The following is a 56,669-nucleotide window of genomic DNA, read 5'->3' as shown; positions in this document are numbered from 1 at the left end:
CCTGTCTGGCGGCGGCATGAACACAGCGCCGTCGATGGCGGTGCTGGCCGAAGCGGCCGACTGGCTGGTGTGCTTGCAGTCCGGAGAGGCAAGCGCGCAAGCGCGGGCCGACTTCGAGCGCTGGCGCACTGCCAGTCCCCAGCACGCAGCCGCCTGGCAGCGCGCCGAAGCCGTGCTGGGCGACTTTGCCAGCCTGCCTGCCGAGACCACGCGCCGCACCCTGTCGCGCCTGGACGCTCCACGGCGCCGCCAGGCGCTGCGGGTACTGGGGCTGATGCTGGCCGCCGCGCCAGCCGGCTGGCTGGCCTGGCGCCAGGCGCCGCTATGGACGGCTGATTTGCGCACCGCGACGGGTGAACGGAGCACGCTGGACCTGGCGGACGGCACGCGGCTGGTGCTCGATACCGCCAGCGCCGTCAAGCTGCGTCTTGCCGGGGCGACGCGCCAGGTACACCTGCTGGCAGGGTCCATCCTGGTCAGCACCGGCCGTCAATCACTGGACGTCACCACGCAGCACGGCGCCATGCGCGCCATCGATTCGCGTTTTGCCGTGCGCCTGCTGGACGCCGCTTCCAGGCTCAGCGTATTCAATGGCGCAGTAGCCATCACGCCAGCCCACGCCGGTGGCACGTACACAGCACAGGCGGGCGAGGAAGTGGAATTTACACAGCACGATATCGCCCCGCCGCGGCCGCTGGGCGCCAGCCTGGCCCTGTGGGACAAGGGCATGCTGGTGGCAAAAGACATGCGCCTCGATACCTTGCTGGCCGAACTGGGGCGCTACCGGCACGGCATCGTGCGCTGCGATCCTGCCGTCGCCAGCCTGCGCGTTTCAGGCGCCTTTCCCGTACACGATTTCGCGCGCAGCCTGGTCCTGCTGCGCCAGACCCTGCCCGTGCAAATGAGCAGCGTAGGACCGTACTGGATCACCATCGAGCGCGCCCTTTAAAAATAATCGCCGCCGCAGTGACACTTTTCCCATGCTCGTCCGGTGTACAGGATGACAGCGCACAGGCAGCACGCGCTGTCATCCCCTATACCGTAAAGGAAATCCATGTCATCGCACCAACAAGTCCGCACCATGCCGTTGGCCATTGCCAGCATGCTGGCCATGCTGGCCAGCGCTCCCGTCCACGCCGCCCCGCCAGCCGCCGCCCCTGCCTCGGCGCAAAGCTATGCCATCGCCGCAGGAAAACTGGGCGACGCCCTGGCCGACTATGCAGCCAGCGCCGGCGTGCCCCTGTCGTTTGATCCTGCCCAGCTGGCAGGTTTGCGCAGCGCGGGCCTGCGCGGCAGCTACACGCTACAGGCAGGCTTTGCGCAACTGCTGGCCGGTAGCGGCTATGCCGCCGTCGAATCGGGCAACGGCGCGTATGCGCTGCGCAAGATCAGCGCGGCCGCCCTGCCCGATGGCACGCAAACCCTGCCTGGCATCGCTGTCACGGCCAGTGCCGACAATGGCACGGTCACCGAAGGCAGCGGCTCCTACACCACGCGCAGCATGAGCACGGCCAGCAAGTTCGTGCTGTCCGCGCGCGAGACGCCGCAATCGGTCAGCGTGGTGACGCGCCAGCAAATCGACGACCGCGGCTTCCAGTCGCTCGACGACGTGGCGCTGGACGCGACGGGCATGAGCACGCGCCAGATCGGCGGCGGCGAACGCACGCAATTTTTCGCGCGCGGCTTTGAAGTCAACAACTTCATGGCCGATGGCGTGCCCATCGCCTTCGACCAGGACACCATGGGCCTGGCCAGCATGGCCATGTACGACCGGGTGGAAATCCTGCGCGGCGCTTCCGGCATCATGACGGGTACCGGCAACCCTTCGGGCACCATCAACCTGGTGCGCAAGCACCCCACCACGCAGCCGCAAGTGCTGATGAACGTCAGCGCGGGCAGCTGGAATAACTACCGGGGCGAACTCGATGCCGGTGGCGCCCTGAATGCCTCGGGCAGCGTGCGCGGGCGCACCGTGCTGGCCGTGCAGGATGCCGGCACCTTCAAGAAAGCCTATCGCCACGAGCGCAAGCTCGCTTACGGCACGCTCGATATCGACCTGGCGCCGGGCACCTTGTTCAGCGTGGGCGGCTATGGCAGCCGCGAAGACAATCCCGGCGCAGACTGGAACGGCTTACCGACGCGGCGCGACGGCAGCTTTTATCCGTTTGCGCGCTCGGCACGCATGACGCCTGACTGGGCCTATTGGAACAAACAGAACAGCAGCGTGTTTGCGGAACTGGAGCACCAGCTGGGCGGCGGCTGGAGCACGCGGCTGACAGCGCGCGCACTGCAAACCAAGATGGACATGCTGGGTACCTATCTGTATCCGCTGGAAGACTCTGCACTTTTCGGCCAGGGCGCAGGCGCCTACGCCTACAAGAAAACGCAAGTGAGTCTGGACGCCTACGCCAGCGGCCCTTTCCAGCTACTCGGGCGCACGCATGAACTGGTGGCAGGCGCCAGCTACCGCCGTAACCGCGACAACGATGGCCCCGGCGGCTGGCCCGGCGATTACAACGTCGTCGTCGATCCCTTGAGCTGGAATTCGTCGACCGTGCCAAAACCGGCCATGGACTATGTCTGGTCGCGCAAGGGGGCGCAAAAGCAGAGCAGCGCCTACGCGACGGCCCGCTTCAGCGTCAGCGATCCTTTAACGGCGATGCTGGGCGCGCGCGTCGACAGCTACGACTACAGCATGCACCTGACGGCCGGTGAATGGCATGACGACAGCGCCTATGAAGTCAGGCGCAAGGTAACGCCGTACGCGGGCCTGGTGTACGCCATCGATGGCGCCCACTCCGTCTACGCCAGCTGGTCGGGCGTGTTCCAGCCGCAAAATTACCAGGATGCGGGCGGCGCCCTGCTCGATCCGCTGACAGGCACGAATGCAGAAGCCGGCGTCAAGGGCGACTACTTTGGCGGCGCCCTGACAGCCAGCGCGGCGCTGTTCCAGATCAATCAGAAAAACCTGCCATTGCAACTGCCGCAGTCGCAATGCCGACCAGAGGTCGCTGCCTGCTATCTGCAAACGGGCGAAGTGCGCAGCCGGGGCGCGGAATTCGAACTGGCTGGCGCGCTGGCGCCAGACTGGCAAGTGATGGCCGGCTATACCTACAACACGGCCATCTATCTGCACGATTCGGACGCCGGCAAGGCTGGCACGCGCTACGACACGCTCACGCCGCGCCACCTGCTGAAACTGTCGACCAGCTACCGTCTGCCGGGCGCCTTCCAGCAGTGGAAGCTGGGCGGCTCGCTGCGCACGCGCAGCGATATGCGCTATCCCGTGGGCGACGTCACGGTGCGCCAGGGCGGCTACACGGTGCTCGACCTGATGGCGTCGTACCAGGCCAGTCCCCGCCTGTCGTTCCAGCTCAATGTCTACAATGTGTTCGACAAATACTACTACCAGGCCATCGGCAGCACGCAGGACAACAACCACTTCGGCGCACCCGTCAACGCACTGCTGTCGGCGAAAATGGCGTTCTAGACAGCTGGCCTCAGCCTGGCGCGACCAGCTCGGCCAGCCCGACACTGCGCGAGATGACGGGCCGGTAACCCAGTTCCATGCGCGCCTTGCTGATGTTTAGCGTGACTTCGACCGACATGGTGGCCAGCTGCTGGCGCGTCACGGGTGGCGTAAAACGTCCGCCGCTGACAGTGGCCAGCAGGTCGCCCACGCTGGCAATCGCGCGCACCAGCCAGCGCGGCACGCTTTTATCGGGCGCCACGATGCCCTGCGTGGCCAGCAAATCGGTAATGAAGCGGCGGAACTCTTGCGGTTCGCCATCGCTCAAAAAATACGCTTCGCCGCTACGGCCACGTTCCAGGGCCAGCGCCACGCCGGCGCAGGCGTTGGCGATATGCGTGGTCGAAGTCAGATAGCGCCCGCCATCGAGCCAGGCCATCTTGCCGGCCGCCGCAGCCGCCGTCAGTTGCGGCAGCGCCGTGGTGTCGTCGCGGCCCCACAAAAAGCGGGGGCGTGCGGCGATGACGGCAAAGCCAGGCCCGGCCAGCGCCAGCGCGATGCGTTCGGCCTCGCCCTTGGTGCGTGTATACGCACCGGCAGGATGGTCGGGAAACGGCATGTCTTCGCGTGCATCGACCAGCGGACTACCATCGAGCAGCACCGATTCACTGCTGATATAGACCGCCCTGGCGATACCGGCCGCGCGCGCCGAGGCAAACACATGGCGCGTGCCATCGAGATTGATGCGGCGCTGGGCCGCCGTGGCGTAACCGTGGCTGGTGTCGGCAGCGGCGTGGATCAACGCCTGGCAGCCTGCCATGCCCTCTGCCAAAGGGTCAAGCAGATCGCCCGCAAACGGCACGGCGCCCAGGGCCCTGACCACGGCGGCGGCGCGCTCGCTGCGCACCAGCGCCACCACGGTCGCGCCCTGCGCCACGAAATGGCGTATCAGGTTGCGGCCCAGGTAACCGCTGCCACCCGTCAAAAACAGGCGCAGCGCTTCCCCGTTGACATCAGCGTGTGTCATGTCGGCTCCACGTCGACCAGCCAGCCGATCTCGCGCAGGATGCGGCTGCGCTCTTGCTGCGGCCAGCTGTGGTAATCGAGCGCTTCGAGCAGCTTCAGGCCTTCGAGCGCCAGATAGGCCAGCAAGGCGCCGCGCGGCTGGGCCGAACTGGCCAGTATCTGCGTAATCACCGCCTGCTGGTTCGCTTGCAAGGTGGCGCGCAGCTGCGCATCCTGGGCCATGGCCGCGCACAGATTCATGGCGACCTGCTTGAATTGCTCGGGTATCGGCAAGGCCGCCGCCGCGATGCGCCCGCGGATGACTGCGCTATCCACCGCGCCCAGGCTGATCGTGGTCTCCTGGTTAAAGGCGTTGTCGCGGGCCACGGCCCGGTCGACGACGGCGGCGATCAGCGCCTGTTTCGACTTGTAGTCATACAGCACGCTGGCCTTGCTGATGCCAGCCTGCACCGCCACCGCGTCCAGGGTCAGCCGCGCCGCCCCATCGCGCGCCACCACCACTTCGGCGGCATCGAGTATATGTTCCTGATCAATCACGCGCTTGCGTCCCATCCTTGCTCCAATTTATTTCCGACCGGACGGATATTAATTGTTGCGAAGGATGGCGTCAAGCAAATGCAAGAACGGGAGACAGACCAGGTTCAGAACTTGTGGCGGATGCCGGCGCCCACGCTGGTGCCGCCGTCCTGGTCGCTGATCTTGTCGCGCATGACGACGCTGTACACGTCGGTGCGCTTCGACAGCAGGTAGTCGTAGCCCAGCGAGACGGTATTGCGCCGCACGCTGCTGCGCCAGCCCGGGCCGCCGAAGTCGCCACCGGCGCGGATCGCCGTGCGGCCCCAGGACAGCATGGCCACGCCACTGCCCAAAGGTGCGCTGGCGCCCAGCTGCGCCGTATCGGACTTCAGGCTGTGCTTGTCCCGGTCGGCGCCATCAGGCAGGCTGTTGTCCGCCGTTTGCCAGGTGCCGAACAGCTTGAGCAGCTTGAAGTCGTAGGCGCCGCCCATGAACCAGGTGGTCTGGCGCCTGGCCGCCGCCAGCTTGTAGACGGCGCCCGTATCGATGTTATACGGCGTAAAACTGAACACTTTTGAATCGCCCGTCACGGTATCGAGCGGGTTGTTGACGGCGATGCGCTGCACGTAGGCGCCCAGGGTCAGGGGGCCATTGCCGTACATGGCGTTGGCGCCCACATTATTCTTGCCGGTGTTGCCGGCCTGTTCGCCGAACTGGTAGAACAGGCTGGCCGTCAAGCCGTTCAGCTTGGGCGTGACATACATGACCTCATTGCTCCAGCCCGTGTCGCCAGCCGTGGTGGGCGCCCATTTCTGGCCAGGATACGCGCCTGCCGACGCTTGCGTGTGCACCAGCAGCGGGGCGAAGGCGAACGAGCCGCCGAAGGGATTGAGGGTAATCGAGGGCACGAAGTTGGGCGCCAGGTCGCGGCCGATGGAAATGCGCCCGAAGCTGCCGGACAGGCCCACGTTGGCGTCGCGGGCAAACAGGGTGTCGCTGTCGTAGCGGCCTGCGCCGCCGTTATCGGGGCGGAAAAATCCGGTCAGATTGAACTGCGCCTGCAAGCCGCCGCCCAGGTCTTCCACGCCCTTGAAGCCCCACCATGAGGTGGTCATGCCGCTGCTGTTGACGACGTTGGCGCGGGCGGCCTCGCCGCTGCGCTGCAGGGAACCGGCATAGGTATCGATGACGCCGGTGAAGCTGATGGCCGACTGCGCGCAGGCTGGCTGGCCAAACGCCAGGCAAGCGAGTGCCGTCGCGGCGCGCATGGCGCTGCGTTGTGTGATGTGCATGGTGATCTTTCGGTGAGTGTCTGTCGTGGGCGTATCAGGTCTTGCTGGCGTCGGGCAAGGTGGAAATGGCGACCAGCGCGATGGCGGCGGCGCCCATCACATACAGGGCCGGCGCAAACGCCACGCCCGTCGTGTAGGTGATCCAGGTCAGGATGGCGGGGGCGAAACCGCCCAGCAGGGTCACGGCCGTGTTATACGACAGCGACATGCCCGAGGAACGCACGGACGTGGGGAAGATTTCCGACAGCGCCGCCGGCGCCACGCCGACGAACATGGCGATCATGGCGCAAAACAGCGATTGCACGATCACCAGCGTGGCCGTGGTGTGCGAAGCCTGCAGCCACATCATCAGCGGATACACGCCCACCAGCAGCAGGACCGCGCCAAAGCGCAGCATGGTGCGCCGTCCCAGCCTGTCCGACAGGGTGCCGGCCAGCACGCAGCAGACGATCATGAACAGATTGCCGATCAGGGAAGCGGTGAAGGCCTGCGAAGCGGTGAACCCCATGGTCTTTTGCGCATAGATAGGCATGAAGATGATCAGCGAATACGGCGCCGCCGCCCATAGCACCGACAAGCCAAAGCCGGCCGCCAGCTGTTTCGGGCATTCGCGGATGACTTGCAGCAGCGGCGTCTTTTTCACGATGCCGGCTGCCTTCATACGCTGTTCTTCCAGCTTGAAGTGCGGCGTTTCATCGAGCGCCTTGCGCATCCACAGGCCGACCGGGGCGATTGCCAGGCCGATGATGAAGGGTATGCGCCAGGCCCACTCGCTGATTTCATCGACGGTGAACACGGCAGTGACGACAGTGGCGACCAGCGCGCCGGCCACATTGCTGATGCCCATGCTCGCTTGCAGCCACGAGGCATACTGGCCCTTCTTTTCAGGCGGTGCATGCTCGACCAGGAAGGCCGTGGCGCCACCGATCTCGCCGCCGGCCGAGAAGCCTTGCAGCACGCGGCCGCAAACGATCAGCAGCGGCGCGCCCACGCCGATGGCGGCATAGGGCGGCGCAATCGCGATCAGCAAGGTGCCCAGCGCCATCAGCATGATGGTCAGTGTCAGTGCGGCCTTGCGCCCGGCGCGGTCGCCGTAGGAACCGAGCAGCAGAGCGCCCAGCGGCCGCGCCACGTAGCCGAGGCCGAAGGCCATGAAAGAGGCCATCAGTTGTACCGTGGGATTCTCGTTCTGGAAAAAATTCTGTCCGATATACATGGCGAACAAGGCGTACACCGTGAAGTCATACCATTCCAGCGCATTGCCGGTCGAGGCGGCGATAACGGCGCGGCGGCTCGCCTTCGCATCGTGCTTGATCGTGTCGTGCCGGACCTCTTCATGCTTGATACTCGCGTGCGCAGCGCCCTCCCCTGTGTCGACTCCTGCGGCGGACGCGCCGTCCCCGCCCGCATTGATAGCCAGCTCTTTCATTTTCCATCTCCCTGTAGACCACATTGCCGTTACTCTTATGTGCCGCCGGGGTGTTCCCCGGCTGGCCTTTTTGATTTTTTATGGTGTCTGACTATGCCCTATTGCTGGAATCTGGCCTCCTGTGTATCGATGCGGGCGATGCCCTTGAGAGCCACTTCGTCGAGCGCCTCGTCGTAGCCGGCGTCGGCGTAGCGCAGCACGCCGCTGCTGGTGTCATTTGTCAGCGACAAGCGCAGGCGCTGGTCCGCTGCCGCGCTGCCGTCGGCCACCACGGTGACGCCGGCGCTGGTCATGTAGCCGCTGTAGCCGCCGCCGCCCGAATGGATGGCCACCAGGTCGGCGCTGGACGAACAATTGATCATGGCGTTCAGCAGCGGCCAGTCGGCCACCGCGTCGGAACCGTCGCGCATGTTTTCCGTCATGATGTTCGGGTGCGCCATGGCGCCCGCATCGAGATGGTCGCGCGTGAAGGCCACCGGCGCGCTCAATTCGCCGTCGCGCACCATGCGGTTCACTTCCAGCGCCAGTTCCGTGCGTTCGCCGTGGCCCAGCCAGGCGATACGGGCCGGCAAACCTTCGAAGGGCACGTTTTCACGCGCCAGGCGCACCCAGTTCGAGACGATCCAGTTATCGGCAAAGCGCTGCAGCAGGAAATCGTCGATCTTGCGGATATCCTCGGCGTCGTTCGACAGCGCTATCCAGCGGAACGGACCGATGGCGCGCGCAAACAAAGGCCGCAGGAACGCTTCCGTAAAGACGGGAATCTCGAAGGCCCGCTCCACGCCGCCCTGTTTCGCATGCGTGCGTATCAGGTTGCCGTTGTCGAAGACAATCGCGCCTTGATCCTGAAAGCCCAGCATGGCCTGCACATGGCGCACGATGGACGCGCGGCTGTCGCGCATCAAGCCCTCGATATCGCTTTCGCGGCGGGCAATCGCCTGCTGCGGCGTGTGGCCCGACGGCACATAGCCATACACCAGGTCGTGCGCCGAGGTCTGGTCGGTGACGATGTCGGGCACGATGCCGCGCGCCAGAATGGCCGGATAGATATCGGCCGCATTGCCCAGCAAACCCACCGACAATGGCGCCTTGCGCGCCACCGCATCGGCGATCAGGGCCAGCGCATGGTCGAGCGAGTCGGCGCGCACTTCCAGGAAACCGTTCTTCAGGCGCTTCTGTATGCTTTCTTCGTTCACTTCCACCGTCAGGATGGCGGCGTTGGCCATGCGGCCGGCCAGTGGCTGCGCGCCGCCCATGCCGCCCAGGCCCGCCGTCAAAATGAAACGGCCGCGCAAGTCGTTATTGAAATGGCGCTCGGCGATGCGGCAGAAAATCTCGTACGTGCCCTGGATCACGCCTTGCGAACCGATGTACTGCCAGTCGCCGGCCGTCAGCCCGCCCCAGCAAATCAGGCCCTGCTTTTCCAGCGCATAGAAATTTTCCGCCTTGGCCCACTGCCCCACCAGGTTACAGTTGGCCATGATGACGATGGGCGCCTGGCTGTGCGTGCGCAAGACGCCTATCGGCTTGCCCGACTGGATGATCAGGGTCTGCTCTTCTTCCAGCAGCAGCAAGGCGTCGACGATGGCGCGGTAGGCGGGCCAGTCGCGCGCCGCCTTGCCCAGGGCCGCGTAGACCACCAGGTTTTGCGGCGCTTCGCCGACCGCCAGCACGTTTTCCAGCAGGCGCAGCAGCGCTTCCTGGCGCCAGCCCTTGCAGCGCAAGGTGGCGCCCGATTGCACGGTGAAGGTCGTCTGGCGCATTATTTGCCCTCCAGCGCATAGTTGGCGAGATTGATGCCCAGCGCCTTTTCCACCGGCGGGTAGACAGCCGGGTCGCTGACGCTAGACGACAGCGGAAGCGCGCTTTTATGGATGTGAAAGACCAGCACTTCCATGCCTTCCCTGACTTGCCCTGCGCTGAGCGGATTGCCCTGCATGTCCAGGGTGGTGATCACGTCCGGATAGCTGGCGATGCGCGCGCCATGCGCGTCGTCCACCGCCATATGCTCGTTCATCACGTGGATCAGCCGCTTGTGCGCACCTTCTCCCACTTCGATCACGCCGATGTCGAATGCTTCATCCGTGTAGCGCAAGGTATTGCGGGCCACCTTGCCGCTGCCGATGATGCTGCCGCCCGTCTGCTTGCAGATGGCGTCGACGACGGCTGCCCCGCCCCGGCCTTCGGCGGCGATGATGGTTTCACCGAGGGCCAGCGCCATGCTGATGCCGCCCAGCGCCGCATGCTGGCGCACATAGGCGGCGCGGATCGGGTTGCGGCAGCTGGCGATGAAGCCGCCCGACATGTCCGAGGCCTTGCGCAGGATGGGCGAGACCTTGGCCGTGGCGCCGCGCACCACCAGCTCGATGTACGCATTGCTGGCGCGCTTGCCGCCGACGGCGCTCTGTATCATTTGCTGTGGGCTGTTGGCCAGGCCCAGCGAGCCCATGTCGCCGGTCGGATGGGCGCGCACATCGCCCACCGCATCGATCACCTTGGTGCCCAGCACGGCCGATGGCAGCCAGGCGTTCAGGGTGCTCGACATGCCGTTCTGGCCGATGATCAGGCCGTAAATCGGTGCGCCCAGCGCTTCCTGCGTCAGTTGCACGGCCTTGACGTAATCCATGCCCTGCATTTCCCAGTCCGTCAGACCGCCCGGCGCGCCGATGGCCGCCGCCGTGGCGATCCACGCGTCATCCGGCACGTCATCCATGCCGACCAGTTCCGGCCGGCCGATGGTCACGGCCAGCGTGCCCAGCTCGCGGCCATGGCCGGCCCAGCCGCCACCGCCGCAGGCAAACACGGAACCGCCTTTGACGGCCGCTTCCACATCCTTCAGTGTCAAGATACGTCCCACTATTTTTCTCCTCCATGATTGATCTGCATCTGCGCAGGTTTTGCCTGTCGCGATGGATCAAATATTAGGTAGGATTATTAATAATGTCGCGTTACATTTTGTGATGAGCATATAACATCGTGTTAATGCCATCTGCTGGTGCACGCCGCCCCGCTCTGGCGTGGCACATGACGGTGCAGGCCAGAACCAAAACCGTGCACTGTATTAGCACAATGATCTGCGCGGCTATTTGCGCAAGGACTCCAGGATGGCGATGAATTCCTGCGCCAGCCGCGACAGCGGTTCCAGTTCGATGTGGTACACATTCACGGGCGCGCTGGCAATCGGCACCACGGGAATGGCCACCACCTTCGACCAGATCGGGCCGCTGATGGTGATTTCATCGACCAGCGCCACGCCCACGCCCGCCTGCACCATGGCGCAAGCCACGTGCGCCTGCTGCACCTCGATGCGCGGCTGCGGGCGCTGCTCCTCGTTGCCGAACATTTGCTGCACCAGCTGGCCGAATGGAATGTCGCTGCTGTAGCCGACAAAACGGTCGCCAGCCAGGTCGTCCGTGGTGATGCTGCTGCGCCCCGCCAGGCGATGGTCTTGCGGCACCACCGCCATGATGCGGTTCTTGTACAGGGGCCGCACGGCCAGGCTGGGATGCGTGACGGGCATATAGGTCACGCCCAGTTCCACCTCGTGCGTCAGCAGGCTTTGCAGCATCACGCTGGGAATCAAGGTGTGCAGCACGATGCGCACCTCGGGATAACGCTCGCAAAAGATGGCCACGGCGCGCGGCATCAGCGACTGGCCCAGGTTCGGGCTGCTGGCGATGCGCAGCTGGCCGATGCGGTTTTCCGCCAGGTTTTCGGCCACCTCGTTGACCCGCTGCACGCTCTGGTAGACGGCGCCCACTTCTTCAAACAGGCGGCGCGCTTCCGGGGTCGGGTACAGCCGTCCCTTGATACGCTGGAATAACAGCAGGCCCAGGCGCTGCTCGGTATAGGAAATCAAGCGGCTGACGGCCGGCTGCGACACGTACAGCAACTTGGAGGCGCCGCTGATGGAACCGCTCAGCATGATGGCGCGGAAGACTTCGATTTGACGCAAATTGAGTTTCACGGGAAGCGCACCTATAACATCGTGTTAATTGGATCGTATATTTAAGCATAAGGCATTTTGGCTTGAGCGTCCTACACTTTCATCCATCGTCAATAATGGAGAGCGGTGCAACGATGAGCGAATTCGATCTGGTGGTGTCCGGCAATATCGTCGACGCCGACAAGGTGGTGAAAAACGGCTGGCTGGGCGTACGCAATGGCAAGGTGGCCGCACGCGGCACGGGGCGTGCACCGCAAGGCAGGCAGATGCACGACGCGGGCGGGTCCTGGATCTTGCCCGGCGCCGTCGATGGCCAGGTGCACGCGGGCAGCCAGGCCGGCCAGGAAGGATTGGGCCACGCCTCGCGCGCGGCGGCCGCTGGCGGCATCACGGTGATGGTCGACATGCCCTACGATGACCCGGAACCGGTGGCTTCACGCGCCCAGCTTGACGCGAAGATCGCCGAGGTGGAGCGCGACTGCCACGTGGACGTGGGCCTGTTCGGCACCCTGAACGACAAGCACGGCCTGCAGGCGGCGGCCGGCCTGATCGAGGGCGGCGTGTGCGCCTTCAAGTTTTCCACCTTCGAAGCGACGCCGGGGCGCTTTCCCCGCGTCGAGGAAGATCAGTTGTATGAAGCGTTCCGCCTGATCGCGCCGTCCGGCCTGGTCTGCGGCGTGCACAATCAGATGCAGGAGCTGACGCGCAAGAACATCGCCCGCATGCTGGAACAGGGCGACACGGGCTGGGACGCCTTCATGCGCGCCCACACGCCGTTGATCGAGAACCTGGCGACGGCCATGATCTATGAAATCGGCGCCGAGACGGGCGCGCGCGCCCATGCCGTGCATGTATCGACCTCGCGCGGCTTTGAACTGTGCGATATGTACCGCAGGGCCGGCCACCAGGCCAGCATCGAAACCTGCATCCAGTACCTGATGCTGAACCACGAAGAACATAGCCGGCGTTTTGGCGCGAAGACCAAGCACTACCCGCCCATACGCCCGCAAGCCGAGGTGGACCTGCTGTGGACCCATATCGCGCGCGACGCCTGCACCTTTGTTTCATCGGACCATGTCAGCTGGGGCCTGGAGCGCAAGGACAATCCGAACATCTTCAAGAACGCCTCGGGCGGCCCCGGCCTGGAAACCCTGCTGCCCGCTTTCTGGACCGGTTGCGAAGAACATGGCATTGGCCCGTCGATGGTGGTGCGCCAGCTGTGCCGCAATCCGGCCCGCCATTTCCTGCTGGACGACCGCAAGGGCGCGCTGGATGTGGGCATGGATGCCGACATCGTCATCGTCGCCCCCGAGCACTACCGCTACGACCCCGCGCACAGCCTGTCGGCGGTGCAGTGGAGCAGTTTCGAAGGCCGCGAATTTACTGCCCGCGTGGCCGCAACCTACTGCCGTGGCCAGCTGGTGTTTGACGGCGCCGGCATCGTCAACCAGGCCGGCGACGGTACGTTTTTACGTCCACACTCCTTGCGTCCACGCGCCGCCTGAACATCCTAATATCAAGAGCCCATATGAATAGCATCCCCTTCCCGCCCCTGAACGCCGAGCGCCTGTGGGCCCGCGTGGAAACCCTGTCGCGCATGACCTTGCCCGGCGTGCCATGGACGCGGCGCGCCTTTTCTCCCTTGTTCCTCGAAGCGCGCGCCTGGCTGCGCGAAGAATTCCTCGCCGCCGGCATGCAGGTGCATCAGGACGATGGCGGCAACCTGGTGGGCCGCCTGCCTGCGCGTGCTGGCGCCACGCCGCGCCCACCGCTGGTGACGGGTTCGCACTGCGACACGGTGATGATGGGCGGGCGCTTCGACGGCATCATCGGCGTGCTGGCCGGCATCGAGGTGGCGCGCACCCTGCATGAACAGGGCGTCGCCTTGGAACATCCGTTCGAAGTGATCGATTTCCTGTCCGAGGAACCCAGCGATTACGGCATTTCCTGCATCGGCAGCCGCGCTTTTTCCGGCGCGCTGCCGCCCGACATGCTGGCCGCGCGCAATCCCGAAGGCGAAAGCCTGGCCGAAGGCATGCGCAAGATAGGCTGCAACCCGGAGCGATTGGATGCGCCGCTGCGCGCGGCGGGCAGTACGGCGGCCTTTGTCGAACTGCATATCGAGCAAGGCCCGGTGCTGGAAACGCGTGGCCTGCCAATTGGCACGGTCACCAATATCGTCGGCATCCGCCGCGTATCGCTCGTCGTGCGGGGCCAGCCCGACCACGCGGGCACGACGCCGATGGATATCCGCAAGGATGCGCTGGTGGGCGCGGCGCGCATCATCGATGCGGCCAACCGCCGCGCCGCCGCGCTGTCGGGCAAACCGCATTATGTGGTGGCGACCATCGGCCGCCTGTCGCTCACGCCCAACGCCTCGAACGCCGTGCCGGGCATGGTGGAAATGATGATGGAAGTGCGCAGCGAGAACGCTGGCGTGCTCGACACCTTCCCCGAAGCGCTGATGGCGGAAGTGGCCGCTGGCTTGCTGCAACTGCGCCTGACGGTGGACATGTCGACCGTCAGCCGCTCGAAACCCACCGATTGTGCGCCGCTGGTGATGGACGCCATCGATGGCGCGGCGGCCCGACTGGGCTACGCCAGCATGCGCATGCCCAGCGGCGCCGGCCACGACGCCGTGTATGTGGCGCCCACCGGCCCCGTCGGCATGATCTTCATTCCCTGCCTGGGCGGGCGCAGCCACTGCCCCGAAGAATGGATAGAACCGGCCCAGTTGCTGGACGGCGCCCGCGTGCTGTACCAGAGCATCGTCGAGCTGGACCGGCGCCTTAGCGCGCCTTGCGGAACGTCAGATTAATGCGTTGCGCCCCCAGCAGCGCATGCTGACCGTCCTTCAAGGGCGCCACGCCGTGGTAGCGCAAGCGGTCGGCGCCGCCCCACACCACCACGTCGCCATGGAATAACGGTATGCGGGCCGCCTTGTCGGCACGGGCCGCGCCACCGAACAAAAAGGTGGCCGGCAAACCCAGCGAGACGGAAACGATGGGGGCGTCGAAATCGCTTTCATCCTTGTCCTGGTGCAGCGCCATGCGTGCGCCGGCTTCATAGCGGTTGATCAGGCAGGCGTCGGGCACGAAGCCGGGGAAACCGGCCGCCTGCGCCGCCTCGCAGGCCAGCGCCTGGAAAACAGCGGGCATGGCCGGCCAGGGCAAGCCGCTGGCCGGGTCTTGCCGCGCATAGCGGTAACCACGGCCATCCGTGACCCAGCCCAAGGGCCCGCAATTCGTCATGGCGACCGACATGCGCAAGCCGCCGGGCGTGGCCATATGGCGCAGCGGCGCCGCTGCTGTTACCTCATTGATCGCCGCCAGGAGGCTGGCCACCTGCGGCAGCGCAAAGCCGCGCAGCAAGGTCGCGCCCATGGTATCGGGCGCCAAAGGCTGCGGCCCGCTGGGCGGCAGATCGTCATCGTCGAACAGGGAGAAATTCATGAGCGCCATTGTAGCGTGGGCAGCGCCGCTGCTTTAAGCTACAGTAACGCTATCACCCACTTTAACGATACGGCAATGGACAACTACGCGGAATTACTCAACACCCTGGCGCAGCAGGAGGAAACCCTGCAATTTAGCCACTTCGACAACGACACGGCGCTGGCCGTGGGCTTGTGGATCGTCGAGGAAGTGCGACGGCGCGGCAAGGCGGTCGTCGTCAATATCACGAGGAATAGCCAGGTGCTGTTCCACTACGCCATGCCGGGCACCACGCCAGACCAGGCCGACTGGATACGCCGCAAGAACAATACCGTCAACCGCTACTGCCGCAGCTCCTATTACATGGGCATTTATTATAAAAACCGGGGCGCCGCGTTTGAAGACGTGAAATACCTGGACGACGTGGAGTTTGCAGGCCACGGCGGCGCCTTCCCCCTGCTAATACGCGGCGTGGGCCTGGTGGGTACGGTCAGCGTGTCGGGCCTGGCGCAGGCGGACGACCATGCGCTGATCGTCGCCGCACTGCAGGCGCAGCTGGCGGCGCAGGAATCATCTTGAACTGGGATTATCCGCACCCGCACACCCTGGACGTGACGCCGCAGCCGGACGATATCGACGGCTTGCAGCATACGAATAACGCCGTCTATATGCGCTGGTGCGAGCATATCGGTTGGCACCATTCGGCGGCGCTGGGGCTGGACCTCGACGATTACCGCCGCCTGGACCGCGCCATGGCCATCCGCCGTGGCGAATACGATTATCTGCTACCCACGCGTGCTGGTGAACCCCTGACGCTGGCCACCTGGCTGTGCGCCAGCGATGGCAAGCTGAGCATGGAGCGGCGCTTCCAGCTGATACGCAACAGCGACGGCGCCACGGTAGTGCGCGGGCGCTGGGAACTGGTGTGCATCGAATTGAGCAGCGGCCGCGCACGCCGCATGCCGGCTGAGTTCCTGGCCGTGTACGAGCCGGCCACCGTCACAAACCAGCTCAAGGCGCCAGCAGCGCCATGACAAAATCGAGGAAGGCGCGCGTCTTGGCCGGTGGATGGTGGCGTGACGGATGCAGCGCATACAGCGGGAAATGCTCGTCGGGCCAGTCGGAAAACAGCTCGACCAGCTTGCCCTCTTCCAGCAGCGCTTCGCTGCCCAGCAGCATGATCTGCGCCACGCCATAACCGGCCAGGCAGGCGCTGAGCAAGGTGCCTGCATCGTTCAGCAGCAAGCGGCCCGGCGTATCGATGGTGATGCGCTTGCGCTTGCGGTGAAATTCCCAGGGAAATGGCCGGCCCGTTTGTGGATCGCGAAAATCGATCAGCTCATGGCCGCCACTGGCCAGTTCCTCGGGCGAGAACGGCCGGCCTTTGCGCTGCAGATAAGCCGGTGAAGCCACCGTCAGCACCCGCGTTTCGAGCAGCTTGCGGGCCACCAGGCTCGATTCCCTGGGCGAGCCAAAGCGCAGGGCCAGGTCGATGCCATCGCCCACCATGTCGCCCAACTGGTCGCGCGTGATCAGTTCCAGCTGCAATTGCGGGTGGGCCACCATGAACGCTTCCAGCTGCGGCCCCAGCACCAGGCGCGAAAAAAACGGGTCCACATTCACGCGCAGCCGCCCGCGCACGGCCGTGGCGCTGCTTGACGCCGTAGCTGCCGCCTCTTCCAGCCCCGCGATCAGCGGTGTCACCTGGGCGTGAAAGCGCCGGCCTTCATCGGTCAGCGATATCTTGCGCGTGGTGCGGTCGAACAGCCGTATGCCCAGCTTGCCCTCGAGCCGGGCCAGCGCGCGGCTCACGCCGGGCGGCGACATGCCCAGCTGATCGCCGGCGGCCGCCAGGCTGCCTGCATCGACGATCGCCACAAACACGCCCATGCCATTTAACAATCGTTCGTCAAAGCCCCGCATTTCCATCCTCCATTAGTGCGCAATCAGCATGAATCTAATGCCATCCATGTTATCGAAAAAAGAAACAGCCTGCCGCACAATGGCTACACGCTGCTTCACTTATTAATGAACACACAAAGGAAAACCATCATGTACGCCATCACAGGAATCACTGGAAAAGTCGGCGGCGCCGTCGCCCGCAGCTTGCTGGCCGCCGGCTTGCCCGTACGCGCCGTGCTGCGCGACGCGGCCAAAGCCGCACCATGGAAGGCGGCGGGCTGCGAGATCGCCATCGCCGACATGGACGACGCGCAGGCCTTGACGCAGGCATTCGCAGGCACGCAAGCCGTGTTCGTGCTGCTGCCGCCCACCTTCGATCCTTCACCCGACTTTGCCGAATCGCGCGCCGTCATCACCGCGCTCGACACTGCCCTGCGCGTGGCCCAGCCGCAGCGGGTGGTCTGCCTGTCTACCGTCGGCGCACAAGCCACCGAACGCAACCTGCTGACGCAATTGAGCAATATGGAACGCACATTGGGCGAGCTGCCCATGCCCATCACCTTTTTGCGCGCCGCCTGGTTCATGGAAAACAGCGTCTGGGATATTCCCGGCGCGCGCAGCGATGGCCGCATCGACAGCATGCTGCAGCCAACCTCGCGCCGCATTCCCATGGTCGCCACCCGTGACGTGGGTACTACGGCGGCGCAACTGCTGCAGCAGACATGGCAAGGCAAGCGCGTGGTGGAACTGGAAGGCCCGCAGACCGTGTCGCCGGACGATATCGCCGCCACCCTGGGCCGATTGATAGGCCGCGAGGTGACTGCGCGGGCGGTGCCGCGCGACAGCTGGGAAGCACGCCTGCACGCCCAGAGCATGCTCAATCCCACGCCGCGCATGCGCATGGTCGACGGCTTCAACGAAGGCTGGATCAGCTTTGAGCACAGCACCGTCAAGGGCCGGATCGGGCTGGAAACGGTGCTGCAGGAACTGCTGCAACAGCAAGTCTAAACCGCTGTAGCTTTGCTGCGCGCAGGCTCCATCGCAATCAGCAGGGCCAGTATGACCAGCGGCACGGCCAGCGCGGCAAAGCCCAGCGCCAGGTAGGCGAAGGCCGCAATGCCGGCGCCTGCCGCAAAACCCAGCAGGGGCCATAAACACTTGACGCAACGCGCGCGCGTGGTGGCATCGCCCGCGCCGCGCAGCACGTCGACCGTGTCGATCACCAGTTGCGTCACATTCCCCGTCATCATGGAAGTCGGCGCCAGATGGGAAAGCTGCAAGCGGCTGATCGCGCTGTGCGAGCCCATGGCAGTTGCAGCCAACAAGCCGGCCGCCATCGCCAGCGCATCGGCCTGCGTCATTGCCGTCAAGGGCCCGGCCAGCATGCCGCAGACCATGCAACCGGCCAGCAGCACCCATTCCATCAGCAGCGCCAGGCGCAAGACCCCGCCACCGCGCCGTTCCGCCGCCACCGTCAGCAGCCGCGCCGCCGCCACGCCGAGTATAAAAGCGGGAAAAGCCAGCAGCTTCAAGGCGATCGAACCATGGGCATCCTTGGCCAGGATGGCGCCTATCAGCACGAAGTTACCCGTCACATGGGCCGTGAACAGGCCGAACAGGGCTACGAAACCCAGGGTATCGACATAACCGGCCAAAAAGCCCAGGCCTATGCCTTGCATATGGCTGCGCTGCGCTGCATTCATCCAACTCTCCCTGGTCCAAGACGTGAGCGCCAAAGCGCGCCCTGCAGGCAAATCATACAGGGAGTAGGAATGGATACAACACACCGCAGTGCAACATGCATTTCCCTGCTGCTTTCCACGCTCTTGCATTAGAATCACTGGCCTTACCACCGCGAATCAGGACAAAACTATATGACGGCAGCCGGGATTACTGAACACAATGAGCTCAAGCGGGGACTGAAAAGCCGCCATATCCAGCTCATCGCGCTGGGCGGCGCCATCGGCACCGGCCTCTTTCTCGGCATCGCGCAAACCATCAAGATGGCCGGCCCTTCGGTGCTGCTCGGTTATGGCATCGCCGGGGTGATCGCCTTTCTGATCATGCGCCAGCTGGGCGAGATGGTGGTCGATGAACCGGTGGCCGGTTCCTTCAGCTACTTTGCCGACAAATACTGCGGCCACTTGCCGGGATTTCTCTCTGGCTGGAATTACTGGGTGCTGTATGTGCTGGTCAGCATGGCCGAACTGACGGCCGTCGGCATCTATGTGCAGTACTGGTGGCCGGACGTGCCGACCTGGGTCTCGGCGCTGGTCTTCTTTGGCTTCATCAACGCCATCAGCCTGTTGAACGTGAAGGCGTTTGGCGAGATGGAATTCTGGTTCGCCATCATCAAGGTGGTCGCCATCATCGGCATGATCATCTTTGGCGCCTGGCTGCTGGCCTCGGGCGACGCCGGCCCGCAAGCCAGCGTGGCCAATCTGTGGCAGCACGGCGGCTTTTTTCCGAATGGCTGGCAAGGCCTGGTGATGGCCATGGCCGTGATCATGTTTTCGTTTGGCGGCCTGGAACTGGTGGGCATCACGGCCGCTGAAGCCGATGACCCGGGCACCTCGATTCCGCGCGCCACCAACCAGGCCATCTACCGCATCCTGATTTTTTACATCGGCGCGCTGGGCATTTTGCTGTCGCTGTATCCATGGCAAAACGTGGTCACGGGCGGCAGTCCCTTTGTGCTGATCTTCCATGCACTCGACAGCAACCTGGTGGCCACCGCCCTGAACGTGGTGGTGCTGACCGCTGCCCTGTCCGTGTACAACAGCGGCGTGTACTGCAACACGCGCATGCTGTTTGGCCTCGCCAAGCAAGGCAACGCGCCGCGCGCGCTGCTGCAGGTGAACCGCCGCGGCGTGCCGCTGGTGGCGCTGGGCGTGTCGGCGCTGGCGACGGGCGCCTGCGTGGTGGTCAATTATTTCATGCCGGGCGAAGCGTTTGAAGTGCTGATGGGACTGGTGGTGTCGGCCCTGATCATCAACTGGGCCATGATCAGCTGGATCCATCTGCGCTTCCGCGCGCAGAAAAAACGCGAAGGCAAGAGCACCGCCTTCCAGAGCCTGGGCTACCCTTTCACCAACTACCTGTGCCTGGCCTTTTTGGCAGGCATCCTGGTGATCATGTATCTGACACCTGGCCTGCGTATTTCCGTGTATCTGATTCCCGTGTGGCTGGCTGCGCTGGGCCTCGGTTACTGGATCAAGCAGAGCAAGCGTTTGAACTGATACCAAGCTGACGCACATAAAAAACGGCCCGTCTTCACCAGAAGCCGGGCCGTTTTTTACATGGTGATCACTTGCCCGGGATAAGACTGCAAGAGCACATCGTCACCCAGGTTCAGTAATGCCTGCTGGCGCCGCTGGTCTTTCTGCTCGTCGTTCAAGCCCACCTCGCCCGTCCTGTATGGTCCCAGTATCGGCATCAGGTCGCGCTGGACAGAACCGCCGCCTGGCGTGGTCTTGTCCGACTCCAGCTTGCCCAGGAAGTATTTCAAGACCTGGGCCGACTGGTTCGACGATTGCTGCAGGCTGGCGCGCACCAGTTTGCCATCCTTGTAGCCCACTTGCGCCACGCTGCTGGCCGTATCCTCGATCTGGTGGAAGGTGTAGTTCTGCGATGCCGAATCGGTGGTCAGCTTGAGTGGCACATTCGGCACCAGCGATTCGTGGTAGCTGGCGCTCAGCTTCGAGGTCTGCTCCTGGCGGATCGAACGGTTGTCCTGGTTACCGGACAAGCTGGTGTTTTGTGCCACCTCATAATTAAAGGTGTCTTTTTCCGAGGAGCGCATGGGATTGCTGTATGCCACCGTTTGCGATACCGAGGCGCTGAAGTCCGCCAGCCCCGTCAGGATGGACTTGTCGCCTGGCGACAGCCGCCATTTGCTATCCGATGTAGCGGAGGCGGAATCCGGTTTTGGCGCGCTGGTATTGCTGTGCAATGCAGTGAACGCATCCTTGAACATGCCCATCAGATTGGCGTCGCCATGGCCGCGCGTGGCCGCCTGGTCAAACTGCTTCATGTAGCTGGCCATGGCCTTGGTCTGCTGGTCCTTGCCGCCCAGCGCGACTGCCTTGCCGGGGTCGACCTTCACGTCCACATTACCGGCCGCGCCGCTGAAGCTGATCTTTCTTTGCGTGCCATCGGCCTGAAAATCGAGCGTCTGCACGCCTTCCTGGCCGCCCCGCAGCTTGACCTGGGCGTGCAGGTTCACGGACGACAGCACATTCTGGTCGTACTGCATCAAGCCGCCCAGATTGAGCTTGGGCGTGCTCTGTGTCATGCCATCGATGGCTTTCTGGAAGGCATCCGACAAGCCGGCCAGCGCCTTCGACTCTTCATCGCTGAGCTCACCGCTGCTCGTCATCTGCACCGCCAGGCCATCGCCCTGGCTATCGAGCGACAGCTTGACTTCCACGCCGCTCTTGGTGGTGATGCTGAGCGTCATCTGGTCTTCGCCGTTGCCATGCAAGCCGCCGGGCGGAATCGCCGTGATCCCTGCATAGGTGGCGCCCTGCACGCGCGGCGCCGATTGCTGCGCCGATTGCGAATAATTGCTCACGCCCGCCTGGAATTGACTCATCAGCGCAGCGCCCAGGCCGCTGAAGCGCCCCGCGCTGCCATACGCGCTCATGTTTTTCGACAGGACACGGCTGACAGCGTCGCTCGGTGCGCGCTCCCACGCCGGTGGCGACGGCACCATCACGGGGCCATCGGCATCCTTGCTCAGTGCAACGATGGTCGATGGCGAACCCGCCAAAGAGGAAGAAGACGTGAAGGCATCCGTCCGGTTGGCGCTGGAAGCCAGTCCGGACGACGGCGCGGACGTGGTATTCCAGCTGGAGAGTGCGGAGATAGCAGTCATCGCCCTGCCTTTCCAATAAGGTATGTTTTCATGAATAATATTTGCATCACATTAATTTATTTGCAATAACATGGCGACAAATAGCCATGCCACTGCCTACCCTGCTATTACGGCAAGGAATCCAAAAGCATGAGCTCGCCAAGCGGAAATCGTGGTGATTCATGACACTTTTCATGTTTGACACCACGCTACGTGACATACCGTATCGCGCCAGCCACAGATTTACTTCTAGAATGATGGCGCGCTGGGCTAGAATCAGGCAGCGCCGCGCAGCCCACAAGGCAGGAACGACGACGCATAAAACTACAACAGCAGGAATCAGGAGAGACAGTGAGCTTATTTAGAACCAAGAATTTGGATGACATGATTGCCCACAGCAAGAAACCGGGTGGGCTGGCAAAAGTACTGGGGCCGTTCGACCTGGTACTGATGGGCATAGGCGCAATCGTTGGCACCGGTATTTTCGTGCTGACCGGTACTGGCGCACTGACGGCCGGCCCCGCGCTGTCGCTGTCGTTTGTGGTCGCCGCCGTGGCCTGCTGCTTTGCGGCCCTGTGCTACGCAGAATTCGCTTCCACCGTGCCGGTGGCCGGCTCCATCTATACCTACACCTACGCCACCATGGGCGAACTGGCCGCCTGGATGATAGGCTGGGACTTGCTGCTCGAATACGGCCTGGCGGCAGCCGCCGTCTGCGTGGGCTGGTCCGGCTACTTCCAGTCCTTGTTATCGGGCATCGGCATCATCCTGCCTGTCGAACTGACAGCCGCGCCCGGCGCGCTGCCTGGCGTAACGACCTGGATCAACCTGCCGGCGCTGTGCATCATGCTGGCCCTGACGGCCATGCTGGGCTGGGGCGTGCGCGAATCGGCCCGCCTGAACAACGTCATGGTGGCCATCAAGATCGGCGTGGTGCTGCTGTTCATCATCTTCGGCGCGCGCCATGTGCAGCCCGCCAACTGGCAGCCTTACATGCCGTTCGGCTACCACGGCATGCTGAGCGCTGCGGCGCTGGTGTTCTTTGCCTTCATCGGTTTCGACGCCGTGACCTCGGCCGCCGAAGAAGTCAAGAAACCGTCGCGCGACCTGCCGATCGGCATCATCGGCTCGCTGGCCGTGTGCGCCATCCTGTATGTCGTCGTCTCGGCCATCATGACGGGCATCGTGCCCTACCAAAAATTCCTCGGCGTTGACCACCCGGTGTCGCTGGCCTTGCAATACGCCGGTGAAAACTGGATCGCCCTCTTCGTCGACCTGGGCGCCATCCTGGGCATGACCACCGTGATCCTGGTGATGGCTTTCGGCCAGACTCGCATCATTTTCGCCATGTCGCGCGATGGCTTGCTGCCCAAGCGCCTGTCGACCGTGCACCCGCGCTTCCGCACGCCGTTCTTCGCTACCTGGATGGTGGGCATCGTGTTTGGCCTGATCGCCGCCGTGATCCCGCTCAACATCCTTGCCGAGCTGATCAACATCGGCACCCTGGCCGCCTTCACCCTGGTCGCCATCGCCGTACTGGTGCTGCGCAAGACCCGCCCCGACCTGCCGCGCGCCTTCCGCTGCCCAGGCGTGCCGGTAGTGCCCGCCCTGGCCGTGATCTTCTGCGTCATGCTGATGAGCTACCTGAGCCTGGTCACCTGGATCGCCTTTGGCGTCTGGCTGCTGATCGGCCTGGTGATTTACTTCGGCTACGCGCGCAAGCGTTCGCTGCTGCATAAGTAGATCGATAAGTGAGTAGCAAGCCTGGCGATCATCTGGTCGCCAGGTTCTCCATCCCCTTCAGACTCAGGCAGCGCTGAGCAGCTCGCAAAAACGCTGCATGTCCACATTCCCGCCGCTGATGATGATGCCCACGCGCTTGCCGCGCAGTTCTTCCTTCATTTGCAGCGCGGCCGCAAAACCCAGGCAGCCAGTCGGCTCGATCACCAGCTTCATGCGCGAGGCGGCAAAGCCCATGCGCTCGACCAGCTGCGCGTCGCTGACCGTCAGCACATCGTCCACATCGCGCTGGATGATGGGGAAGGTGTAATTGCCCAGGTGCTGGGTCTGCGCGCCATCGGCGATGGTTTTCGGCGTATCGATGTGCACGATCTGGCCCGAGCGGAACGATTGCTGGCCGTCGTTGCCCGCTTCCGGCTCCACGCCATACAGCTTGCAGTCAGGCGCAAGCGCGCGCGTGGCCAGAGCAGAGCCAGCCAACAGGCCGCCGCCGCCCAGGCAGACGAACAGCACGTCCAGCGGCCCGACTTCTTCAAACAGTTCCTTGGCCGCCGTGCCCTGGCCGGCGATCACGTCCGGGTGGTCGTACGGTGGAATCAGGGTCATGCCCTGTTTTTCCGCCAGCTCGCGGCCTATCTGTTCGCGGTCTTGCGTGTAGCGGTCATACAGCACCACGTTGCCGCCGTAGCCGCGCGTGGCGGCGATTTTCGCAGCCGGTGCATCTTCCGGCATGATGATGGTGGCCGGGATGCCCAGCAATTGCGCTGACAGCGCAATCGCCTGCGCATGGTTGCCCGACGAAAAAGCCACCACGCCGGCGCGGCGCTGCTGTTCGTCGAACTGCGACAAGGCGTTATAGGCACCACGGAATTTAAAGGCGCCCATGCGCTGCAGGTTTTCACATTTGAAAAACACTTCGGCGCCGAATTCTTCGTTCACGGTACGCGAAGTGATGACGGGTGTCTTGTGGGCATGGCCGGCGATGCGTTCGGCGGCGGCCGCGACATCGGCATAAGTAGGGAGAGTCAGGGTCTGCATGGGGTCTCGCTTTTCAATAAAAACAATCGGAAGCTGGCCTTACCAGGGCCAGGAAATATCGATGCCGCTGCCAGTTCCACCATCGGCCGCCAGCGCCTGCTGGTGTATCAAACGGGCGACCGTCAAGTCTTGCAGGGCCAGGCCAGTCAAGTCCAGCACCGTGATGTCGTGCGCTGCGCGCTGCCATGGCTGCTTGCCATCGAGTACGTCGCCAAGCGTCATGCACGGCAGCCCGGGCGCCCATTGCAGCTCACCGATCTGGCGCGCCTGCGTCGTGTCGTCAACCACCAGGCGAGCGCGTTCCAGCAAGCCGGCCGGCAGTTCGCGCTTGCCGCGCGTATCGGCGCCCACGCAATTGATATGGGTGCCAGGCTGCACGGCGCTGGCTGAAAACAGCGGCGCGCGCGCCGGCGTGGCCGTGATCACCACGTTGCTGTGCGCCACGGCATCATCCGCATCCACAGAATATTCAATGGCGATACGGCCGGCAAAAAACGCCTCGAACGCCGGATTGGGCTGGCGCGAAGAACTGACATAGCGTATTTGCCGCAGCTGCGGCAGCACGCGCAGCGCATAGTCCACCTGCACCCGCGCCTGCACGCCGGTGCCGAATACGCACACCGTTTCGCTGTCGGGACGCGCCAGCAGCTGCAAGCCCAGCGCGCCGGCCGCACCGGTGCGGGCGGTGGTGATCGCATTGCCGTCGATGATGCAGACAGGCCGCCCGGTGGCGGGATCGAGCAGCATGATGGTGGCCTGGTGCGGTTCGGCGCCCAGCGCGCGGTTGCCGGGCCAGAAGCCGGCCGCCTTGAAACCCAGCACATTCTCGGCCGGCACATCGCCCGCCTTGATGCCGAAGGTGCCACCCGTGGCCAGCGCCTCGCGGATCACGGGAAAGATGCGGCCCTGTTCGCGGCTATGCAGCACGAAAGCCTCGCGCACGGCAGCCAGCACGGCATCCGGCTGCAAATGGGTGGCGACGGCGGCGGCGTTCAGCAGCAGCAAACGTGCAGCGTGGGTATCGGTGTGGGGTGTATTTGTCATGATTTGGCGTAGGTATAGACAGCGGCGCGTGACACGCCCAGGTGTTCGGCGATGATTTCCATGGCACGGCGCACATCGAGCAAGCCTGCTACACGCAATTCCACCAGCAGCGCTTTGCGGGCTGGCGTTTTCAGGGTGCGCGGCGTGGCGGCCAGGCGTGCCGCAAACTGGTCGATCCGCGCGCGCAGCGCGTCGGCGCCTGCCGGGTCCAGGGTTTCCTTCGGCGCGTTGTCGCTATCGATGGCGACGAACTGGCCGATGGCGCTTTGAAAACCCTGGAACAGGGTCAGGTCCAGATTCATGCACAGCGCGGCGATGTAGTTACCGTCACCATCCTTGATGCCAATCGAGGTGCTCTTGGCTTGCCGGCCGTCGGCAAATTTATTGGGATAGTTGGCCACCACCTGCGGAAAAGCCGGGTCGAGTATGCGCGCCAGCCCCAGTTCCGTGGTCGGCTGCCCTACTTCGCGGCCCGACAGATTGTTATGGATGGCCAGCACCGAATGCTGGGGTTCGAGCAAATCATGCACGACCACTTCGCAAAATGGCGCAAAGGTCTTCGCCAGGCCCTCGGCCACCTGCTTGATTTGCTCGAGCAGCAGCGCCTGTTCTGCGCTGCGTACCGGACCGGTATCGACTTTTGATTTTTTCATTAAGATATTTTATCCAAATATGGAATAAGTGTCAAAGTCTTTGTTTTACCTTCAGGCGGCCTTCATTTACACCTCATGCCACCTTCATGTGCGCTGCCGATACTGGACTCACACCCTATTCTGGAGGACTCCTGGATGAACAAGCATGGCCATATCCGCAGGCGTTTGATATTGAGCATGGGCGCGCTGGCAGCGCTGACGGCCTGTGGCGGCAGGCTACGCAACACCGTTGTTATCGACCGCCAGATTGCCGTGGGCGCCGGCGTTAGCCTGCACGTGCGCGACTGGGCTTCTGGCGAAGGCGACGATAAAGATGTCATCGTGCTGCTGGCCGGCCTGGGCGGCAATGCGCACGCCTTCGACAGCCTGGCGCCCGCGCTGACCAAAAACCACAGGGTGCTGGCCATCACGCGGCGCGGCTACGGGCAGTCCGGCAAGCCCGCCCCCACCAGCGATGCCACCTACGCGCCCGCCACCCTGGTAGCTGATTTGCTGGCCGTGCTCGATGCCTTGAAAGTTGATCGCATCATCCTGGCCGGCCATTCCATCGCCGGCAACGAAGTCACCCTGTTCGCGGGCAGCCACCCGCAGCGCGTGCGCGGCATCGTGTATCTCGACACCACCTACGATTATTCGCACGATATCGTCTGGACGGGGGAGAAAATACCAGACAATCCCATCATGGATACGCCTGAACCGCAAGCGGCGGACCTGGCGTCGATGAGCGCTGCTATCGCCTACGCCAAACGCATCCACAAGCACTGGTGGCCAGCGATGGAAGCGTACTGGCGCGATACGCTCGATGTACTGCCCGACGGCAGCGTGCGGCCCAATACGCCGCCGGCTATCGAGGCGGCCATGGCCACCGGCGCCAAAACACTTTCGCCCGACTACCGCGCCGTGCGCGCGCCGGCGCTGGTGATCGTGGCGCAACCGTCCACCCTGCCCGACATGATGCCCTGGATTACAGCGCAAACGACCCCGCGCGACCTTGCCGATGCGCGCGCCTGGCTGAGGATCTATCCGCAAATGCATGGCCCGGACTGCCAGCGCATCGCCGCCGCCCTGTCCGGCAGCAAGCTGTTGACCATCAATAACGCGTCGCACAGCGATTTCTTTATCGAATACGAGACGGTCATCGTGAACGCCATCGAGGCCATGCGTTGGGAAAAGTAGACGCTTTGCAGGTGCCGCGATGACAGATCGCCATTGCCGATTGCATAAATAATAGTCGCTCATTAGAATTGATAATGATTTCTATTCTCAATTAAAAACTACTATCACATGCGCACCCCTTCCATTTCATTTCCTTTTCCTCCCTGCCGCAGCGCCATGGCCATCCACCTGGCGCTGGCCGGCCTGTTTGCTGCTGGCGGCGCCCGGGCACAGAGCAGCACAACAGACCCGCAAACCATGGCCCCCATCGTCGTCACGGCTGGCGCGCAAAACAGCACCGAGGGCAGCAGCTCCTACACCAGCAGCGCCAGCACGGCCGCCACCGGCTTGAATCTGTCGCTGCGCGACACGCCACAATCGGTGTCGCTGATCACGCGCGAACGCCTGGACGACCAGGCACTGCGCTCGGTGTTCGACGTGGCAAATAATGCACCGGGTGTGTCGGCCAAGGAAATCGATAGCGTGCGCGGCTACTTTTCGGCGCGCGGCTTCAAGATCGACAAGCTGCAGATCGACGGCGTGCCCATGCCCGGCAACGATGCGGGCGAAGCCAAGGCCGATACGGCCATCTATGACAGGGTTGAAATCGTGCGCGGCGCCACCGGCCTGATGAACGGCACGGGCAGCCCCTCGGCCTCGATCAACCTGATACGCAAGCATGCGGACAGCAAGACTTTCACCGGTTCGGCCAGCCTGGGGCTGGGTTCCTGGGGACGCCACGACGGCGTGGTCGATCTCAGTTCACCGCTGAACCACGATGGCTCCGTGCGCGGCCGCGTGGTGGTCAGTGCGGAAGAACACGATAGCTTCATCCGCCTGGAACGGGGCAACTCGGCGCTGTTCTACGCCGTGGTCGATGCAGACCTCGATGCAGCCACGCGCCTGAGCGTGGGCGCCAGCGAGCAGCGCGACCGCCATCGCGGCAACCAATGGTCCGGCCTGCCCATCTTTTACACGGATGGCGGCCTGACCCACTGGGACCGCTCGGCCACCACGGCCGCCAGCTGGAACCGCTGGGACACGCAGCAGCGCAGCATCTTCGCCACCCTGGAACACCGGCTGGCGAATGGCTGGAAATGGCAGGCGACGGCCACGCGGCGCAGCAATACAGGCGACCAGTACCTGAACTGGATCAGCGGCAGCCTGGACCGGAACACGGGCCAGGGCCTGGACGCCTTCTTGATCGGCTATGGCGCCGACCAGCACCAGACCGACCTCAACCTGACCGCTGCGGGGCCATTCACCCTGTTCGGACGCCGGCACGAACTGGCCATGGGCCTGCTGCATGGCGAATACACCATGCGCTGGCTGTCGAGCGACGCCAGTTTTACGCCGCCCATCGGCGACTTCCGCGCCTGGACCGGCGCGTATCCCGAACCTGCCTGGGGCCCGCAGCAGGTTGGCAGCAGCACCCACACCAAACAGACCAGCGCCTATGGCGTGACCCGGCTGCAGCTGACAGACCTGCTGAAACTGATCGCCGGCGCCCGCATCACGAACTGGCGCCGCGACGGCGACCAGTCCCTGTGGACCGACGTCGCCTATTCCCAGCGCCACCAGGGCGTCGTCACGCCGTATGCGGGCCTGGTGTGGGATTGGGGACCGCAAACCTCGCTGTACGCCAGTTATACAGACACCTTTGATCCGCAGGATTACCGCGACCGTCGCGGCGTGTATGTGGCGCCATTGAAGGGCAAGAGTGCGGAAGCCGGCGTCAAGGGCGAACTGCTCGATGGCAAAGCCAATGCCTCCTTCGCCGTATTCCATATCAAACAGGATAACTTCGCCATCGCCGACGGCACCACCTTCGTGCCCAACACGCGCGAGCAGGCCTACATCACGATAGCCGGCGCGACCACCAAAGGCTATGAAATGGAAGTGAGCGGCGACCTGGCGCCAGGTTGGAACGCCAGCATCAGCTGGACGCAATTTACCACCAGGGACGCCAGCGGCCAGGACATCAACACCATGTATCCGCACAAGCTGTTCAAGCTGTACACCAAATACCGCCTGTCCGGCGCCTGGCAAAAACTGTCCCTCGGCGGCGGCGTGAACTGGGAAGGCCGCAGCTACACCAGCGTCACCAACCCCGGCACCGGCAAGCCGGTCGACGCAGGCCAGAATGCCTACGCGGTGGCCAGCCTGATGGCCCGCTACGACATCAGCCGCCAGTTGTCGCTGCAAGTGAACGTGAATAACCTGTTCGACAAGCGTTATTACGCCAACCAGCTTGATGTGTTCAACAACATCACGTTTGGGGCGCCAAGGAATCTGCTGGGGACGGTGAGGTATGTGTTCTAACGGCCAGCAATGAAGTGTGACGGGGACAGGCAGCGAGGGGTTGTAGCCACCCATCCCGATGTGACTTTTGGCTCAAGCAGTGGAAAACATGGTGAGCTCAAGCGGCAATCTGCTCACTGCGCCAACAACTCTGCTGCCGCTGCAATGGCTTTTTCTTGAATTTCATTCCCTAAAGCAGACTCGTCAACCCAAACGGGATGGCGGTCCACTATCTTCTTGGCTTCGCCCATGGACATGCCATAAACGGCACGCGTCACCCTGATGGCCATCACGATGGAAGCATGCATGTGCTTCAGATGACGCTGTGCCTCGTCTGGCGTACAGTCCAGACTTTTCAGCTTGCTCAATAGTTGTTCATAGGAAAACGTAACCATAGCGACCTCCCACACGTTCACAAACGAATATCGACATCATGTCCGGGACGTGCAGATGAACTATGCTCAACACGCTGACCGGTAATATTGACGATGAAATATCCTTGCCCCTGCACCACGCTCTTCAAATCGTTCATCGCCTCCCGCAGCGCACTTCCTGCCGAGCCGATGCGAAAATTCTTTTCATCTTGTGCATAGATAGCGATGTCAAACAAAGCCAGGGTACCAGAGCCCGGATCAAGCACCACCTCCGCTGCAATTTGGACGATTCCTTGAGGGAAGGTCAGCTCGACATCAAACCAGTTGTCGCCCCCTTGCTGCCAGCGCACGGAAGTCGCTTGGAATGCCTTCATGATAGCACTTATGTATTTTGGCATACGCGCCCCTCTTCGCTGGCCCGGAGCACTCGTCTCCGCTCACAGCCACAGCTATATCACCGGTAGCGCCAGCAGGCATTGATATTTCAGGTGTAGCAAGGCATTCTTGTATGCCGCGCAGAACTGCCCAGTCCAGCTATCTGGCATGCGTATTTCCCGACTGAAAAGCTGCGATAATCATTGAGACGAACAGTCCACCTTCACAGGAGCATCTGCATGGATATAGAAACAGTAGCGGCCTACGACCAGCAAGCGGCCTCGTATGCCCGCGACTGGCTAGAACAGGATGCGCCCAGCGACATGTACGCGTTATTGAAGCAATACTTCACGCCAGGACTCACGGCAGACATCGGCTGCGGCGCCGGCCGTGATACCGCCTGGCTGGTCGCCAATGGCTTCCAGGCTATCGGCGTCGATGTTTCGCAGGGACTGCTCGATGAAGCGCGGGCGGCATATCCCGGCATCACGTTCCGGCAAGGCAGCCTGCCAGCACTCGACGGCCTGCAGCGCGGCAGCTACCAGAACGTGCTGTGCGAAACCGTGATCATGCATCTTGAACCGGCCAGTATCAGCGAGGCCATCAGCTCCCTGATCGCCTTGCTGCGCCCAGGCGGCACGCTCTACCTCAGCTGGCGCGTCACGGAACAGGCGTCGCTACGCGACAAGTCTGGCCGGCTCTATTCCTCGTTTGAGCGGGAACTGGTGACCCTGCCGGCGGGCGGCCTATGTGATGTGATATTCGAGGAAGACGTGATCAGCGCATCGTCGGGGAAAAGGACGCAGCGGTTGATTGTTCGGAAAAAGACGACATAGAGCGTAATTCGAGCCAGCCAACTGCTGCCTTGGAATGCATGTTGGCCGGACCATACCCACCCCTACAACCACCCATCCCGCTTCAACCTGCGGTGCAAGAAATAACATCCCGCAATAATCCCCACGATGACCGCCGGATAACTGCCCCGCCACTTCAGTTCCGGCATGAATTCAAAGTTCATACCGTACAGGCTGAAGACCATGGTGGGCACGGCCAGGATGGCGCCCCAGCCGGCCAGGCGTTTCACCACTTCGTTCTGGCGGATCGAGATTTGGCCTAGCGCTACCTGCATGGCGGAGTTGACCATTTCGCGCATCTGGCTCGCTGTGTGGGTGACGCGTTTGACGTGGTCGAGGATGTCGCGGTAGTAGAGGCGGTTTTCCTTGGGGACGATGTCGCCGTGGAAGCGGATCAGCTGGGTGCAGATTTCATGCAGGGGGTTGACGGCGGCGTCCAGTTTGAGCAACTCCGTTTTCAGCTGGTAGAAGTCTTGCAGCTTGTCTTCGGACAGGCTGGGCTGGAATAGCTGCTGTTCGTATTGCTGGAATTTGGTTTGCAGATGGTCGATGCAGGGCTGGTACTGGTCGACGATGAAGTCGATGATGGAATACAGCACGTAGCCGGGGCCGCTGGCCAGTTTGTCCGGTACGCTTTCCTTGCGCTCGCGCAGTTTCGCGTAACCGGCCGAGGGGCCGTGGCGCACGGTGATGATGAAGCGGCAGCCGAGGAAGACGTGCGTTTCGCCGTAGACGATGGCGCCGTTTTCCAGGCTGGCCGTGTGCAGCACCATGAACAGGGTGTCGCCGTACTCTTCCAGCTTGGGCCGCTCGTGCGCGCCTTCTGCATCTTCCACGGCAAGTTCGTGCAAGCCAAACGCCGCTTGCAAGGCTTGCATGGCGGCCCCGTCCGGTGCGGCCAGGCCGATCCAGACGAAGCAGGCGCTGTCGTCCAGGAAATCAGCCACCTTGTCGATGTCGAAATGCTCGATCTTCTTGCCGTCGCGATAGGCTTCGCAATTGACGACGGCGGCGTGCTGGCTCAGGTCCATGTTTGATGTCCAAATTAAGAAGTAAATGTAGCTTGGCACGGATAGGCTTGTCGCACTGTTAAGTGTTTCACGACAGAATCATGCGAAGAAGCATAGTATGGGGCAAGCTCATCAGAAAGGACCGCACCTTGGCCACACTCCCGACACCGAAACAGCGCCGACAGTTGCTGCTGGACCGGCGCGAAGCAAAAATGGCGCGTTCGCCGCACGCTTATGTGCGCGGCAATACCGCCCAGTACTATGAATGGCTGCAAGCCCAGCCCGGCCACAGCTTGCCGGAAGGCCCGCCGATCTGGATTTGCGGCGACTGTCACCTGGGCAACCTGGGACCGCTGGCCGGCCTGGATGGCAGCCTGGAAATGCAGATCCGCGACTTCGATCAGAGTGTGATCGGCAATCCTGCCCACGACCTGGTGCGCCTGGCGCTGTCGCTGGCGACGGCCGCGCGCGGTTCGTCCCTGCCCGGCGTGGTGACGGCGCGCATGCTGCAACATATGCTGGACGGCTACGCCTTCGCGTTTTTACCCGGCGAATTGCAGCTGGCCCTGCCCCGCCCTGCCGTCGTCAAGTCGGCCATGCGTGGTGCGGAGCAACGCTCGTGGAAGGAACTGGCGGCGGAACGTTTCCTGGAAACCCGCCCCATCATTCCCATGGGACGCAATTTCTGGCCGATTTCCAAGGAAGAAAAGAAAGCCATCGCCGAGCTGTGCGACACGTCCGACATGCGCTCGCTGGTGACGCGTTTGAAATCGCGCAGCAAGAAGGCCAAGCTGGAAGTGATCGACGCCGCCTACTGGGTGAAAGGCTGCAGTTCGCTGGGCTTGCTGCGTTATGCGGTGCTGCTGGGCCTGGGCGATGGCGAATACTGTTTGATCGATATCAAGGAAGCCGTGCAGGCGACGTCCGTACATTACCCCGACGCCAGCATGCCGCGCGACAACGCCAAGCGCGTAGTGGCCGGTGCGCGGCACTTGTCGCCGGCGCTAGGCGAACGCACGCTGTCGCAGCGCTTCCTGGGCAAGGGTATCTTCGTGCGCGAATTGCTGCCGCAAGATTTGAAACTGGAAATCGACGAGCTGAGCGTGGAAGACGCAGCCAGCACGGCCAGCTACCTGGCCTATGTGGTCGGTTGCGCGCATGCGCGGCAAATGGATTGGGGCACCGGCATGCAGTGGATCAAGCAATTGCAGATGGACCGCAACGCCGACAATCCCATTCCCGGCTGGCTGTGGAACAGCGTGCTGCAATTGATCGCCAGCCACGAATCGAGTTATCTCGAACATTGTCGCCAGTATGCGCTGCGGCTGGCCAGGACTGAACGGAGCTAACTTGATGCAACATGGTAGCAGCATGACATCATGCTGCTCTACCGTTATTCCAGCTTGAACAAGACGTTCAAGCTCTTTTGCAAGGTGATGTTCGCTGGTGCCCGTATCGCCGACGAGATCCCGGTTGGCGGAATGAAAGGAGGTGGAGAAAATTCTCCATCCCTGGAAGTCATCAGCGCACGGTCAAGTGCATTGAATGGCGCTTCCGAGATGGCCATGACGGAAGCGATCTTCCTGCCAAATGATTTGGCGATACGCGATGCCTTGGCTGCTGCATCATCGGCCGCTTTCAATTCCAGTTCGGCTTCCAGCGTGTTGCGGGCGCTACTATGAAACGACGTTTCCAGCTCGGTGATATTTTTCATACCTGCCAGGTCCGACATCAATGGCGCCCATGCAGCCAACTCCCTGACCCACACGCTCACATTACGGCTCACGATATACAAAGGGACTGTATCGCGCTTTTCCCTGCCTGCATACTCCAGCGTGCGGCTAATCTGGGATGAGGTGATATCCGATTGCCGTAGTTTGGCCTTGTCAAATAACTGGAATATCCCGGCGACGCTGGCATTGACCACCGCCAGCGCCTTTGCCGCGTCGCTAGCGCGGCTGGAAACGGTTATCTCAATCAAGGCCAGATCAGGCGCCACTTCCATTTTCGCCGTGCCCGATTGGAAAATAAACGGGTAATCAGGCAATGGCGAGGCTTGCGCCATATTCACCGCAAAGTACGCCAACACCAGCAACAGCTTGCGCCTCATGCAATTCCCCCACATCGTTAAAATAAAGTCTGAACAATATAGCAGTTCGTGCAAGAAAAACATATGCCCTGGCATGTACCCGGTTTCGCGGCACCATAAAAGGCTGCGAGGTTCGCGCTTAAAGAATGCATGATCTGGATTAATATTCGGCTACACTAGCTTTCCTCTCCTTTTCCGACCTTCCATGATCGAAAAGAATCTGCCCGAACTGGTCATGCTGAAACGCCTCATCGATGAGGGCGGCAAACACCTGGAAGTGGCCACGCCCTGCACTATCGCCATCGATGGGCGCCAATTTCCCGTGCACACGATTGCGCTGGGCAATCCCAGCCCCGACGTGCCTGCGCTGGGCTTTTTTGGCGGCATCCACGGCCTGGAACGGATCGGCACGCAAGTGATCCTGGCCTTCCTTGAAAGCATACTGGCGCGCTTGCGCTGGGATAGCACCCTGCACCAGCAACTGGAATCGATGCGCCTGGTCTTCATGCCGCTGGTGAATCCGGGCGGCATGTGGCAAGCCACGCGCAGCAATCCGCAAGGGGTGGACCTGATGCGCAATGCGCCCTTGAGCGCACTTGAAAAAGTCCCCTTCATGCTGGGCGGCCAGCGCTACAGCCGGCGCCTGCCCTGGTACCGGGGTAATCCCGTGATGGAACAGGAAAGCGCCGCCGTATGCGAACTGGTCGAGCGCGAATTGCTGTCGCGCCAGTTCAGCATCGCCCTCGATTGCCATTCGGGCTTCGGCTTGCGCGACCGTATCTGGTTTCCACATGCCCATACCAAGACGCCGATACCCCACCTGGCCGATATTGGCGCGCTGGAAGAGCTGTTCAGTGAAAGCTACCCCAACCATAACTATGTGTTCGAGCCGCAAAGCCGGCAATACCGCACGCATGGCGACCTGTGGGATTATCTCTACCTGAACGGCACCAGCCACAGCGAGCGCGTGTTCCTGCCGCTGACCCTGGAAATGGGTTCCTGGCTGTGGGTCAAGAAAAACCCGCGCCAGCTATTTAACCGCGTGGCCATCTTCAACCCCACCGCCACCCACCGCTTGCAGCGCGTGCTGCGGCGCCACCTGGTCTGGTTCGATTTCCTGATGCGTGCCGCCAACAGCCATGGCCGCTGGATGCCGGAAGGCCTGGCCCGCAAAGCCCAGCGCCGGCGCGCTCTGGCCCAGTGGTACGAGTGATGGCGAGCTGGATCTTGCTGCGCGGCCTGATGCGCGAACGGCGCCACTGGGGCAACTTTCCGACGCAACTGGCGCACGCCTTGCCCGATGCGGCCATCATCACGCCCGACCTGCCCGGTAACGGCCAGCGGCATGCCATGGACAGCGCCACCCGCGTGTGGGAAATGGTCGAATTCCTGCGGCAAGATCTGCAAGCGCAGGAACTCAAGCCGCCCTACCATATGCTGGCATTGTCGCTGGGTGGCATGGTGGCCGTCGAGTGGGCCAGCCGCTACCCACAGGAAATCGTCCGCTGCGTGCTGATCAACACCAGCATGCGCCCCTACAACCCGTTTTACCAAAGGTTGCGCTGGCAAAACTATCCGGCGCTGCTAGGTCAATTGCTGTTCGGCAGCAAACGCAGCCAGGAGGCGCTGATACTGCGCCTGACCAGCGCCCGCCACGCCAGCGGCAACGCGCCCCTGCTGGCCGACTGGCTCAGTTTTCAGCAGCAATACCCGGTCAGCCAGAAGAATGCCTTGCGCCAACTGCTATCGGCCGCCCGCTACCGCGCTCCGGCCAGCCGTCCGGCCATGCCGGTGCTGATCATGACCGGCGCGCAAGACCAACTGGTCGACCACCGCTGCTCGCAGCAACTGGCGCGGGCCTGGCAAGCCGATTGCCTGATCCACCGCGAGGCGGGCCACGACTTGCCGCTGGACCAAGGGGAATGGGTGGCGCAGTCGGTGGCGCGCTGGGTGGCGTAGCTCTATCTCAGCTTTGCTTGGGCGAGATCACCAGCGACGGCTCAGGACGTGGAGCACTCGCGGACAAATTGACGCCATAGAGATGCGGCCCCATTGCTATTATCTGTTCCCACAGCAAACGTCCCTGCTCCCGCTCGCTCTTGTCCAGCACGTATGCGGCTTGCGCTGCCTTGCCTTCGGCTAACCACAAGGCCTGATAAGACGGTGACAATGCTGGCTGTGTCATTGCGCCATGCACTGGCTTGAATGCTTGCTGCAGGACCCCGGCCGCGCTGCGCATACGAACCCAGCGATGGTTCAACCAGCCATTTTTCTGGGGGTCTTCACATAAAAACCGCGCAATAATGCGCTCGGCAGCCATGGCGCCGCTTTCACTCATCAAGGCTATCGATTCCCCGGGCATATCCAGATTCAAGCCACCTTCTTTTTTTGTATGGTGAATCTGGACCACGCGATCACGGTAGCCAGGCGTGCGCTTCAATGCTTGATCGCGCCAGGTGCGTATAGTCAGGAAGATTGCCTGGGCCAGCCGCAGCGGCGATGGCCAGCCTTGCTGGTCTTCAACTTCCAGATAAGCAGGCGCAACACCCTGGTTATTGGCCACGGGCAATACAACTCTCTCCTCTATTTTTCCGGCGGGGTCAAAGTCATCGCTCAGTGTCACCCCGAAGGTTGGCCTGGTCGGTAGCAAGGTATCGAAAAAATGGATAGGGAAATTGCTGGTCAAGCCGCCGTCTGCAAACCAGACGCGCCGCAGCGCGCTCTCATTTGATCCCATGCCTGCCTCGCGGATGCGTAACAACGGTACCGCCTGCAATAGCACGGGGAAACTTAAACTCATGCGTGCAGCGACCAGTACAGGCAGATTCTGGGCGGATGGCAAGAAATAATGATCGCGATCGCCGCCCGTATCCGCGGCAGTAAGCAATCTCCTGGTTCGATCGCTATAAGAAGTGTCTTCCGAGTGTTTGATCATCCAGTCGACGACAAGTTCAGGGAAAAGCTGGCGGAATTCAGAGGCCCGAAATACCAGGTCACGGCTGGTGTGCGGTAGCCGGTGAGCACGTAACTCGGACAATCCAGTTGTCATTAAAGCCAGCTCTATCGGTGGCTCGGACGCGTTCAGCAAGCCGAACGTCAGCGGTGCATCCAGCGGCAAACCAGCAATGTTTTGCACCAGTTCATGCAGCCACTCTGTCAATCCAGGCGGACTGATGCTGGTTTGACGCATGCCCGAACAAATACCACAGCGGTTCTTGCGCAAGCCCGTCCATGCAGTCAGTACCATCTGGGCCAGGGCGCCACTCCAAATACAGCCAAGCACACTGAGGCCGAACCAGAGTAAGGCAAGCAGGGAAGGCGGTATCAGCCCGCTGCCGTTGATGAGTGCATGGCTCGTGTAAAAGCACAGACCCCATACCAGGGCGCCCAATACGGCACCAAGCGGAAAGCGCGTGATCAATGTCGCCGATGCGCACACAAAAGCGTTGAACTTATTGGCGCGATTGAGCGAGGCGCTCATGACGCTAAAGTGGCGCTGTAAATCAGGACACGGTTGAAACAGCGAGAAAAGGCGGCTCTTGCCTGCCACCGCTTCCTGCAACTGGCCTGGAATCTGCTCCATCCGGTCGAATCCATCGGTCGATGCCGTCCCGTTGCGCCTGAACTGCGCCGCTGCCGCCGCAATCGCGGCCACCGCGCCGACACTGGTGCCGCCGATGGAACGCAGCCTGAAGCGGCGCGACAAGCGTGCGACAAAGGTGGGATAGACCACACCGGAAGTGACTCCCCCTTCCATCACAATATCGCACTCGTTTGGCAGGAAGTCGGTCATGGCAGTCTCTCTCAAAGGGAGCGACATTATGAAAGCAAACATGCGTCTGGAAGTTCACACAATGTCACTCATCCTGCAATTGGCCACGACGCGGACTATCTTTAAAATATATGCCGTATCCCCAGATTGAGTGCACGGTTGCCGGTGCCGCCTTCGATGGAGCTGCCGACCGTGTAGCCGGCGCCGTTCTGGTTGCGGATGTAGGCATACACTCCATACAGATCGGTGCGTTTGGACAGGTAGTAGCGGTAGCCGGCCGCGAACTGCTGGGCGTCCTGGTTAAAGCTGGTCTTGTCGTTCTTGCGGATATAAGAAGCCAGCCAGACGCCGGGGCCCTGCGGCACCGTCAGGCCCAGCAGCACCACATTGCTGTCGGTCGATGGCGTGGGCGCCACCGCGTAGCCAAACGGATTGGCCAGGTTGCGCGGCAAGGCGCTGTTGACGCCCTTGTCGACGCCATACGCGAAATGCGCCTTGAACGTACCGAAATCATAGAGCGCCGTCAGCACCGAATTGCGCGCGCTGCTGGTCTTCACGGTGGCGGTGTCGTTGTTGCGATAATGGCTGGCCAGCCGCACCGTCAGCTTGCCTACCGCATAGCTCAGCATGCCGCCCAGCTGGCGGCCGGCGCTGTTGTCGCCCGCCACTTCACCGGCGCCGTAGACGACTTCTCCGCTGAAACCATTGACTACCGGCGAGATATACTTGACCGTATTGTCCATGCGGCTGGCGCTGTTGCCCGTGGTCGCCATCAGATTCTTGCTATCACCTGCCGTGCCGGAACCGAAAGGGTCGATTGCCGCCACCGCCAGATATTGCGGCGTGTACTGGCGTCCCAGCAGCACGCTGCCGCTATCGCTTTGCAAGCCCACATAAGCCTGGCGGCCGAACAGCAGGCCGCCCTGCCCGGTCGTGCCAGTGTCGCCCTGGAAGCCGTTTTCCAGCAGGAAGATGGCTGACGTGCCGCCGCCCAGGTCTTCGCTGCCCTTGAAACCCAGGCGCGAACCGGATTCCACGCCGCTGGTCAGCTTGTTGGTGGTGGCAAGGCCACCGCTCTCGCGCACCAGCGCCATATCGAAGATGCCGTACAGCGTGACGTTCGATTGTGCAGCAGCCGTCCCTGCCAAAGCGCTCAAAGCGAGCGCCAGCATTGTTTTTTTCATTATGTTATCCCCAGTTGAACAGGCTCGAAATGAGGGATGCGACAGGAGCCCTGCCATCGCACCCTTGCTACATCGGGTGCATCAGGCGCCGAAACCTCCACCTCCCGGCGTTTCAATCGCAAACACGTCGCCGGCCTGCATGTCGGCCGTGTGGGTGGCGCCAAAGGTCTCCAGCGTGCCGTCGCTGCGCTCGACCCAGTTGCGGCCCAGCGCACCCGGCTGCGCACCTTGCAAGCCAAACGGCGCGATGCGGCGGTGGCCGGCCAGGATGTTGGCCGTCATCGCTTTGAGGAAGCGGATGCGGCGCAGCGCCCCGTCGCCGCCGCTGTGCGCGCCACTGCCACCGCTGCCGCGACGAATCGCATGCGTTTCCACCAGTACCGGAAAGCGCCATTCCAGCACTTCCGGGTCGGTCATGCGCGAGTTGGTCATATGCGTCTGCACGGCCGCCGTACCGTCAAAGCCGGGGCCGGCCCCCGAACCGCCGGCGATGGTTTCGTAGTACTGGTGTTCATCGTTCCCAAACGTGAAGTTGTTCATGGTGCCCTGCGAGGCGGCCATCACGCCCAGCGCACCATACAGCGCATCGGTGACGTACTGCGACACTTCGACGTTACCGGCCACCACCGCCGCCGGATAGCGGGGATTGAGCATCGAGCCTTCGGGCACGATCAGGGTGAGCGGCTTGAGCACACCCTCGTTCATGGGAATGTCGCTGTCGATCAGGGTGCGGAACACATACAGCACCGCCGCCTTGCAGACCGACAGCGGCGCATTGAAGTTGGTCGGCCGCTGCTCGCTGGTGCCGCTGAAGTCCACCACCGCGCCACCGTTTTCGCGGTCGATGGTCAGTTGCACCCGCAGCATGGCGCCATCGTCCATTTCGTAGGCGAAGCTGGCGTCTTGCAGCTTGCGGATCGCCTTGCGCACCGCCTGTTCGGCGTTGTCCTGCACGTGCTGCATATAGGCCAGCACCACCTGTTCGCCGTAAGTGGCGGCCGCTTTCAGCAATTCGTTGGCGCCCGTCTCGCAAGCGCCCAGCTGGGCGATCAGGTCGGCGATGTTCTGGTCGATATTGCGGCTGGGCCAGGGGCCGGCGGCAAACAGGGTGCGCATCTGCGCTTCCAGGAACACACCACGGTCGACCAGCTTGACGTTATCGAGCAAGACGCCCTCTTCCAGGATGCTGGTGCTGTTCGGCGGCATGGAGCCTGGCGTGATGCCGCCCACGTCGCCATGGTGGCCGCGCGCCGCCACGTAGAACAAAGGCCGGTCCGCACTGCCATACACGGGGCACACCACGGTAATGTCGGGCAAATGGGTGCCGCCGTTGTAGGGCACGTTCAACACATAGGCGTCGCCGCGCGCCATGGTCGCTGCGTGCTGGCGTATCACGCACTGCACGCTGTCGCTCATCGAGCCCAGATGCACGGGGATATGCGGCGCGTTGGCAATCAGGTTGCCTTCGCGGTCGAACACCGCGCAGGAAAAATCCAGCCGCTCTTTCATATTCACCGAATAAGCGGTGTTTTCCAGGGTGGTGCCCATCTGCCGCGCAATCGCCATGAACAGATTGTTAAAAATTTCCAGGTGTATCGGATGCACTTCGGTCGTCGTCTTGTGCACGCTGCCGGCCGCCACCACGCGCTCGAGCAGCAAGGTATGGTCCGGCAGCACGGACGCGCTCCAGCCGGCATCGACCACGGTGGTGGCTATCGCCTCGCGTATCAACGCCGGACCGGGCACGCAGGCGCCCACCGGCAATTCAGAGCGCACGTGCAGCGCAATCGGCACGGTCTGGCCATCGACATAGCTGTCGACGCGGGCATTGACCACCTGCGCGCCGCCATCCGGCACGGAGATCTCGAAATCGGCGCCGTCGCCAGCGCCTATGGCTTCCGCCGATATCGATTCAATCACCAGCGGCTGGCCTTCCATCACGAAGCCGAAGCGGCTGCGGTAAAGCAAAGCAAAAGCGTCAGCCATGGCCGCTTCGCCATCCAGCGCCACCACGAAGGCGGAATCGCTGTCCTGGTATTTCAGGCGCGCACACAGTTCGACGCGGATATCATCACGGACCACCTGCTGGACCAGCAATTCGGCTACCGCCTGCTGTTCCAGCGCCGCCAGTTGCGGCTGCAGCGCATCCAGCGCGGCGGCGTTCAGCAGCTGTTCCACCGCGCCTTCGCGCATGGCGCGAATGTCCGCCAGACCCATGCCGAAGGCGGACAGCACGCCGGCGTAAGGGTGGATGGCGATCTTGCTCATGCCCAGCACATCGGCCACGCGGCAGGCATGCTGGCCGCCAGCGCCGCCAAAGCAGCACATGGCATAGCGGCTGACGTCATAACCGCGCTCCACCGAGATCGACTTGATGGCCTGCGCCATATTGTCCACTGCGACAGCGAGGAAACCATCGGCCACCGCCGACGGCGACAGACGCGTGCCGGTTTCAGCCTCGATCTTCTGTGCCAGTTGGGTGAACTGCTGCACCACTACTTCGCGGTCCAGCGGCTGGTCGCCGTTCGGGCCGAAGACATGCGGGAAGTGTTCGGGCTGGATACGGCCCAGCATCACGTTGCAGTCGGTGACGGTCAGCGGGCCGCCCTTGCGATAGCTGGCAGGGCCAGGATTGGCGCCCGCCGATTCGGGGCCGACCTTGAAGCGCCCATATTCAAAACTGCAGATCGAGCCGCCGCCCGCCGCCACCGTATGGATATGCATCATGGGCGCGCGCACCCGCACGCCGGCCACCACGGTTTCAAATACGCGTTCATAGGCGCCGTCGTAGTGGGCGACATCGGTCGAGGTGCCGCCCATGTCGAAGCCGATCACCTGCTGCAAGCCTATCGCCTCGCAGCTCTTGACGGCGCCGACGATGCCGCCGGCCGGGCCGGACAGGATCGCATCCTTGCCCTGGAAGCGGCCGGCGTCCGTCAAGCCGCCATTCGATTGCATGAACATCAGGCGCACGTCGCCCGTATCGACCGACACGCGGGACACATAATCGCGCAGCACCGGCGACAAGTAAGCATCGACCACCGTGGTGTCGCCACGGCCGACGATCTTCATCAGCGGGCTGACCTGGTGGCTCACTGAAATCTGCGTGAAACCGGCGGCCAGCGCCAGCGCCTGCACGCGCTGTTCGTGCAGCGGATAGCGGTAGGCATGCATCAGCACGATGGCAATCGCGTCAAAACCCTTCTGCCGCAAGGACTCGAACTGGCGGCGCAGCAGCGCTTCGTCCAGCGCCTGCAGCACTTGACCATGCGCGCCCATGCGTTCATCGACTTCGATCACTTCTTCGTAGATCAAGTCGGGCAAAACGATCTGCATGGCGAAGATGTCGGGCCGGTCCTGGTAGCCTATGCGCAGCTGGTCGGCAAAACCGCGCGTGATGGCCAGCGCGGTGCGCGCGCCCTTGCGCTCCAGCAGCGCGTTGGTGGCCACCGTGGTGCCCATCTTGATCACTTCGATCTGATCAAACGGCAGCGCTTCGCCGGCTTTCAGCCCCAGCATCTCGCGCATGCCCTGGGTGACGGCGTCGTCATAGCGCTCGGGGCATTCGGACAACAGCTTGTGCGTCACCAGCTTGCCATCGGGGCGGCGCGCCACGATGTCGGTAAAGGTGCCGCCACGGTCGACCCAGAATTGCCAGCGCAGTTGTTGAACGGGAATGTCGTTTTTCATGATAATGCTTTCAATGACAGGATCAGGATTCAAGTTGTTTGCCGGCCGTTTCCGGCAAGGTCAGTGCGGCCAGTATCATCACGCCGTAGGCAACGCCGGCGAACACGCCTATCGATGCGCCCAGCGCCATGGTCTGGCTGCTCATGCCGATCAGCAGCGGAAATAGTGCGCCGACGGCGCGGCCCATGTTGTAGCTGAAGCCCTGGCCAGAGCCACGGATCGCGGTCGGAAACAGCTCGGTCAAGAAGGCGCCCATGCCGCTGAAGACACCGGAGACGAAGAAGCCGAGCGGAAAGCCGAGGAACAGCATCACGCCGTCGGTCACTGGCACGCGGGTATAGATCAGCGCCACGCACATGGAGCCAAAGCCAAACAGGATGAAGTTCTTCTTGCGGCCCAGGTAGTCGGTCAAAAAGGCGCTGATGATGTAGCCCACATAGGAGCCTGCGATCACCATCGCCAGGTAGCCGCCGGTGCCCAGCACCGTCAAATGGCGTTCGGTTTTCAGATAGGTCGGCAGCCAGGTGGTAATCGCGTAGTAGCCGCCCTGGGCGCCAGTGGTCAGCAGCACGGCGCGCAGGGTCACGCTGATCATTTTGGGCGAGAATATCTGCCAGAATGAAGCCTGGTCTTTATTCGGCACTGCTTGCTGGGCCAGGAACACTTCCGGTTCGTCGACAAAGCGGCGGATGAAGATCACGAACAGCGCCGGCAACACCCCCAGCAAAAACAGCGCGCGCCACGCCCATTCAGGCGGCAGCAGGGAAAACATCAGCGCATACAGCATTGCCGACACGCCCCAGCCCAGCGCCCACCCGGACTGCACCATGCCGACCGCCTTGCCACGGTCTTTGGCGCGTATCACTTCGCCCATCAAAATCGCGCCGGCAGTCCACTCGCCGCCCATGCCAAAACCCATCAGGCCGCGCGCCCACAGCAGCTGCGTGTAGTTTTGCGCCAGGCCGCACAGCACCGTAAAAAAAGCAAACCAGAGTATGGTGATCTGCAGTGCCTTGACCCTGCCGATGCGGTCCGACAGGATGCCGGCCAGCCAGCCGCCGATTGCGGACGTGAGCAAGGTGACGGTGCCAATCAGGCCCGCGTCGCTTTTCGACAGTCCCCAGGTGGCGATCAGGGTCGGGATGACAAAGCTGAGAAATTGCGTGTCCATCGCGTCGAGCCCATAACCGGCCTTGCAGCTCCAGAAGGTGCGGCGCTCCTTGCCGGTCAGCGCGTGATACCAGGAAAAGTGACCGTCGCCGTCTTTCTTGCTGAGTACTTGCGTGTTCATCGTGCTCTCCGTTTTTTTGCAGGCGTAGCCGCCGTGTTGTTGTGTATTCAGCGTTGCGCTTTTTTTGAAATTAAAAAGCTGCCAGGGATGAGTTGAGTATGTCGGTGACCAGCATGTAGCCCGGCTGGTGGGTGATCACCAAAGGCAAACGGGCATGGCGTATGGCTTCCTGCGGTGTCACGCCGCAAGCCCAGAACACGGGAATTTCATCGGCCATGATCTCGACGGCGTCGCCATAATCGGGCTGCAAAATATTGTCGATGCCGATCAGGCGCGGATCGCCCAGATGCACGGGCGCGCCATGGATGGCCGGGTAGCGGCTGGTGATCTGCACGGCGCGGATGGCGTCGGCCGCCGTCATGGGGCGCATCGACACCACCATTTCACCGCCAAACGGGCCGGCCCTGTGGTTGCTGATATTGCTGCGGTACATGGCCACGTTGCGCTGCTGCTCGACGTGACGCAAGCGGATGCCGGCATCCATCAGCATCTGTTCGAACGAGAAGGAACAGCCGATTGCGAATACGACAAAATCGTCGCGCCACAGCGCATGCAGCGCATGGCTTTGCTCCGCCAGTTCACCATGACGATAAATGTTGTAGCCAGGCACGTCACTGCGGATATCGAGGCCGTCGCCCAGGCTGTCGAGCTGCCATTGCCCCGGCTGACCCACCGCCAGCAGCGGGCAGGCGCGCTGGTTACGCTGGCAAAACAGCAAAAAATCATGGGCGTTTGCCTGGGGCAGTATCACCAGGTTGGCCTGGGCATACGGGCCGCAGTAACCGGCGGTCGGTAGCCGAAAAGCGCCAGTGCGTACTTGTTGCCGAAGTTCACTTGGTGTCATGGCTGTCTCATTCGCTGTGGAATTCATCATGAAAAAAATGTATGAGTTAAGAATAAACTTGAATAACCCTAGCGACTATCTAGTTATTTTTGTCGTTGCCGTTTAGTTTTTCTTATCGGTCTGCGCTATCCTGGTGCGAAGGGTTAAGGTATTCTTGTTGCATGAATACCCGATTCCTTGAAACCTTTGTCGTCCTCGCCCAGCTACGCAGCTTTCGTGCCACCGCCCGCGCGCTGCACGCCACGCCAGCCGCAATTTCCTTGCGTATCAAGACCTTGGAAGAGGAATTGCAGACGGAATTGATCGACCGGCAAAGCAAGGAATTCCGCCTGACGGCCAACGCCGAGTACCTGCTGGGCCATGCGAAAGCCGTGGTCGACGCCACGCGCCGGCTGCAGGCGGCGGCGCACAAAGATAGTGCGGTGCGTGGCCGCCTGCGGCTGGGCGTGATCGAATCGGTGGTGCACAGCTGGCTGGCGCAGTACATCCGCGAATTGAATGTGTTGTATCCGGAGATGGAAGTCGATCTCACGGTGGACATGAGCAATCTGCTGGAGCGCCGCTTGCGGGCGAGCGAACTGGACCTGGTGATACAGGTCGAGGGCGTGGAAAGCAAGGAAATCGTGTCGCAGGCGCTGGCCGCCTACCCGCTGCACTGGATCGCGCGCAACGGCCTGGTCGATCCGCGCAAGGAAGGCTTGCATCAGCGCCTGCTGCAGCTGCCCATCCTGACCTTCGGGCGCGGCACGGCGCCGCAGCGCGCGGTGGAAGAAATTCTCGGCAAGATGGCCAATCTGGCCATGGTGCCGCTGGAACAGACGCGCATCACCTGCTCGCCTTCGGTGGCGGCGATCGTGCAGCTGGTCAAAGATGGTTATGGCGTGGCGGCGATACCCAGCCTGTTCGTGGCCAGCCAGCTCGATAGCGGCGAGTTCGTCAAGCTGCCGGTGCAGCCCGAACCGCCATCGATCATCGTCTCGATGTGCTGGCACTCGAATGCCGAAATGCTGGTGCACGCGGCGGCGAACGCGGCCCGCCAGGCCTGCGCCCGCTATTGCGCGCAGGTTGACCCGCGCTATATCAAGTCCTTGGGGTGAGGGCAGCCGCCTGGAAAAGCAGCATGCGACCTTTGCAATCCTGTATCAAAGACGCAGGCTGATCACCATCGCCAGCAATAACGCGCCAGCGGCCGCCAACAAAGAACTACTGAAATTGTGATGCTGCGCGTACAGCGTTTCGGCCAGCACGGGACCGCTGACCTGGCCGACGCCATACACCAGGGTCATGATGGCCACCAGTTTGCCGCCCACCTTGCTTGCAGCAGCGCGTGCAAGCCGCTGTGCGGCGGGCATGGCGATGGTCGCCGTGCCCATAAAAGTGCCGCCAACCAATAAGGCGCTGAGGATATAACTAGTGGCGGACGGGGCCAGCGCCGGTAGCGCCACGCCGATGGCTTGCAATAAGAGGTTGAGCCGCAGCACCTTGCGCGTGCCGTAGCGCTCATGGGCGCGGTACCAGAGGAAACAGGATGGGGCAGCGCTCAGGCCAAACACGGCCCACACGTGGGCGGAGTTCAGATCGGGCAAGGCCAGCTTGACCAGCACCGGCAAATACGTCGCGGTGACGATGTAGCCGAGACCGGCCAAGCCATAGATCAAGACCAGCGGCCACGCGGCTACCGGTGCCTGGCTGATGGACACGGGCTTGAGCAGCGCATCGAGCGTGCCCTCGCCGCTGGCCACGATGCCGGGTGCAGCCAGCAAACCCAGCACCAAGGTGACGGCGCACAGCATCAGCCACATGCCGGCGCTATGCAGACCCAGGTGGGTGGCCAGCACCAGCAATTCGGCCGACAGGGCGATGCCGATGCCCACGCCCGCAAACAGCAGCGGCGCGCCGCTGCCATGCTTGCGGTGTTCCAGCAGCCACAAGGAGGCGGACACCATGGACAAGGCGCTGAAGAGACCCGCCAGGCCACGCACCGTCACGATGGCCCAGACCGGCATCGGCAAGGCCAGCAAACCCAGGCAGGCGACCGTCCCGACGACCGACCAGACACATAGCTTGTGCGCGCTGCGGGCATGCGCACGCATGGACAAGATGGCGCCCAGCAAATAACCGGCATAGTTGGCCGAGGCGGCCAGGCTGCCGTCATGCAGGCTCAGCAGACCTTCATCGACCATATGCGGATAGATCGCCGTGTAGGCGAAGCGGCCAAAGCCCATGCCGATCGCCAATATCATGGCCGCTTCGATGGCTGAACGCAAGCTGGCCCAGCGTGCCGGCCTGTGCCCGGCCAGCGCGCTCACAGCGCCACCTGATTGATTTCCTGCAGCAAGTGCTGAAAAGCGGGAATAGCGAATCCGGTCCGCCAGACCAGCAAGGTATCGGCCTGCCCTGCCGGCAAGCTCTTCAGCGATGCCGGCGCGCTGGACAGCTTGAGCACGCTCTCTGGCAGCACCGTGACGCAAGCGCCAGCGGCCACGCAGGCGATCATGATGTGATACGAGCTCATCTCATGCACTTGCCAATCGGTAGTGCCGGCAATGCCCAGTTGGGTTTCCGCGATGCTGCGATACGTACAACCTTGCGGAAAGGCAGCCAGCGAGCGCGTGCGCACCTGCGCGGCGCTGCTGGCATCGGCTTCGCTGGCGGGCAGCAGCAAGCGTAGCTCTTCGTGCCACACAGTCTTGCTGGTCAAACCCAGCTCTTCCAAGGCGGCGGCGCTGTCTAACGATGGCGGCAACGCTAAAAAAGCGCAATCGAGCAGGCCCGTGCGCACTTGTTCCAACAAGGGACGCGAGGGCGCCGTGCTCAATTCCAGCCGCGTGGCCGGATGGCGGGCGTGGAAAGCCGCCAGCAAGGCTGGCAAGCGGCTGGCGGCCGTGCTTTCCATGCTGCCGACGCGCAAGGTTCCACCCTCGCGCCCGCCCGTGACCACATGCCGCGCCTCTTCTTCCAGCGCCAGCAGCCGCTTGGCATAATCGAGAAAGCGCTCGCCGGCCGCCGACAGGGCCATGCGCTTGTTGGTCCTGACGAAGAGCTCGGCGCCGATATCGGCTTCCAGTTGCTGGATGCGCGTGGTCACGCTGGACGCCGCGCGGCCCAGCCTGGTGGCCGCCTGGGTGATGCTGAGCTCACTGGCGACCGAGCAAAATATCTTCAAGGATTCCAGGTCCATGCAATTCTCCATTTGAAAACGATTATGCTATTATATTCGCATATTGCGAATAATTTCCAGCCATCATTCTCAACAAGGAAATATCATGAACACCTCTCAGCACTTTCTTGACCGGCTCGCCATCCAGTTGCCGATTATCCAGGCTCCGATGGCTGGCATTTCCACGCCGCAGCTGGCCGCCGCCGTGTCAAACGCGGGCGGCCTGGGTTCCCTGGGCATAGGCGCCAGCACCGTAGCGCAGGCACACCAGATGGTGGAAGAGACGCGCGCGCTGACGAATAAACCTTTCAACGTGAATGTGTTTTGCCATGCGCCGGCGCAACGCGATACCCAGCGCGAAGCGGCCTGGCTGGCCCATCTGGCGCCCTTGTTTGCCGAGGTGAACTCAGCCCTGCCCTCTACCCTCAATGAAATCTATCCAACCTTCCTCGGCGATGAAGAAATGTTGGCGCTGCTGCTGGAACAGCGCCCCGCCGTCGTCAGCTTCCATTTCGGCTTGCCACCAAACGAACACATCGCCGCCCTGCGCCAGGCCGGCATCTACACCATGGCGACGGCCACCAATCTGCAGGAAGCGGCGCTGATCGAACAAGCCGGGGTCGACGCCATCGTGGCGCAAGGGGTTGAAGCAGGCGGCCATCGCGGCTGTTTCGATCCAGAGGCGACCGATGAGCGGCACAGCACCCTGGTACTGCTGCGGCTACTTAGCAGCCGCAGCAAATTGCCCATCATCGCCGCCGGCGGCATCATGGATGGGCAGGCTATCCGCGCCGCGCTGGATGCGGGCGCCGTGGCTGCCCAGCTGGGTACGGCGTTCATCCTGTGCCCCGAATCGGCGGCCAATGCCAGCTACCGCAGCAATCTGCAAAGCGCACGGGCGGCGGCGACGCGCCTGACCAGCACTTTCTCGGGCCGGCTGGCGCGCGGCATGGTGAATCGGTTTATTGCATATGGCGAAGCAGCGGGCAGCCCGCCGCCAGCCGCCTATCCGGTCGCCTACGATGCGGCCAAGCAATTGAACGCGGCAGCGACCAAACTGGGCAACAGCGAATTTGCCGCACAATGGGCGGGCCAGGGCGCGCCGCTGGCGCGGGAAATGCCGGCGCAGCAGCTGATAGAGACCCTGGTCAAAGAAATAGTTGCCTGATATGCATGCCAGCCTGGCTTTCATCCGATGGCCAGGCAAGCCGGAAAAACTGACGACAGTAGCCAAATTCGTGCATATCTGGCAGCAGGATGGCCAGCAATGGCGCGTGTCACGCATCATTAGTTATGCGCATTCGGTGCCAAACTAAAGTACCAGGAGCATATTCTCGCATGACGACACTGATCATCGTGCGGTGCACATGCCAATAGTGGCTGCAGAACCATTATCGTCAGGGGTGCGTTCAGATATGCACGGATAAAGGCTCATAGACTCAATTCCTCTTGCATTTCAGCAATCAGCATTAAGATGGTATTTTTACATCTTCTTAAAGGTTACCCATGCGTTTCATGACTTCGGCGTTTCTCGCCACATCGCTATTACTGTGCAACGTTACCGCAGGCGCAGCCGATAGCATCCCGGCCTATATCGGCAAGCATGTCTCGACGCCGCAGGATACGCGGGCGATCAACAAGGTGATTGAAGACTTCCAGACCGCGATCAAGACCAAGGACCGCAAGCTGCTATCGACACTGGTACTCAATTCGAACATCCTGTTCGATTCCCCCATGAGCCCCGACGATATTGCCTACGTGCGCGACAAGCATGACGTCACGTTCGACGGCCTGCGCGCGGGTGGATACGGCGATTTCGCGCGCGTGATCGGCACGTCCAAGGTAGCGACCGAGGAAAAATTCTACAACGTGAAGATCACCCAGGACGGCAACGTGGCATGGGTGATGTTCGACTATGAATTCGTCCGGGAAGGAAAAACGGAGAACTACGGGATTGAAACCTGGCAAATGATGAAGGTCGGCGATGAACAATGGAAAATCGCCAGCGTGATGTGGACCATGAACCGGCTCTAGTACAGCGCCGGCACATGTGCACGCAAGCGCCACGGTGCCTGGCTAAGGCAGCCTGTGCCGGAAAGTCGGTTCAATATTGCGCGCATGCAGCCAGCGCACGATATCTTCCAGGGTGGCGTCCTGCAGCAGCAAGCCTGGCGCGGAGGCGGGACCGGTGGATGCGGGAGCGGGAGCAATGGCGGCGGCCACGGGTTCGGCCGCCAGTCCCGCATGCTGCTGCAATTTGGCCAGCGCCTGGGCAAACTGCGCCGGTGCAATGCTGCGTACGCCGTCCAGGAAACCCAGTTGCGCGGCGGGCGTGGGCGGCATGTCCAGACCCGGTTCGTCGGCAAACGCGGCGCCCATGCCGGGGTGGATAAAGGCGGCCCATTTGCCCGAGGGCTGCAGGCACGGCGGCAGCTGCGCCTGTTCCAGATAGGCAGATGGCGGCACGGCGAGAATATCGGTCGAGACCGGCAAAAAAGTCGAACGCAGCAACTGCACGAATTGCTGCGCCTGGGCCAACGGCACGGGCGTGGCCAGCGACAGCCATAATTGAAACGCCGTGCCCGAGATGCTGACGGCCGGCGCCGGCAAGTCCAGCTCATGCTGCAGCGCATTGGCGATCGTGCACAGCGCAGCCCAATGTGCTTCGCCGCCGCCCTTGCCGCCGAACTCCATCACCAGCGCGCGCGCCAGGCCGCTGTCGCTGACCAGCTTGACAGCCACCGTGTGTTCGCCCGACAGATGGCGCGCCAGCACGGCCGGAATCAAAGCATGTTCGCTGCCATCGGCTTCCAGATAGCGCTGTTCATCGAACAGATACAAACGGTGTAATTCAGAAATCAGTTTATGCATGGTCGGTCCCGTGACGCCGTTGGCAAGCTTGCCAGGGTGCCGCGATTATAGCCGAGGGCCAGCTCAGCCCGGCGGCACCACCCCGGTCCAGCCGGGCAGATAGCGCGCCTGCTGGCTGCTTGCCAGTTTCATCGCCTGCGCTAGCGCCTTGCTGAAATTTTTCTGCAGGCTGGCCGGCGCGATGCGGCTGCGGAAGAAATCGGCCCACAGGAATTCGCTGAATGGCGTCACGTCCTTGGCATAACCGCCGGCGCTGCGCAATTCGCCGGCCAGGCTGCGGTAGGGGTCGTCCTGCAAGCCGGTCAAATGCTTGGGCAGCGCTGAAAAATCGCGGCGCAAGCCTTCTCCGTCATAGGGGTGCACCCACTGGTGGTGGTCCATCACATGCCAGAAATGCAGCGGTTCCAGCCAGGACAGGTCTTTCAAGATCATCAGGCTGACCGTTTTCACGCCTTCCTGGTGCAGCGCCAGGCCGAAATGGTGGTGGTCGACGATGTAATGCTGGCCTTCCGGGCCGATAATGCTGGGAAACCAGTGATCGGACAGCGCCGTCGCGCGCGCCTTCTTGCCCAGGCTGGCCCAGCGCTCACGCTTGAGCGCGACTTCGGCCATGCCGACGGTAATCTGGGTCGGCAGCAGCTTGTTCAGCCTTGCCTTCACCAACTGGGGTTTTGCGCGTGTCATGCCAGCTCCTTATCCGCTTCAAGTGGCTGCCAGCGTAGCACAAGCCTGCTCAAGTTTCATGCAGTGTGGAATCAAAGGAATCAAGCAGGCGCACCGCTTCGGCCACGCTCAGTTCGCTCAAGACCAGCGCCTGGGGATTCTCGGCCAGCAGATCCTGCATGGCGCCCTGCAGCAGCTCGAACACGGGTTCCTTCAGCCGCGCCAGCGCCAGCCGCAAGCCCCGTTGATGGACAAACAGGGCAAAGTCGCGCAACGCTTCGACGCTGCTGCCATCGAGGTCGGGCGACTCTTCCAGGCTCAGGATGACCTTGCCGGCATGGCTATCGTCGAGCATGCCACGCGCCAGGTGCAGGCTGCGCTCGGCATTGACAAAGAATAGCGGCTCATCGACCCGCAAGATCAGCATGCCAGGCTGGGCCCTGGCCGCCGGGTGCTGCGCCAGCTTCACGTAATCGTGGCTGTCGCCCAGCCGGCCCAGCACCGACAAGCCCGGTTGCGACAGCCGGCGCAGCATCAGCGCCAGGCTGATGGCAATCGCCACCAGCAAGCCATCGAGCACGCCAAACAGCAGCACGCCGGCAATCGCCACCAGCACCAGCAGCCGGTCGCGGCGCCAGCTGAAATACGGCTTCAACGCCGCGGGATTCAAGGTATGGCTGACGGCGTGGATCACCACGGCAGCCAATACCGGCACCGGCACCAGCGCCACCAAAGGCAGCATGGTCAGCACGATCAGGCCGACCACGACCGCCGCCACCAGCCCGGCCAGGCGCGACGTGGCGCCAGCGGCGTCGTTGGCCGAAGTGGCGGAATAACCGGCGCCCACCGGCATGGCTTGCAGCAAGCCGGCCAGCACATTGGCCAGCCCCAGCGCCAGCAAGTCGCGCTCGGCGGCCACCGTATCGCCATGTTTCAGGGCGAAATTGCGGATGGAGCCATACGATTCCGCATACAAAATCAGCGCCAGCGCAAAGGCCAGCTCGGCCAGCCGCGTCCATTCGGCCTGCGTCAGTTGCGGAAACACCGGCATGGCCAGCGTCAAATCGATGCTCCCCACCAGGGCCACGCCGTGGCTGGGCAAGTCCAGCCAGCGCCCGGCCGCGATGCCCAGCGCGATGACAATCAGGCCGGCGGGCCAGCGCTGCCAGCGCCTGAGCACGAACAGCAACAGCAGCGCCAGCGCACAGGTGGCCGCACCACTCCAGTTCCATTGCCCTGCACTGCCCAGCAAATCGGGCAGCAGATGCAGCAGGTCGCTATGGCCCGGCTGCACGCCCAGCACGCTGGGCAATTGCTTGACGATGATGACGATGGCCAAGCCAAAGGAAAAGCCGCGCAGCACAGGCTTGGCGATGAATTCCGTGATGCTGCCCAGCCTGGCCAGCCACGCCAGCAGAAAAAAAGCGCCTGTCAGCATCACCAGCCCCGCCATCAGCATCAGCTTGTGGCCCGCCGTGCCACCCGATAAGGAAGCCATGGCGGCGGCCAGCACGGCGGCCGAAGACGAGGTGGCCGAGACGATGGCAAAGCGGCTGGTGCCCAGCAAGCCATAACATAGCAGGCCGACGAACAGCGCCAGGATGCCCGCTTGCGGCGACAGATTGGCGATGCTGGCATAGGCCACCGCTTCGGGCAGCAGCAAGCCGGCAATCGACAGGCCGGCGCTGGCGTCTTGCCAGCGATTGGTGGACATACTGGCCATGGCGTTCATCGTGACTGTCCTTGTCAGGTTTGTTTGTCTTCCATAATGGCGCAAAGTGCGGCCGGATGCAGCAAGAATCGCCACATCACGTCCTAATGAACCGGGTCCCGCAGGAGAAATGATGAATAATGCCTTGGTTGATAACTTATTGATGACTTCGCCAACCACCCATGCATGTCGACACCCTCAATAGCCTGTCCCTGCTGCTGTCCCGCGCCCGGGACGACGAACTGACCTTCCCCACCAGCGTGAATGCCGCGCTGCGCCTGCAACAGGCGCTGGGCGATGCCGATTTTCACGTCGCCGACATCCACCGCCTGCTGCTATCCGAACCGGCCCTGTCGGCGCGCGCCGTGGCCCTGGCCAATTCGGTGATCTTTACGCATGGCCGCATACAGCCCGTGAGCAGCGTGCGCGCCGCCATCGAGCGCCTGGGACAGCGCAACCTGCAATCGCTGGCGACGGCGGCCGTCATCCGGCAAATCCATACCGGCATCGCCGACGACCATCTGCGCACCATGGCCGCCCAGTTATGGACGCACACCGTGCATGTGACGGCCATGTCGCACGACATCGCCCGCGCCATCACGAAGACCGATGCCGATACCGCCATGTTTGCGGCCATCGTGCATGAAGTGGGCGGCTTGTACCTGCTGGCCGAAGCCGACAGGATGCCGGGCTTGTACCAGCAGCTCGATGGCCACATGGCGGCAGCGCTGGAAGTGATCACGCGCGCGCTGATGCGGCAACTGGGCGTGCCGCCAAGACTGGCCGACGCCATCGTGACCCTGCCCGGCACCACCATCATGCTGCCGCCAGCAGGCTTGCGCGATACGCTGCTGCTGGCCAAGCTGGTGGTGGGCGCGGCCTCGCCATTGCCGCAGGCGCCGCGCACCGTCAGCGCAGAGCTGCAAACCTATCTGGACACCGACCCCGTGCTGCAAGCGCTGCGCAGCACGCCGTCCGCCGAGGCGCAGGCGCTGATCACAGTATTACTTGGATGATCTGCCGGGGTGATCTGCTATGATCCTGACGCCGGCATGCAGCACTGCATCCGGCCTTTCGTCTATAGGGACACACTGGAATAGAGTAAGGACACCGCCTTGAAGACTACTTTACGCGTGCTCGGCCTGGCCGCAGCGCTGACCATGACTCATCTCGCGCACGCCGACAGCATCGTTTCATCGGCTTCCAGCGCAGGCTCCGCCTCGAGCGGCAGCATCTCCGATTCACTGAACGGTTCGAGCAACAGCTCGCGCCATGACCGGCGCGTGGCCAATGGCCCCTACCGCATCATCGATATCGCCGCCGTGCCTGGCCGCGAGGGCATGACCCGTTTGACCCTGCAAGCCGAAACGGAAGCAACACCGCTCACGCTGGACCTGCCCAAAACCACCTTCGACAAGCAGCAACTGGCGCAAGGCGACGCCGTGCATGCGCAAAACCGCGACTACGGCATCGAATTTGCCCGCAACGATAACCGCGTGGCCTTCTTCCTGGTGCTGGCCGACGACTGGTACGGCGAACTGGCAGCGCGTCCGGTCAGCATGTGAAGCTGCGTCACCTGCTAGGACTGCTACTGGCCGTTTGCGCCGGCAGCGCATCGGCATCATCGCGTTTCTGCGACCGCTCGCAGGAGCTCAGCGCCACCGAACAAGACCTTTTATTGCGTTTTGCCGCCGTGGTGCGCCAGGAACTGGCGGCCACCGAAGGCAGCGTGGCCCTGGTCAGCCGCTCCGGCCTGGACCTGTCGCGCTTCGGCATCCGCTATTCGCACGCAGCCCTGGCCTGGCGCCATGACGACGGCGCCTGGTCTGCGCGCCAGCTCTATTACGCCTGCGACGAAGGCCGGCCGCGCATCTTCGACCAGGGCACGGCCGGTTTTGCCATGGGCACGGACAATCCATCGCTCGCTTATGTCTCGCTGGTGCGCCTGCCGGCCGACACCCTGGCGCCGCTGCGCCAGGCGCTGCTGGACCCGGCCCGCGTGCAGCATTTGCTGGCGGGCCGCTACAGCGCCAACGCCTATCCTTTCAGCCTGGAATACCAGAACTGCAACCAGTGGGTGGCCGAATTGCTGGCCGCCGCCTGGGGCGAGCTGACCGATGGCGACGATTTGCGCGCGCGGGCGCAGGACTGGCTGCGCACGGCGGCGTATGCGCCCGAGCCGGTGCCGATCAGTTCACGCTGGCTGATGTTCGGCGCCCTGTTCGTGCCGCTGATACATTTGGACGACCATCCGAAAGTCGACGTAGCTACCCTGCGCATGCAAGTGAGCTTGCCTGCCAGCCTGGAAAGCTTGGTCCACGCACGCCTGCCAGCCAGCGAACGCGTGGAAATCTGCCACGATGGCAAGCAGGTGGTGGTACACAAGGGCTGGTCGCCGGTCGCCGATGGCTGCGTGCCCGGTCCCGGCGACCGCGTGATTCCCTTCGATTAAACCGTCAAGGACTCGCCGATCGCGTAAAACTGGCCGCCAGCGATGTAATGCAGGCTGCGCAGCGAGGGATCGGCGTTTTCAAAATGCCAGTGGCCATCGCTGAACACGCGCGTGTCGGCCCAGGCGGCCACGACTTCGCCGATGAATAAATCATAGGTATTTTGATTGTGCGGTTCGGGGATCAGCCGGCAAGCCAGCCACGCGGAGCAGCCGGCCACGAAGGGCAGATCGTGGCCTTCGCGGGCGAACAACTCCACGCCGGCGCGGGCCAGCTTGTCCGGCTCATCGGCCAGGCTGCGTGTGCCCACGGCGTGCGTCAGGTGCAGCTGCGCCGCCGTCGGCACTTGAATCACAAAAGTCCCGCTGCCTTCGACCAGCGCGCGCGTGCTGGTCGCCTTGTCCAGTACCACCGTCAGCTTGGGAGGCACAAAATCGAGGTTGATTAGCGCTGATCTTCATCTTTGCCGAACCGTCCTGCCTGCCAATGGTCCAACCTAGTGCAGCATAACGCTGCCGATACCAACGGGGGCGG

At 62.7% G+C, this 56,669-nt stretch carries 51 protein-coding genes and 1 pseudogene (1 of these 52 running past the window's edge); 23 read left to right on the top strand and 29 right to left on the bottom strand.

What is annotated here, in order from left to right; translation table 11 throughout:
• The 3 genes from HDE72_RS19125 to HDE72_RS19115 form a co-directional block, all read left to right on the top strand.
• Window positions 1-20, top strand: the 3' end of a protein-coding gene (locus HDE72_RS19125) for a sigma-70 family RNA polymerase sigma factor (protein ID WP_183743889.1). 484 nt of this gene lie to the left of the window's left edge; only the last 20 of its 504 coding nucleotides appear in the window; the start codon falls outside the window, past its left edge; it ends in the stop codon at window positions 18-20.
• Entirely contained in the window at window positions 17-949 is a 933-nt protein-coding gene (locus HDE72_RS19120) for a FecR domain-containing protein (RefSeq protein WP_183743887.1), read from the top strand. The genes HDE72_RS19125 and HDE72_RS19120 overlap by 4 nt, the downstream gene beginning before the upstream one ends.
• Window positions 950-1,054: 105 nt before the next feature.
• Window positions 1,055-3,490, top strand: coding sequence for a TonB-dependent siderophore receptor (locus HDE72_RS19115; protein ID WP_260176803.1), 2,436 nt, complete (start codon window positions 1,055-1,057; stop codon window positions 3,488-3,490).
• Window positions 3,491-3,500: 10 nt separating this feature from the next.
• Here the strand turns inward: HDE72_RS19115 and HDE72_RS19110 are convergent, their stop codons facing one another.
• The 7 genes from HDE72_RS19110 to HDE72_RS19080 form a co-directional block, all read right to left on the bottom strand.
• Window positions 3,501-4,496 (bottom strand): NAD-dependent epimerase/dehydratase family protein, encoded by a 996-nt coding sequence (locus HDE72_RS19110; RefSeq protein WP_183743885.1) that lies wholly within the window; start codon window positions 4,494-4,496, stop codon window positions 3,501-3,503.
• Window positions 4,493-5,047, bottom strand: coding sequence for a TetR/AcrR family transcriptional regulator (locus HDE72_RS19105; protein WP_183743883.1), 555 nt, complete (start codon window positions 5,045-5,047; stop codon window positions 4,493-4,495). The genes HDE72_RS19110 and HDE72_RS19105 overlap by 4 nt, the downstream gene beginning before the upstream one ends.
• 89 nt (window positions 5,048-5,136) lie before the next feature.
• Window positions 5,137-6,303 (bottom strand): porin, encoded by a 1,167-nt coding sequence (locus tag HDE72_RS19100; RefSeq protein WP_183743881.1) that lies wholly within the window; start codon window positions 6,301-6,303, stop codon window positions 5,137-5,139.
• 34 nt (window positions 6,304-6,337) lie between these two features.
• Complete coding sequence (locus tag HDE72_RS19095) at window positions 6,338-7,648, bottom strand: MFS transporter (RefSeq protein ID WP_409254976.1); 1,311 nt, start codon at window positions 7,646-7,648, stop codon at window positions 6,338-6,340.
• 182 nt (window positions 7,649-7,830) lie between these two features.
• A complete protein-coding gene (locus tag HDE72_RS19090) occupies window positions 7,831-9,495 on the bottom strand; it encodes a urocanate hydratase (protein WP_183743877.1) in 1,665 nt (554 codons plus the stop codon).
• On the bottom strand, window positions 9,495-10,589 hold the full coding sequence (locus tag HDE72_RS19085; protein WP_183743875.1) for a DUF917 domain-containing protein: 1,095 nt from the start codon (window positions 10,587-10,589) through the stop codon (window positions 9,495-9,497). The genes HDE72_RS19090 and HDE72_RS19085 overlap by 1 nt, the downstream gene beginning before the upstream one ends.
• A gap of 225 nt (window positions 10,590-10,814) precedes the next feature.
• Window positions 10,815-11,699, bottom strand: coding sequence for a LysR family transcriptional regulator (locus tag HDE72_RS19080; RefSeq protein ID WP_183743873.1), 885 nt, complete (start codon window positions 11,697-11,699; stop codon window positions 10,815-10,817).
• Window positions 11,700-11,812: 113 nt separating this feature from the next.
• Between HDE72_RS19080 and HDE72_RS19075 the strand changes: the two genes are divergently transcribed.
• Both HDE72_RS19075 and HDE72_RS19070 read left to right on the top strand, forming a co-directional pair.
• Window positions 11,813-13,183, top strand: a complete 1,371-nt coding sequence (locus tag HDE72_RS19075; RefSeq protein WP_183743871.1) for a dihydroorotase — start codon at window positions 11,813-11,815, stop codon at window positions 13,181-13,183.
• A 23-nt stretch (window positions 13,184-13,206) separates the two neighbouring features.
• Window positions 13,207-14,496 carry a Zn-dependent hydrolase gene (locus tag HDE72_RS19070; protein WP_183743868.1) on the top strand — a complete coding sequence of 430 codons (1,290 nt, stop codon included), beginning with the start codon at window positions 13,207-13,209 and terminating at the stop codon, window positions 14,494-14,496.
• Here HDE72_RS19070 and alkB read toward each other — a convergent pair.
• The gene (gene alkB / locus HDE72_RS19065) at window positions 14,468-15,130 is read right to left on the bottom strand and encodes a DNA oxidative demethylase AlkB (RefSeq protein ID WP_183743866.1); all 663 of its coding nucleotides are present in this window, start codon (window positions 15,128-15,130) and stop codon (window positions 14,468-14,470) included. The two genes, HDE72_RS19070 and alkB, sit on opposite strands and share 29 nt — an antisense overlap.
• A gap of 75 nt (window positions 15,131-15,205) precedes the next feature.
• On the opposite strand from alkB, the gene HDE72_RS19060 reads away from it, so the two are divergent.
• Together HDE72_RS19060 and HDE72_RS19055 are read left to right on the top strand one after the other, a co-directional pair.
• Entirely contained in the window at window positions 15,206-15,688 is a 483-nt protein-coding gene (locus HDE72_RS19060) for a heme-degrading domain-containing protein (RefSeq protein ID WP_183743864.1), read from the top strand.
• Window positions 15,685-16,143, top strand: a complete 459-nt coding sequence (locus HDE72_RS19055) for an acyl-CoA thioesterase (protein ID WP_183743862.1) — start codon at window positions 15,685-15,687, stop codon at window positions 16,141-16,143. The genes HDE72_RS19060 and HDE72_RS19055 overlap by 4 nt, the downstream gene beginning before the upstream one ends.
• Here HDE72_RS19055 and HDE72_RS19050 read toward each other — a convergent pair.
• Window positions 16,121-17,032, bottom strand: coding sequence for a LysR family transcriptional regulator (locus HDE72_RS19050; RefSeq protein ID WP_183743860.1), 912 nt, complete (start codon window positions 17,030-17,032; stop codon window positions 16,121-16,123). The two genes, HDE72_RS19055 and HDE72_RS19050, sit on opposite strands and share 23 nt — an antisense overlap.
• Before the next feature lie 129 nt (window positions 17,033-17,161).
• On the opposite strand from HDE72_RS19050, the gene HDE72_RS19045 reads away from it, so the two are divergent.
• A complete protein-coding gene (locus HDE72_RS19045) occupies window positions 17,162-18,019 on the top strand; it encodes an NmrA family NAD(P)-binding protein (protein WP_183743857.1) in 858 nt (285 codons plus the stop codon).
• Here the strand turns inward: HDE72_RS19045 and HDE72_RS19040 are convergent.
• Window positions 18,016-18,714: a YoaK family protein gene (locus HDE72_RS19040; protein ID WP_183743855.1), complete on the bottom strand. Its 699-nt coding sequence runs from the start codon at window positions 18,712-18,714 to the stop codon at window positions 18,016-18,018. The genes HDE72_RS19045 and HDE72_RS19040 overlap by 4 nt on opposite strands.
• Window positions 18,715-18,885: 171 nt before the next feature.
• Here HDE72_RS19040 and HDE72_RS19035 point away from each other — a divergent pair, with 171 nt between their 5' ends.
• Window positions 18,886-20,250 (top strand): amino acid permease, encoded by a 1,365-nt coding sequence (locus HDE72_RS19035; protein WP_183743853.1) that lies wholly within the window; start codon window positions 18,886-18,888, stop codon window positions 20,248-20,250.
• A 56-nt stretch (window positions 20,251-20,306) separates the two neighbouring features.
• Here the strand turns inward: HDE72_RS19035 and HDE72_RS19030 are convergent, their stop codons facing one another.
• Window positions 20,307-21,887: a hypothetical protein gene (locus HDE72_RS19030; protein WP_183743851.1), complete on the bottom strand. Its 1,581-nt coding sequence runs from the start codon at window positions 21,885-21,887 to the stop codon at window positions 20,307-20,309.
• A gap of 330 nt (window positions 21,888-22,217) precedes the next feature.
• Between HDE72_RS19030 and HDE72_RS19025 the strand changes: the two genes are divergently transcribed.
• Complete coding sequence (locus tag HDE72_RS19025; protein ID WP_311735254.1) at window positions 22,218-23,609, top strand: amino acid permease; 1,392 nt, start codon at window positions 22,218-22,220, stop codon at window positions 23,607-23,609.
• Window positions 23,610-23,672: 63 nt separating this feature from the next.
• Here the strand turns inward: HDE72_RS19025 and HDE72_RS19020 are convergent, their stop codons facing one another.
• The 3 genes from HDE72_RS19020 to HDE72_RS19010 are packed head-to-tail and all read right to left on the bottom strand — an operon-like array spanning window position 23,673 to window position 26,341.
• On the bottom strand, window positions 23,673-24,644 hold the full coding sequence (locus HDE72_RS19020) for a threo-3-hydroxy-L-aspartate ammonia-lyase (RefSeq protein WP_183743849.1): 972 nt from the start codon (window positions 24,642-24,644) through the stop codon (window positions 23,673-23,675).
• A 39-nt stretch (window positions 24,645-24,683) separates the two neighbouring features.
• Window positions 24,684-25,688 (bottom strand): ornithine cyclodeaminase family protein, encoded by a 1,005-nt coding sequence (locus HDE72_RS19015; RefSeq protein WP_183743847.1) that lies wholly within the window; start codon window positions 25,686-25,688, stop codon window positions 24,684-24,686.
• Window positions 25,685-26,341, bottom strand: coding sequence for a helix-turn-helix transcriptional regulator (locus HDE72_RS19010; protein ID WP_183743845.1), 657 nt, complete (start codon window positions 26,339-26,341; stop codon window positions 25,685-25,687). The genes HDE72_RS19015 and HDE72_RS19010 overlap by 4 nt, the downstream gene beginning before the upstream one ends.
• Before the next feature lie 135 nt (window positions 26,342-26,476).
• Between HDE72_RS19010 and HDE72_RS19005 the strand changes: the two genes are divergently transcribed.
• Both HDE72_RS19005 and HDE72_RS19000 read left to right on the top strand, forming a co-directional pair.
• A complete protein-coding gene (locus tag HDE72_RS19005; RefSeq protein ID WP_183743843.1) occupies window positions 26,477-27,517 on the top strand; it encodes an alpha/beta hydrolase in 1,041 nt (346 codons plus the stop codon).
• A gap of 156 nt (window positions 27,518-27,673) precedes the next feature.
• Window positions 27,674-29,818, top strand: a complete 2,145-nt coding sequence (locus tag HDE72_RS19000; protein ID WP_183743841.1) for a TonB-dependent siderophore receptor — start codon at window positions 27,674-27,676, stop codon at window positions 29,816-29,818.
• A 113-nt stretch (window positions 29,819-29,931) separates the two neighbouring features.
• Here the strand turns inward: HDE72_RS19000 and HDE72_RS18995 are convergent, their stop codons facing one another.
• Complete coding sequence (locus HDE72_RS18995; protein ID WP_183743839.1) at window positions 29,932-30,192, bottom strand: hypothetical protein; 261 nt, start codon at window positions 30,190-30,192, stop codon at window positions 29,932-29,934.
• A 17-nt stretch (window positions 30,193-30,209) separates the two neighbouring features.
• Entirely contained in the window at window positions 30,210-30,545 is a 336-nt protein-coding gene (locus HDE72_RS18990) for a hypothetical protein (RefSeq protein WP_183743838.1), read from the bottom strand.
• 240 nt (window positions 30,546-30,785) lie between these two features.
• Here HDE72_RS18990 and HDE72_RS18985 point away from each other — a divergent pair, with 240 nt between their 5' ends.
• Complete coding sequence (locus HDE72_RS18985) at window positions 30,786-31,382, top strand: class I SAM-dependent methyltransferase (RefSeq protein ID WP_183743836.1); 597 nt, start codon at window positions 30,786-30,788, stop codon at window positions 31,380-31,382.
• Window positions 31,383-31,444: 62 nt separating this feature from the next.
• Here the strand turns inward: HDE72_RS18985 and HDE72_RS18980 are convergent, their stop codons facing one another.
• Entirely contained in the window at window positions 31,445-32,431 is a 987-nt protein-coding gene (locus HDE72_RS18980) for a magnesium and cobalt transport protein CorA (RefSeq protein WP_183743834.1), read from the bottom strand.
• A gap of 128 nt (window positions 32,432-32,559) precedes the next feature.
• Here HDE72_RS18980 and HDE72_RS18975 point away from each other — a divergent pair, with 128 nt between their 5' ends.
• Window positions 32,560-33,759: a DUF2252 domain-containing protein gene (locus HDE72_RS18975; RefSeq protein ID WP_260176802.1), complete on the top strand. Its 1,200-nt coding sequence runs from the start codon at window positions 32,560-32,562 to the stop codon at window positions 33,757-33,759.
• A 44-nt stretch (window positions 33,760-33,803) separates the two neighbouring features.
• Here HDE72_RS18975 and HDE72_RS18970 read toward each other — a convergent pair whose 3' ends face one another.
• Window positions 33,804-34,583: an SIMPL domain-containing protein gene (locus HDE72_RS18970; protein ID WP_183743830.1), complete on the bottom strand. Its 780-nt coding sequence runs from the start codon at window positions 34,581-34,583 to the stop codon at window positions 33,804-33,806.
• 121 nt (window positions 34,584-34,704) lie between these two features.
• Between HDE72_RS18970 and HDE72_RS18965 the strand changes: the two genes are divergently transcribed.
• On the top strand, window positions 34,705-35,712 hold the full coding sequence (locus HDE72_RS18965; RefSeq protein WP_183743828.1) for a M14 family zinc carboxypeptidase: 1,008 nt from the start codon (window positions 34,705-34,707) through the stop codon (window positions 35,710-35,712).
• A complete protein-coding gene (locus HDE72_RS18960) occupies window positions 35,712-36,458 on the top strand; it encodes an alpha/beta fold hydrolase (RefSeq protein WP_183743826.1) in 747 nt (248 codons plus the stop codon). The genes HDE72_RS18965 and HDE72_RS18960 overlap by 1 nt, the downstream gene beginning before the upstream one ends.
• Window positions 36,459-36,465: 7 nt before the next feature.
• Here HDE72_RS18960 and HDE72_RS18955 read toward each other — a convergent pair whose 3' ends face one another.
• The 5 genes from HDE72_RS18955 to HDE72_RS18935 form a co-directional block, all read right to left on the bottom strand.
• Window positions 36,466-38,292 (bottom strand): patatin-like phospholipase domain-containing protein, encoded by a 1,827-nt coding sequence (locus HDE72_RS18955; protein WP_183743824.1) that lies wholly within the window; start codon window positions 38,290-38,292, stop codon window positions 36,466-36,468.
• 101 nt (window positions 38,293-38,393) lie between these two features.
• A complete protein-coding gene (locus HDE72_RS18950; protein ID WP_183743822.1) occupies window positions 38,394-39,455 on the bottom strand; it encodes a porin in 1,062 nt (353 codons plus the stop codon).
• 81 nt (window positions 39,456-39,536) lie between these two features.
• Window positions 39,537-43,145: a hydantoinase B/oxoprolinase family protein gene (locus tag HDE72_RS18945; protein WP_183743820.1), complete on the bottom strand. Its 3,609-nt coding sequence runs from the start codon at window positions 43,143-43,145 to the stop codon at window positions 39,537-39,539.
• A 22-nt stretch (window positions 43,146-43,167) separates the two neighbouring features.
• On the bottom strand, window positions 43,168-44,436 hold the full coding sequence (locus tag HDE72_RS18940; RefSeq protein WP_183743818.1) for an MFS transporter: 1,269 nt from the start codon (window positions 44,434-44,436) through the stop codon (window positions 43,168-43,170).
• A gap of 70 nt (window positions 44,437-44,506) precedes the next feature.
• A complete protein-coding gene (locus tag HDE72_RS18935; protein WP_409254975.1) occupies window positions 44,507-45,307 on the bottom strand; it encodes a putative hydro-lyase in 801 nt (266 codons plus the stop codon).
• A 134-nt stretch (window positions 45,308-45,441) separates the two neighbouring features.
• On the opposite strand from HDE72_RS18935, the gene HDE72_RS18930 reads away from it, so the two are divergent.
• Window positions 45,442-46,377: a LysR family transcriptional regulator gene (locus tag HDE72_RS18930; RefSeq protein WP_183743814.1), complete on the top strand. Its 936-nt coding sequence runs from the start codon at window positions 45,442-45,444 to the stop codon at window positions 46,375-46,377.
• A 45-nt stretch (window positions 46,378-46,422) separates the two neighbouring features.
• Here HDE72_RS18930 and HDE72_RS18925 read toward each other — a convergent pair whose 3' ends face one another.
• Window positions 46,423-47,589 carry a YbfB/YjiJ family MFS transporter gene (locus tag HDE72_RS18925; protein WP_221291318.1) on the bottom strand — a complete coding sequence of 389 codons (1,167 nt, stop codon included), beginning with the start codon at window positions 47,587-47,589 and terminating at the stop codon, window positions 46,423-46,425.
• Window positions 47,586-48,461 carry a LysR substrate-binding domain-containing protein gene (locus tag HDE72_RS18920; protein WP_183743812.1) on the bottom strand — a complete coding sequence of 292 codons (876 nt, stop codon included), beginning with the start codon at window positions 48,459-48,461 and terminating at the stop codon, window positions 47,586-47,588. The genes HDE72_RS18925 and HDE72_RS18920 overlap by 4 nt, the downstream gene beginning before the upstream one ends.
• 85 nt (window positions 48,462-48,546) lie before the next feature.
• Here HDE72_RS18920 and HDE72_RS18915 point away from each other — a divergent pair, with 85 nt between their 5' ends.
• The 3 genes from HDE72_RS18915 (at window position 48,547) to HDE72_RS18905 (ending at window position 50,474) form a co-directional block, all read left to right on the top strand.
• A complete protein-coding gene (locus HDE72_RS18915; protein ID WP_183743810.1) occupies window positions 48,547-49,608 on the top strand; it encodes an NAD(P)H-dependent flavin oxidoreductase in 1,062 nt (353 codons plus the stop codon).
• Window positions 49,601-49,756 carry a hypothetical protein gene (locus HDE72_RS18910; RefSeq protein WP_183743808.1) on the top strand — a complete coding sequence of 52 codons (156 nt, stop codon included), beginning with the start codon at window positions 49,601-49,603 and terminating at the stop codon, window positions 49,754-49,756. The genes HDE72_RS18915 and HDE72_RS18910 overlap by 8 nt, the downstream gene beginning before the upstream one ends.
• Window positions 49,757-49,946: 190 nt before the next feature.
• Window positions 49,947-50,474 (top strand): nuclear transport factor 2 family protein, encoded by a 528-nt coding sequence (locus tag HDE72_RS18905; RefSeq protein WP_183743806.1) that lies wholly within the window; start codon window positions 49,947-49,949, stop codon window positions 50,472-50,474.
• A 42-nt stretch (window positions 50,475-50,516) separates the two neighbouring features.
• Here HDE72_RS18905 and HDE72_RS18900 read toward each other — a convergent pair whose 3' ends face one another.
• From HDE72_RS18900 to HDE72_RS18890, 3 genes are all read right to left on the bottom strand, one after another.
• Window positions 50,517-51,311, bottom strand: a complete 795-nt coding sequence (locus tag HDE72_RS18900; RefSeq protein ID WP_183743804.1) for a hypothetical protein — start codon at window positions 51,309-51,311, stop codon at window positions 50,517-50,519.
• Window positions 51,312-51,374: 63 nt separating this feature from the next.
• Window positions 51,375-51,995, bottom strand: a complete 621-nt coding sequence (locus tag HDE72_RS18895; RefSeq protein WP_183743802.1) for a ParB-like protein — start codon at window positions 51,993-51,995, stop codon at window positions 51,375-51,377.
• Window positions 51,996-52,044: 49 nt separating this feature from the next.
• The gene (locus HDE72_RS18890) at window positions 52,045-53,706 is read right to left on the bottom strand and encodes a SulP family inorganic anion transporter (protein ID WP_183743801.1); all 1,662 of its coding nucleotides are present in this window, start codon (window positions 53,704-53,706) and stop codon (window positions 52,045-52,047) included.
• Window positions 53,707-53,867: 161 nt separating this feature from the next.
• Between HDE72_RS18890 and HDE72_RS18885 the strand changes: the two genes are divergently transcribed.
• From HDE72_RS18885 to HDE72_RS18875, 3 genes are all read left to right on the top strand, one after another.
• Window positions 53,868-54,701 (top strand): HDOD domain-containing protein, encoded by an 834-nt coding sequence (locus tag HDE72_RS18885; RefSeq protein ID WP_183743799.1) that lies wholly within the window; start codon window positions 53,868-53,870, stop codon window positions 54,699-54,701.
• Window positions 54,702-54,845: 144 nt separating this feature from the next.
• On the top strand, window positions 54,846-55,250 hold the full coding sequence (locus HDE72_RS18880) for a hypothetical protein (RefSeq protein WP_183744120.1): 405 nt from the start codon (window positions 54,846-54,848) through the stop codon (window positions 55,248-55,250).
• Window positions 55,247-56,137 (top strand): DUF2145 domain-containing protein, encoded by an 891-nt coding sequence (locus HDE72_RS18875; RefSeq protein WP_183743797.1) that lies wholly within the window; start codon window positions 55,247-55,249, stop codon window positions 56,135-56,137. Before HDE72_RS18880 ends, HDE72_RS18875 begins: the two co-directional genes overlap by 4 nt.
• On the opposite strand, the pseudogene HDE72_RS18870 reads toward HDE72_RS18875, so the two are convergent.
• Window positions 56,134-56,574 (bottom strand): annotated as a pseudogene (locus HDE72_RS18870) (flavin reductase family protein); the annotation flags it as partial. The gene HDE72_RS18875 and the pseudogene HDE72_RS18870 overlap by 4 nt on opposite strands.
• Window positions 56,575-56,669: the final 95 nt, after the last annotated feature.

It is taken from the genome of Janthinobacterium saanense, assembly GCF_014200675.1.
Lineage (GTDB): Bacteria > Pseudomonadota > Gammaproteobacteria > Burkholderiales > Burkholderiaceae_D > Janthinobacterium.
Note: the sequence above shows the minus strand (reverse complement) of the source record. Positions and strands in the feature narration are given on the sequence as shown.

What these genes read in the sequence shown, in the direction of transcription:
- HDE72_RS19120 (WP_183743887.1), top strand. Translation starts at nt 17, where the DNA reads ATGAACACAGCGCCGTCGATGGCGGTGCTGGCCGAAGCGGCCGACTGG.
- HDE72_RS19115 (WP_260176803.1), top strand. Translation starts at nt 1,055, where the DNA reads ATGTCATCGCACCAACAAGTCCGCACCATGCCGTTGGCCATTGCCAGC.
- HDE72_RS19110 (WP_183743885.1), bottom strand. Translation starts at nt 4,496, where the DNA reads ATGACACACGCTGATGTCAACGGGGAAGCGCTGCGCCTGTTTTTGACG.
- HDE72_RS19105 (WP_183743883.1), bottom strand. Translation starts at nt 5,047, where the DNA reads ATGGGACGCAAGCGCGTGATTGATCAGGAACATATACTCGATGCCGCC.
- HDE72_RS19100 (WP_183743881.1), bottom strand. Translation starts at nt 6,303, where the DNA reads ATGCACATCACACAACGCAGCGCCATGCGCGCCGCGACGGCACTCGCT.
- HDE72_RS19090 (WP_183743877.1), bottom strand. Translation starts at nt 9,495, where the DNA reads ATGCGCCAGACGACCTTCACCGTGCAATCGGGCGCCACCTTGCGCTGC.
- HDE72_RS19075 (WP_183743871.1), top strand. Translation starts at nt 11,813, where the DNA reads ATGAGCGAATTCGATCTGGTGGTGTCCGGCAATATCGTCGACGCCGAC.
- HDE72_RS19070 (WP_183743868.1), top strand. Translation starts at nt 13,207, where the DNA reads ATGAATAGCATCCCCTTCCCGCCCCTGAACGCCGAGCGCCTGTGGGCC.
- alkB (WP_183743866.1), bottom strand. Translation starts at nt 15,130, where the DNA reads ATGAATTTCTCCCTGTTCGACGATGACGATCTGCCGCCCAGCGGGCCG.
- HDE72_RS19060 (WP_183743864.1), top strand. Translation starts at nt 15,206, where the DNA reads ATGGACAACTACGCGGAATTACTCAACACCCTGGCGCAGCAGGAGGAA.
- HDE72_RS19050 (WP_183743860.1), bottom strand. Translation starts at nt 17,032, where the DNA reads ATGCGGGGCTTTGACGAACGATTGTTAAATGGCATGGGCGTGTTTGTG.
- HDE72_RS19045 (WP_183743857.1), top strand. Translation starts at nt 17,162, where the DNA reads ATGTACGCCATCACAGGAATCACTGGAAAAGTCGGCGGCGCCGTCGCC.
- HDE72_RS19040 (WP_183743855.1), bottom strand. Translation starts at nt 18,714, where the DNA reads ATGAATGCAGCGCAGCGCAGCCATATGCAAGGCATAGGCCTGGGCTTT.
- HDE72_RS19035 (WP_183743853.1), top strand. Translation starts at nt 18,886, where the DNA reads ATGACGGCAGCCGGGATTACTGAACACAATGAGCTCAAGCGGGGACTG.
- HDE72_RS19030 (WP_183743851.1), bottom strand. Translation starts at nt 21,887, where the DNA reads ATGACTGCTATCTCCGCACTCTCCAGCTGGAATACCACGTCCGCGCCG.
- HDE72_RS19020 (WP_183743849.1), bottom strand. Translation starts at nt 24,644, where the DNA reads ATGCAGACCCTGACTCTCCCTACTTATGCCGATGTCGCGGCCGCCGCC.
- HDE72_RS19015 (WP_183743847.1), bottom strand. Translation starts at nt 25,688, where the DNA reads ATGACAAATACACCCCACACCGATACCCACGCTGCACGTTTGCTGCTG.
- HDE72_RS19010 (WP_183743845.1), bottom strand. Translation starts at nt 26,341, where the DNA reads ATGAAAAAATCAAAAGTCGATACCGGTCCGGTACGCAGCGCAGAACAG.
- HDE72_RS19005 (WP_183743843.1), top strand. Translation starts at nt 26,477, where the DNA reads ATGAACAAGCATGGCCATATCCGCAGGCGTTTGATATTGAGCATGGGC.
- HDE72_RS19000 (WP_183743841.1), top strand. Translation starts at nt 27,674, where the DNA reads ATGGCCATCCACCTGGCGCTGGCCGGCCTGTTTGCTGCTGGCGGCGCC.
- HDE72_RS18995 (WP_183743839.1), bottom strand. Translation starts at nt 30,192, where the DNA reads ATGGTTACGTTTTCCTATGAACAACTATTGAGCAAGCTGAAAAGTCTG.
- HDE72_RS18990 (WP_183743838.1), bottom strand. Translation starts at nt 30,545, where the DNA reads ATGAAGGCATTCCAAGCGACTTCCGTGCGCTGGCAGCAAGGGGGCGAC.
- HDE72_RS18985 (WP_183743836.1), top strand. Translation starts at nt 30,786, where the DNA reads ATGGATATAGAAACAGTAGCGGCCTACGACCAGCAAGCGGCCTCGTAT.
- HDE72_RS18980 (WP_183743834.1), bottom strand. Translation starts at nt 32,431, where the DNA reads ATGGACCTGAGCCAGCACGCCGCCGTCGTCAATTGCGAAGCCTATCGC.
- HDE72_RS18970 (WP_183743830.1), bottom strand. Translation starts at nt 34,583, where the DNA reads ATGTTTTTCTTGCACGAACTGCTATATTGTTCAGACTTTATTTTAACG.
- HDE72_RS18965 (WP_183743828.1), top strand. Translation starts at nt 34,705, where the DNA reads ATGATCGAAAAGAATCTGCCCGAACTGGTCATGCTGAAACGCCTCATC.
- HDE72_RS18960 (WP_183743826.1), top strand. Translation starts at nt 35,712, where the DNA reads ATGGCGAGCTGGATCTTGCTGCGCGGCCTGATGCGCGAACGGCGCCAC.
- HDE72_RS18955 (WP_183743824.1), bottom strand. Translation starts at nt 38,292, where the DNA reads ATGACCGACTTCCTGCCAAACGAGTGCGATATTGTGATGGAAGGGGGA.
- HDE72_RS18950 (WP_183743822.1), bottom strand. Translation starts at nt 39,455, where the DNA reads ATGAAAAAAACAATGCTGGCGCTCGCTTTGAGCGCTTTGGCAGGGACG.
- HDE72_RS18945 (WP_183743820.1), bottom strand. Translation starts at nt 43,145, where the DNA reads ATGAAAAACGACATTCCCGTTCAACAACTGCGCTGGCAATTCTGGGTC.
- HDE72_RS18940 (WP_183743818.1), bottom strand. Translation starts at nt 44,436, where the DNA reads ATGAACACGCAAGTACTCAGCAAGAAAGACGGCGACGGTCACTTTTCC.
- HDE72_RS18935 (WP_409254975.1), bottom strand. Translation starts at nt 45,307, where the DNA reads ATGAATTCCACAGCGAATGAGACAGCCATGACACCAAGTGAACTTCGG.
- HDE72_RS18930 (WP_183743814.1), top strand. Translation starts at nt 45,442, where the DNA reads ATGAATACCCGATTCCTTGAAACCTTTGTCGTCCTCGCCCAGCTACGC.
- HDE72_RS18920 (WP_183743812.1), bottom strand. Translation starts at nt 48,461, where the DNA reads ATGGACCTGGAATCCTTGAAGATATTTTGCTCGGTCGCCAGTGAGCTC.
- HDE72_RS18915 (WP_183743810.1), top strand. Translation starts at nt 48,547, where the DNA reads ATGAACACCTCTCAGCACTTTCTTGACCGGCTCGCCATCCAGTTGCCG.
- HDE72_RS18905 (WP_183743806.1), top strand. Translation starts at nt 49,947, where the DNA reads ATGCGTTTCATGACTTCGGCGTTTCTCGCCACATCGCTATTACTGTGC.
- HDE72_RS18900 (WP_183743804.1), bottom strand. Translation starts at nt 51,311, where the DNA reads ATGCATAAACTGATTTCTGAATTACACCGTTTGTATCTGTTCGATGAA.
- HDE72_RS18895 (WP_183743802.1), bottom strand. Translation starts at nt 51,995, where the DNA reads ATGACACGCGCAAAACCCCAGTTGGTGAAGGCAAGGCTGAACAAGCTG.
- HDE72_RS18890 (WP_183743801.1), bottom strand. Translation starts at nt 53,706, where the DNA reads ATGAACGCCATGGCCAGTATGTCCACCAATCGCTGGCAAGACGCCAGC.
- HDE72_RS18885 (WP_183743799.1), top strand. Translation starts at nt 53,868, where the DNA reads ATGCATGTCGACACCCTCAATAGCCTGTCCCTGCTGCTGTCCCGCGCC.
- HDE72_RS18880 (WP_183744120.1), top strand. Translation starts at nt 54,846, where the DNA reads ATGACTCATCTCGCGCACGCCGACAGCATCGTTTCATCGGCTTCCAGC.